The organism is Brenneria alni (genome assembly GCF_003666245.1).
GTDB lineage: Bacteria > Pseudomonadota > Gammaproteobacteria > Enterobacterales > Enterobacteriaceae > Brenneria > Brenneria alni.
The window spans coordinates 1-57,671 of the sequence record NZ_MJLZ01000025.1 but is presented as its reverse complement, the minus strand read 5'-3'; the positions used below and the strand labels follow the sequence as shown (position 1 = coordinate 57,671).

The 57,671-nt window shown below is 49.5% G+C and carries 54 protein-coding genes, 1 other RNA gene, 1 pseudogene and 1 riboswitch (1 of these 57 running past the window's edge); of the genes and pseudogenes, 27 read left to right on the top strand and 29 right to left on the bottom strand.

All coding sequences use genetic code 11. From position 1 onward, the window contains the following. From BIY29_RS12230 to BIY29_RS12190, 9 genes are all read left to right on the top strand, one after another. Positions 1-1,019 carry the 3' portion of a TadA family conjugal transfer-associated ATPase gene (locus BIY29_RS12230; protein WP_240630115.1) on the top strand. The gene continues 436 nt to the left of window position 1, outside the view, so only the last 1,019 of its 1,455 coding nucleotides appear in the window; the start codon falls outside the window, past its left edge; its stop codon occupies positions 1,017-1,019. After that, positions 1,016-1,999 (top strand): type II secretion system F family protein, encoded by a 984-nt coding sequence (locus BIY29_RS12225; RefSeq protein WP_121575397.1) that lies wholly within the window; start codon positions 1,016-1,018, stop codon positions 1,997-1,999. The genes BIY29_RS12230 and BIY29_RS12225 overlap by 4 nt, the downstream gene beginning before the upstream one ends. Next, positions 2,000-2,941: a type II secretion system F family protein gene (locus tag BIY29_RS12220; RefSeq protein ID WP_121575396.1), complete on the top strand. Its 942-nt coding sequence runs from the start codon at positions 2,000-2,002 to the stop codon at positions 2,939-2,941. 14 nt (positions 2,942-2,955) lie between these two features. After that, entirely contained in the window at positions 2,956-3,732 is a 777-nt protein-coding gene (locus BIY29_RS12215; protein WP_121575395.1) for a tetratricopeptide repeat protein, read from the top strand. Positions 3,733-3,736: 4 nt separating this feature from the next. Beyond that, on the top strand, positions 3,737-4,228 hold the full coding sequence (locus BIY29_RS12210) for a TadE/TadG family type IV pilus assembly protein (protein ID WP_121575394.1): 492 nt from the start codon (positions 3,737-3,739) through the stop codon (positions 4,226-4,228). Positions 4,229-4,236: 8 nt separating this feature from the next. Beyond that, positions 4,237-4,899, top strand: coding sequence for a TadE/TadG family type IV pilus assembly protein (locus BIY29_RS12205; protein ID WP_170158928.1), 663 nt, complete (start codon positions 4,237-4,239; stop codon positions 4,897-4,899). Next, on the top strand, positions 4,896-6,731 hold the full coding sequence (locus BIY29_RS12200) for a TadE/TadG family type IV pilus assembly protein (RefSeq protein ID WP_121575392.1): 1,836 nt from the start codon (positions 4,896-4,898) through the stop codon (positions 6,729-6,731). Before BIY29_RS12205 ends, BIY29_RS12200 begins: the two co-directional genes overlap by 4 nt. 159 nt (positions 6,732-6,890) lie before the next feature. After that, entirely contained in the window at positions 6,891-7,526 is a 636-nt protein-coding gene (gene grxB, locus BIY29_RS12195) for a glutaredoxin 2 (protein ID WP_121575391.1), read from the top strand. Positions 7,527-7,725: 199 nt separating this feature from the next. Further along, on the top strand, positions 7,726-10,767 hold the full coding sequence (locus tag BIY29_RS12190) for a DEAD/DEAH box helicase (protein ID WP_121575390.1): 3,042 nt from the start codon (positions 7,726-7,728) through the stop codon (positions 10,765-10,767). A 381-nt stretch (positions 10,768-11,148) separates the two neighbouring features. On the opposite strand, the gene BIY29_RS12180 is transcribed toward BIY29_RS12190, so the two are convergent. The 8 genes and pseudogenes from BIY29_RS12180 to BIY29_RS12145 all read right to left on the bottom strand — a co-directional run bounded on the left by BIY29_RS12180 (position 11,149) and on the right by BIY29_RS12145 (position 15,592). Beyond that, positions 11,149-11,406: a BrnA antitoxin family protein gene (locus tag BIY29_RS12180; RefSeq protein ID WP_121575388.1), complete on the bottom strand. Its 258-nt coding sequence runs from the start codon at positions 11,404-11,406 to the stop codon at positions 11,149-11,151. Further along, the gene (locus BIY29_RS12175) at positions 11,393-11,704 is read right to left on the bottom strand and encodes a BrnT family toxin (RefSeq protein WP_420808418.1); all 312 of its coding nucleotides are present in this window, start codon (positions 11,702-11,704) and stop codon (positions 11,393-11,395) included. Before BIY29_RS12175 ends, BIY29_RS12180 begins: the two co-directional genes overlap by 14 nt. Positions 11,705-11,812: 108 nt before the next feature. Beyond that, positions 11,813-12,150, bottom strand: a pseudogene (locus tag BIY29_RS12170) (integrase arm-type DNA-binding domain-containing protein); the annotation flags it as partial. Positions 12,151-12,318: 168 nt separating this feature from the next. Then, positions 12,319-12,682: a transfer-messenger RNA gene (gene ssrA, locus BIY29_RS12165) on the bottom strand. A 50-nt stretch (positions 12,683-12,732) separates the two neighbouring features. Continuing rightward, entirely contained in the window at positions 12,733-13,215 is a 483-nt protein-coding gene (smpB, locus tag BIY29_RS12160; protein ID WP_121575387.1) for an SsrA-binding protein SmpB, read from the bottom strand. Between the two features lie 124 nt (positions 13,216-13,339). After that, positions 13,340-14,044 carry an SDR family oxidoreductase gene (locus BIY29_RS12155; RefSeq protein ID WP_121575386.1) on the bottom strand — a complete coding sequence of 235 codons (705 nt, stop codon included), beginning with the start codon at positions 14,042-14,044 and terminating at the stop codon, positions 13,340-13,342. Beyond that, a complete protein-coding gene (locus tag BIY29_RS12150) occupies positions 14,041-14,556 on the bottom strand; it encodes a cupin domain-containing protein (protein ID WP_121575385.1) in 516 nt (171 codons plus the stop codon). Before BIY29_RS12150 ends, BIY29_RS12155 begins: the two co-directional genes overlap by 4 nt. A 52-nt stretch (positions 14,557-14,608) precedes the next feature. After that, positions 14,609-15,592: an NAD-dependent epimerase/dehydratase family protein gene (locus BIY29_RS12145; RefSeq protein ID WP_121575384.1), complete on the bottom strand. Its 984-nt coding sequence runs from the start codon at positions 15,590-15,592 to the stop codon at positions 14,609-14,611. Positions 15,593-16,109: 517 nt separating this feature from the next. Between BIY29_RS12145 and BIY29_RS12140 the strand changes: the two genes are divergently transcribed. Both BIY29_RS12140 and BIY29_RS12135 read left to right on the top strand, forming a co-directional pair. Continuing rightward, on the top strand, positions 16,110-16,544 hold the full coding sequence (locus BIY29_RS12140) for a type II toxin-antitoxin system RatA family toxin (protein ID WP_121575383.1): 435 nt from the start codon (positions 16,110-16,112) through the stop codon (positions 16,542-16,544). Then, positions 16,537-16,821, top strand: a complete 285-nt coding sequence (locus BIY29_RS12135; RefSeq protein WP_121575382.1) for an RnfH family protein — start codon at positions 16,537-16,539, stop codon at positions 16,819-16,821. The genes BIY29_RS12140 and BIY29_RS12135 overlap by 8 nt, the downstream gene beginning before the upstream one ends. A 114-nt stretch (positions 16,822-16,935) precedes the next feature. Here BIY29_RS12135 and bamE read toward each other — a convergent pair whose 3' ends face one another. From bamE to nadK, 3 genes are all read right to left on the bottom strand, one after another. Then, a complete protein-coding gene (bamE, locus tag BIY29_RS12130) occupies positions 16,936-17,271 on the bottom strand; it encodes an outer membrane protein assembly factor BamE (protein WP_121575381.1) in 336 nt (111 codons plus the stop codon). A 185-nt stretch (positions 17,272-17,456) separates the two neighbouring features. After that, the gene (gene recN / locus BIY29_RS12125) at positions 17,457-19,118 is read right to left on the bottom strand and encodes a DNA repair protein RecN (protein ID WP_121575380.1); all 1,662 of its coding nucleotides are present in this window, start codon (positions 19,116-19,118) and stop codon (positions 17,457-17,459) included. 84 nt (positions 19,119-19,202) lie between these two features. After that, positions 19,203-20,081 carry an NAD(+) kinase gene (gene nadK, locus BIY29_RS12120; protein ID WP_121575379.1) on the bottom strand — a complete coding sequence of 293 codons (879 nt, stop codon included), beginning with the start codon at positions 20,079-20,081 and terminating at the stop codon, positions 19,203-19,205. A 132-nt stretch (positions 20,082-20,213) separates the two neighbouring features. On the opposite strand from nadK, the gene grpE reads away from it, so the two are divergent. From grpE to nudK, 3 genes are all read left to right on the top strand, one after another. Then, positions 20,214-20,795, top strand: a complete 582-nt coding sequence (gene grpE / locus BIY29_RS12115) for a nucleotide exchange factor GrpE (protein ID WP_121575378.1) — start codon at positions 20,214-20,216, stop codon at positions 20,793-20,795. A 220-nt stretch (positions 20,796-21,015) separates the two neighbouring features. Further along, positions 21,016-22,254, top strand: a complete 1,239-nt coding sequence (locus BIY29_RS12110) for an Nramp family divalent metal transporter (protein ID WP_121575377.1) — start codon at positions 21,016-21,018, stop codon at positions 22,252-22,254. A gap of 68 nt (positions 22,255-22,322) precedes the next feature. Then, positions 22,323-22,901 carry a GDP-mannose pyrophosphatase NudK gene (nudK, locus tag BIY29_RS12105; protein ID WP_121575376.1) on the top strand — a complete coding sequence of 193 codons (579 nt, stop codon included), beginning with the start codon at positions 22,323-22,325 and terminating at the stop codon, positions 22,899-22,901. Between the two features lie 304 nt (positions 22,902-23,205). Here nudK and BIY29_RS12100 read toward each other — a convergent pair whose 3' ends face one another. Next, complete coding sequence (locus tag BIY29_RS12100; protein WP_121575375.1) at positions 23,206-24,051, bottom strand: helix-turn-helix domain-containing protein; 846 nt, start codon at positions 24,049-24,051, stop codon at positions 23,206-23,208. A 160-nt stretch (positions 24,052-24,211) separates the two neighbouring features. Here BIY29_RS12100 and BIY29_RS12095 point away from each other — a divergent pair, with 160 nt between their 5' ends. The 3 genes from BIY29_RS12095 to maeB all read left to right on the top strand — a co-directional run bounded on the left by BIY29_RS12095 (position 24,212) and on the right by maeB (position 29,471). Then, entirely contained in the window at positions 24,212-25,588 is a 1,377-nt protein-coding gene (locus BIY29_RS12095) for a glycoside-pentoside-hexuronide (GPH):cation symporter (protein WP_121575374.1), read from the top strand. 26 nt (positions 25,589-25,614) lie between these two features. Continuing rightward, complete coding sequence (locus tag BIY29_RS12090) at positions 25,615-26,937, top strand: glycoside hydrolase family 30 protein (RefSeq protein WP_121575373.1); 1,323 nt, start codon at positions 25,615-25,617, stop codon at positions 26,935-26,937. A gap of 254 nt (positions 26,938-27,191) precedes the next feature. Beyond that, a complete protein-coding gene (gene maeB / locus BIY29_RS12085; RefSeq protein ID WP_121575372.1) occupies positions 27,192-29,471 on the top strand; it encodes an NADP-dependent oxaloacetate-decarboxylating malate dehydrogenase in 2,280 nt (759 codons plus the stop codon). A 65-nt stretch (positions 29,472-29,536) separates the two neighbouring features. Here the strand turns inward: maeB and BIY29_RS12080 are convergent, their stop codons facing one another. After that, positions 29,537-29,983, bottom strand: a complete 447-nt coding sequence (locus tag BIY29_RS12080) for a YaiI/YqxD family protein (RefSeq protein ID WP_121575371.1) — start codon at positions 29,981-29,983, stop codon at positions 29,537-29,539. Beyond that, complete coding sequence (gene hemF / locus BIY29_RS12075) at positions 29,983-30,927, bottom strand: oxygen-dependent coproporphyrinogen oxidase (RefSeq protein WP_121575370.1); 945 nt, start codon at positions 30,925-30,927, stop codon at positions 29,983-29,985. Before hemF ends, BIY29_RS12080 begins: the two co-directional genes overlap by 1 nt. Positions 30,928-31,115: 188 nt before the next feature. On the opposite strand from hemF, the gene BIY29_RS12070 reads away from it, so the two are divergent. The 4 genes from BIY29_RS12070 (at position 31,116) to cysM (ending at position 34,278) form a co-directional block, all read left to right on the top strand. Further along, positions 31,116-31,541 (top strand): GNAT family acetyltransferase, encoded by a 426-nt coding sequence (locus BIY29_RS12070; RefSeq protein ID WP_048636081.1) that lies wholly within the window; start codon positions 31,116-31,118, stop codon positions 31,539-31,541. 211 nt (positions 31,542-31,752) lie between these two features. Further along, entirely contained in the window at positions 31,753-32,340 is a 588-nt protein-coding gene (locus BIY29_RS12065; RefSeq protein WP_121575369.1) for an RpoE-regulated lipoprotein, read from the top strand. Between the two features lie 125 nt (positions 32,341-32,465). Continuing rightward, positions 32,466-33,365, top strand: a complete 900-nt coding sequence (locus tag BIY29_RS12060) for a Dyp-type peroxidase (protein WP_121575368.1) — start codon at positions 32,466-32,468, stop codon at positions 33,363-33,365. 31 nt (positions 33,366-33,396) lie between these two features. Continuing rightward, positions 33,397-34,278: a cysteine synthase CysM gene (gene cysM / locus BIY29_RS12055; RefSeq protein ID WP_121575367.1), complete on the top strand. Its 882-nt coding sequence runs from the start codon at positions 33,397-33,399 to the stop codon at positions 34,276-34,278. A gap of 14 nt (positions 34,279-34,292) precedes the next feature. Here cysM and BIY29_RS12050 read toward each other — a convergent pair whose 3' ends face one another. The 8 genes from BIY29_RS12050 to BIY29_RS12015 all read right to left on the bottom strand — a co-directional run bounded on the left by BIY29_RS12050 (position 34,293) and on the right by BIY29_RS12015 (position 43,214). Then, complete coding sequence (locus tag BIY29_RS12050) at positions 34,293-36,242, bottom strand: MacB family efflux pump subunit (RefSeq protein WP_121575366.1); 1,950 nt, start codon at positions 36,240-36,242, stop codon at positions 34,293-34,295. 2 nt (positions 36,243-36,244) lie between these two features. After that, complete coding sequence (locus BIY29_RS12045; protein ID WP_121575404.1) at positions 36,245-37,438, bottom strand: efflux RND transporter periplasmic adaptor subunit; 1,194 nt, start codon at positions 37,436-37,438, stop codon at positions 36,245-36,247. A gap of 224 nt (positions 37,439-37,662) precedes the next feature. Beyond that, the gene (locus BIY29_RS12040) at positions 37,663-38,421 is read right to left on the bottom strand and encodes an amino acid ABC transporter ATP-binding protein (protein ID WP_276310291.1); all 759 of its coding nucleotides are present in this window, start codon (positions 38,419-38,421) and stop codon (positions 37,663-37,665) included. Between the two features lie 36 nt (positions 38,422-38,457). Then, the gene (locus BIY29_RS12035; RefSeq protein WP_121575365.1) at positions 38,458-39,198 is read right to left on the bottom strand and encodes an amino acid ABC transporter permease; all 741 of its coding nucleotides are present in this window, start codon (positions 39,196-39,198) and stop codon (positions 38,458-38,460) included. 2 nt (positions 39,199-39,200) lie between these two features. Further along, complete coding sequence (locus BIY29_RS12030; protein WP_121575364.1) at positions 39,201-39,899, bottom strand: amino acid ABC transporter permease; 699 nt, start codon at positions 39,897-39,899, stop codon at positions 39,201-39,203. A gap of 306 nt (positions 39,900-40,205) precedes the next feature. After that, positions 40,206-41,024, bottom strand: a complete 819-nt coding sequence (locus BIY29_RS12025; RefSeq protein WP_121575363.1) for an ABC transporter substrate-binding protein — start codon at positions 41,022-41,024, stop codon at positions 40,206-40,208. 313 nt (positions 41,025-41,337) lie between these two features. Beyond that, a complete protein-coding gene (locus tag BIY29_RS12020; protein WP_121575362.1) occupies positions 41,338-42,549 on the bottom strand; it encodes a pyridoxal phosphate-dependent aminotransferase in 1,212 nt (403 codons plus the stop codon). A gap of 2 nt (positions 42,550-42,551) precedes the next feature. Continuing rightward, complete coding sequence (locus tag BIY29_RS12015; protein ID WP_121575361.1) at positions 42,552-43,214, bottom strand: RraA family protein; 663 nt, start codon at positions 43,212-43,214, stop codon at positions 42,552-42,554. 148 nt (positions 43,215-43,362) lie between these two features. Here BIY29_RS12015 and BIY29_RS12010 point away from each other — a divergent pair, with 148 nt between their 5' ends. The 3 genes from BIY29_RS12010 (at position 43,363) to BIY29_RS12000 (ending at position 46,432) form a co-directional block, all read left to right on the top strand. Beyond that, the gene (locus BIY29_RS12010) at positions 43,363-44,271 is read left to right on the top strand and encodes a LysR family transcriptional regulator (protein ID WP_121575360.1); all 909 of its coding nucleotides are present in this window, start codon (positions 43,363-43,365) and stop codon (positions 44,269-44,271) included. Between the two features lie 140 nt (positions 44,272-44,411). After that, positions 44,412-45,092 (top strand): response regulator transcription factor, encoded by a 681-nt coding sequence (locus BIY29_RS12005; protein WP_121575359.1) that lies wholly within the window; start codon positions 44,412-44,414, stop codon positions 45,090-45,092. Continuing rightward, positions 45,092-46,432, top strand: coding sequence for an ATP-binding protein (locus tag BIY29_RS12000; RefSeq protein WP_121575358.1), 1,341 nt, complete (start codon positions 45,092-45,094; stop codon positions 46,430-46,432). Before BIY29_RS12005 ends, BIY29_RS12000 begins: the two co-directional genes overlap by 1 nt. A 166-nt stretch (positions 46,433-46,598) precedes the next feature. On the opposite strand, the gene crr is transcribed toward BIY29_RS12000, so the two are convergent. The 5 genes from crr to cysZ form a co-directional block, all read right to left on the bottom strand. Continuing rightward, positions 46,599-47,108 (bottom strand): PTS glucose transporter subunit IIA, encoded by a 510-nt coding sequence (gene crr, locus BIY29_RS11995; RefSeq protein ID WP_121575357.1) that lies wholly within the window; start codon positions 47,106-47,108, stop codon positions 46,599-46,601. Positions 47,109-47,150: 42 nt separating this feature from the next. After that, positions 47,151-48,878 carry a phosphoenolpyruvate-protein phosphotransferase PtsI gene (gene ptsI, locus BIY29_RS11990; protein WP_121575356.1) on the bottom strand — a complete coding sequence of 576 codons (1,728 nt, stop codon included), beginning with the start codon at positions 48,876-48,878 and terminating at the stop codon, positions 47,151-47,153. 50 nt (positions 48,879-48,928) lie between these two features. Continuing rightward, on the bottom strand, positions 48,929-49,186 hold the full coding sequence (gene ptsH / locus BIY29_RS11985) for a phosphocarrier protein Hpr (RefSeq protein ID WP_121575355.1): 258 nt from the start codon (positions 49,184-49,186) through the stop codon (positions 48,929-48,931). 448 nt (positions 49,187-49,634) lie between these two features. Next, positions 49,635-50,603 (bottom strand): cysteine synthase A, encoded by a 969-nt coding sequence (gene cysK / locus BIY29_RS11980; RefSeq protein WP_121575354.1) that lies wholly within the window; start codon positions 50,601-50,603, stop codon positions 49,635-49,637. 151 nt (positions 50,604-50,754) lie between these two features. Beyond that, complete coding sequence (cysZ, locus tag BIY29_RS11975; RefSeq protein ID WP_121575353.1) at positions 50,755-51,528, bottom strand: sulfate transporter CysZ; 774 nt, start codon at positions 51,526-51,528, stop codon at positions 50,755-50,757. 223 nt (positions 51,529-51,751) lie between these two features. Here cysZ and zipA point away from each other — a divergent pair, with 223 nt between their 5' ends. Next, positions 51,752-52,708 carry a cell division protein ZipA gene (zipA, locus tag BIY29_RS11970; protein ID WP_205680333.1) on the top strand — a complete coding sequence of 319 codons (957 nt, stop codon included), beginning with the start codon at positions 51,752-51,754 and terminating at the stop codon, positions 52,706-52,708. Positions 52,709-52,818: 110 nt separating this feature from the next. Beyond that, complete coding sequence (gene yjeH, locus BIY29_RS11965) at positions 52,819-54,072, top strand: L-methionine/branched-chain amino acid transporter (RefSeq protein ID WP_121575352.1); 1,254 nt, start codon at positions 52,819-52,821, stop codon at positions 54,070-54,072. Positions 54,073-54,115: 43 nt separating this feature from the next. Here the strand turns inward: yjeH and ubiK are convergent, their stop codons facing one another. Beyond that, positions 54,116-54,397, bottom strand: a complete 282-nt coding sequence (ubiK, locus tag BIY29_RS11960; protein WP_121575351.1) for a ubiquinone biosynthesis accessory factor UbiK — start codon at positions 54,395-54,397, stop codon at positions 54,116-54,118. A 171-nt stretch (positions 54,398-54,568) separates the two neighbouring features. Next, a riboswitch (FMN riboswitch) is annotated at positions 54,569-54,760 on the top strand. A gap of 127 nt (positions 54,761-54,887) precedes the next feature. Here ubiK and ribB point away from each other — a divergent pair. Continuing rightward, positions 54,888-55,541, top strand: a complete 654-nt coding sequence (ribB, locus tag BIY29_RS11955) for a 3,4-dihydroxy-2-butanone-4-phosphate synthase (protein WP_121575350.1) — start codon at positions 54,888-54,890, stop codon at positions 55,539-55,541. Between the two features lie 223 nt (positions 55,542-55,764). On the opposite strand, the gene fumA is transcribed toward ribB, so the two are convergent. Then, positions 55,765-57,408, bottom strand: a complete 1,644-nt coding sequence (gene fumA, locus BIY29_RS11950; protein ID WP_121575349.1) for a class I fumarate hydratase FumA — start codon at positions 57,406-57,408, stop codon at positions 55,765-55,767. Positions 57,409-57,671 lie beyond the last annotated feature (263 nt).

Below are 57,671 nucleotides of genomic sequence, written 5' to 3'. Positions count from 1 at the left end.
TGTCCGATATCATGGTTAATGGCCCGGATCAGATTTATGTCGAGCGTTTTGGCAAACTGGAGCTGACGCCGCTTAAATTCCGTGATAATGCCCATGTCATCAGTGTTGCTCAACGTATCGCTTCCTCGGTGGGGCGACGGGTGGATGAAAGCAGCCCGATGGTCGATGCCCGTCTGGCAGACGGTAGCCGTGTTAATGTGATTTTACCCCCGCTGGCGATAGATGGCGCGTCGATCTCGATTCGTAAATTCTCCCGTCGGGATTTGACGCTACAGCGGCTGGTGGCGAGAAACTGTCTGTCGCCCGCCATGGCCAGGGTGTTGGAGATTGCCGCCGCCAGCCGGCTCAACATCATTATTTCCGGCGGCACCGGCTCAGGTAAAACCACGCTGCTTAATGCGCTGTCGCGATTTATTTCTATTTCTGAGCGCGTTATTACCGTTGAAGATGCAGCCGAATTACAGCTACAGCAGCCCCATGTATTAAGGCTGGAAACCCGTCCGGCGAACCTGGAAGGGAGCGGTAAAGTGGCACAGGGAGATTTGGTGCGTAACGCGCTGCGTATGAGGCCGGACAGGATCATTCTGGGAGAAACGCGTGGCGTAGAAGCCCTGGACGTGTTACAGGCGATGAATACCGGTCATGATGGTTCGATGACGACCCTACATGCCAATAACCCACGTGATGCGCTGATTCGTCTGGAAAGCATGGTGCTGATGGCGAACGGCAACTTGCCTCTGTATTCCATACGCAGGCAGATTTCCAGCGCGGTACACCTGATTGTACAGGTTGAGCGTATGCGTGACGGTACGCGACGCATCACCAGCATTACCGAGCTGGCGGGAATGGAGGGAGACGTCATTGTCACCCAGGAGTTGTTCCGTTTTAGTTACGATGCCAGCGCCTTTGATGATGAAGTGAAGGGAACGTTTGACAGCAGTGGTATGCGGCCTATTTTCTCTGAACGGGCGCGCTACTATGGTATGGAAACCGCGCTATTGGAGGCGATGCGGCCATGAGCCAGGCTGACGTGGTGATGATGTTGGCCTTTGCCGCCAGTGTATTGGCCGGGCTGGCGATCATCGTAGTGAGTAATGCCTTACGCCAGCGAACGGGTACGCGCATTCGGCAACGTCTTAAAGAGATTGCTGGTGTGTCGGGTAGCGTTTCGCGGCAGAAAATACTGCTGGAGCTGGAGCGCGCGCAGGCTGAAGCCCGCCGTCGCCGTCGCCGTCAGGCTATGGGATCGATGGGGTATTATCTTAATCGGTTAGATACTATTGGTGGTCGGCGGGGTAAACAAATATTGATAACGGCCACGGCGGCAATATTGCTGCTTAATATCGTTTTCCTGTCGCTTGGCCTGATACCGGCCACCTGGTGGAGCATTCCTGTGCTGCTGCTGGTTATGCCGCTGGCAGTCCTCATCTTCATTTACCGAAAACAGGTTGAACGTTTCCAGATTCAGTTTCTCAATCAATTGCCGGATGCGCTGGATATGATTACCCGGGCCAGTCAGGCTGGGATCCCGGTCACGCAATCCATCCGCAATGTCGGCAACCATGTCGCGGCGCCGCTTGGCCCGGAATTTCTTAAAATGGGCGATGGGCTGTTGTTAGGCAATGATATTCAGGATGTAGTTGACGAAGCGGTATTGCGTATCGAATCGCCTGATTTTGCCTTTTTTGCCGTTTGCCTTGCCCTGCAACGTGATACCGGCGGTTCGCTGGTGGAAGCGTTGGATAACCTCTCTACCATTATTCGCACACGGCGCGATCTGCGGTTGAAAACCAAAGCGATGACGGCGGAAGGGCGTTTATCCGGCATGATCCTCGCTGTTCTGCCGTTCTTCATTGCTGGCGCATTGTTTGTGCTTAACCCGGAGTACATCGGCATCATGTTTGAAACTCCCTCCGGGCAAAAGATGCTATGGACAGCCGGTATTATGCTGGCGTTGGGTACGATATCGATTCGTAAGATTGCCAAAATGGAGGTCTGAGTGGATCTACTGAATCTCATTTACCTGCTGTGTGCATTAACCGGCGCGATTTTATATCTGTACGCCCGCATTGGCCGTCGCGCCCGGCTGGCTGAACGGTTACGTTCTGAGGTTTTACGTAAGCGTAATCAGCAACAGGGCCAGGCTCTTTCCCGGCAGAGCCATACTTTACCCCAGCGGATAATACGGGTGTTGCAGCGTATTGGGCGCTACGCGCCGTTGTTTAGCGCGGCCCAGCGGACGGAAATTGCGGAAAGGCTGTTGTCCGCCGGATTCCGTAACCCTCAGGCGCTGATTGTTATGGCGGGATTATCGCTGTTGTCGATGATTTCACTAACCGTGCTGGTGGTGATTTTCGTCTGGCCGTACCTGGAGGGCAACCGGATATATGGTTTGGCGCTCTGCCTGCTGGCGATCTATCTGGGTACGCTATTCCCGCGTTTGATGCTTGACCGGCTGGTGGCCAGGCGTCAGCGCAAGATCCAGCAAAGTCTGCCGGACGCGCTCGATCTGCTGGTGATCTGTACCAACGCCGGGCTGGGATTAAACAGCGCCATCCAGCGGGTTGCGGAAGAAATTGAGATTGTCTGTCCGGCGCTGGCGGATGAGCTGCGTTTAACCTCTGGCGAACTGCAAATCAGTAATGATACCGAAACCGTGCTCAAACGATTGGCCCAGCGTACTGGCCTGGATTCCATCAGCACGCTGGTGAATACGCTACTGCAATCCCGCCAGTATGGTACGGCGATAACCCAGGCATTGCGTATTTTGGCCCGCTCCGAACGTACCGCCCGGATAATGCGGTTGGAAGAAGCGGCTGCCAAACTGGCGGTGAAAATCACGCTGCCAATGATGCTGTTTATTATGCCGACGGTATTAATCGTGGCGGCGGGGCCGGCAGTACTGGGGCTGATGATTTTTTTCGCTTCACAGCAACAATAAAAACAGGTGATGTAATGGATTATAAATACCGAATAGGTCTGGTACTTTGCATCGTGCTCCCGCTGACGGGCTGCGCGATTTTGCGTCCGGCGCCAGCGCATCAAGACAAAAGCGCGCAGGGGCAGTCGATAATGGGCGAGAGCGATCTGCGTATCGCATCCAGTGCGCTGCAGAGTGGGGATCTCAACGTTGCCCGATCAATCTATGGCCGCGTAATCGAACAGCAGCCAGAAAACGCTACCGCCTGGTTGGGGCTGGCGGATACTCATTTTCTGTCAGGAGAATTGGACAGCGCCAATAAAGCCTATGCCACTGCGCAGCGGCTGGAGCCGAAAAATATTGATGCCCAGTTGGGACAAGCCCGGATTTTGATCCGGCAGCGTAATCTGACGGCGGCCACCGCCAGCTTCAAGTCTATTCTCACCCATTTTCCCGACCATCCGCTGGCGCTGTCCGGGCTGGGCGTCAGTTACGATCTGGCCGGTGATTATAATCAGGCGCAAAGTACCTACCGGCGCGGGTTAAGTTTGTACCCTGACGATAGCGCGCTACGCACCAATCTGGGGTTATCGTTGGCGTTGAGCGGAAAACCCCGCGAAGCGGTCAACGTTCTGCTGGGAACTACCGGTGTGTCCGGCAAGTTACCGCAGGAGCGGGATAATCTGGCGTTGGCCTACGGTATGCTGGGGCGTGATGACGCCGCTGAAGAGATTCTGATGAGCAATCAGTCGCAAGGCGCGGTACAGGATAATCTGGCCTTTTATCACTACCTGCGTCAGAACATGAGGTGATCCGGTGCGAAAGTTACCCTTGCCTTATCTGTTGCGACGTAACCAGCGTGGTGTTACCGCACTGGGATATGCGCTTGTCGCACCGTTACTGTTTGCGGTGATATTTATTGCCCTTGAAGTGTCTTTCATCATGCTGGCCGACGCGCATCTGGATATTGCCGCCAATCGAGTGGCACGGATGGGGCGCATCGGCATTGACGGAGATTGTCAACAGGCGGTGCGAAGCGTAATGAAAAACACTTTGTCAACCTGGGTCAGCAGCGAGAGTGAAATGTATGTCGATGCGAAGATTTACTCCCCAGGGGAAGATAAAGCGAATAAGTTTAGCGACCTGAATGACAAAAACTATCTGCCAGTGTGTGATGCAGGTGGGAGGGGCGATATGGTGATCTATCGGCTGGCTTTTGATCGCCCCGGTTTGACGGGGTTTATCGCCTGGCTGGGCTACAACTACATGCGTTTTGAACGCGTGGTCCTGATCCAGAACGAACCATGAGGCGGAGAATGATGAAAGGGACTTGCTCTCTGCGGCGGCGTATGGCCCAAAGCATTCTGTGGCGTGTTGGGCGCGACAGCGGTGGCGTGATGGCGGTTGAAGCGGCGCTGATCCTTCCAGTGGCGGTGTTTCTGATCTTTGGCGCTCTGGAGTTATATGGCTATTTTAGAACCTCGGCGGTGGTGGAGCGCACGGCATTTATGGTGGCGAACAGTCTGTCCATGCAACGTGAACTGAACGATAGCATGGGTAGGGAGTGTCGTCTGGCTAATGATATTTGTACCTATAGAACGATTGTTTCGGATTTGATGACCCCCCTAGATTATGAGAATCATGGCGGCATCATCATTAGCCTCTATACCACATCATTGGATGACAGTGGCGATACGGTCTGGAAGCCTAAGTGGCAAAGACTTTATAAAGGCAGCGGTAATAGCCCTATCCCGGTTTCCAAACTGGCCCCCCCGGCAGATTTTCCGCAGGCGGCGTCGATTGGCGACACCACCATCGTGGTGGAAACTTTCTATGATTACGTCCCTTTTGTCATCGGTTCGACATTCTGGCAGAAGTTGAGCGGGGAACGGCAAATTAGCAGCCGGGTATTCTATCGCCCGCGTTTTAGCACGTTAAGTGACGATCTTCAAAATAATGTGATGGCGGAAAGACTATGACCACACTCAGGTTGTTTTTTCTTAGTCTGCTGCGCGAACAGCGCGGCGCGGTAACGATGACCTATCTGCTCTGTTTTCCAGTGATCTTGCTGGCACTGCTGGGGTCGATTGATTTTATCCGTTACAGCATGGCGCAGGACAAGTTGCAGAATGCGCTGGATGCAGCGGTGATATCCGCCGGGCGTAATCTGGAAAAATTTACGCCGCAAATCGGCTCTGGCGATGAAAGCGAGTCTGGCGAACAGGACGGCTGGCGCATTGATGCCAGCAGCTATTTCCGCAGCAATATGCCGGAGGGGTTTCTCGACAGCCAGGTTCCGCTGAAGGCGCTGAAGATAACATACGATGAAGAGAAAACCGGGCAAGGGACTACCACCGGGCAACTGGTGCAGATGTCGGTGAGCGGCACCCTGCCGTTGCTGATAACCGGCATGATGGATAGAACCGCTTTCACTTTATCGGCGACAAATGAGGCGGTACGCCGCACCCGCAGCGATCTGGAAATGGTGCTGGCGCTGGATAACACCGGCTCGATGAGTGGAGAAGATAGGATTGGTAAACTGAAAATCGCCGCCACCGAACTGGTGGATACGTTGTTGGGGGCGGCGCAGGCCGGTCAGACCGCAAAGAAGGCATTTATCGGCATCGTGCCTTTTGCCGATACGGTCTATGTGGGGAAAGAGAAAGCCCATTGGCTGTCACCAAAGGCGCAGCAGTTCCCCTATATTAAAACCGGCAGTCATTGGGGCGGCTGCGTGGTGGAACCCTATATCGATAACACATTTAAAGCTGAGTCGGGGCTGCCGGGTCATTTTGAACCGCTGATGACGGTTGGCTCGCTAACCATTGATTCTGATTTTCTGAAAAAGAAACTGGATTCTAATGCAGAATATAGTTTTGATACTGCGACTGAACCACAAGCTGTCACGGGTGAACGCCTTATGTGGGCAGAGCATGAGGCGAGCAAGATAAATATTAAATTCGCCTTTAATTCACATTATGAACAATATGGACAAAGTCGTTATAACTGCCCATCAAATCGGGAAATGATCTTTCTAACCAATAATGCAGACTGGTTAAAGCAACAAATAAAAGCTATGGAAGTGGATGGCCGCACCATTATTCCGTTGGGGTTATTATGGTCGTGGCGCATGTTGGATGCCAACTGGCGTGGAGATGCTGGCTGGGGCGATTCCGAAAAGCCGCTCGATGCCGCTATCGGTTTGAATAAAATCATTGTGCTGTTGACCGACGGTAATAATGGTTTGGATCCTATGGATCCAAATAATAATAGATATCGCTATGACGATGTAGCTATTGATAGTAAAGAAAAAGGGACTGGAGACTTCAAAATCAAGTTTGACTATAAAGTTAATGACGGGACGATCGGCACTTATGATTATTCAGATAAGGTAAATAATATTGTTAATGATAAGAATTTCATCAATAAATATTATGCTAACAGTTCTGATTTTAGCTCACTGCGAGTAGGTCCCACGAATGAACTGAAAAAGAGTAGTGTAGCAATTGAACCTTATGGACAATTATATCAGGGGCGGCGCAATAACCAATCGGATTGGCTGATTGGTAATGATACGCTTAACGAATTAACCAAAGAGCTGTGTGAAAATATTAAGAATAAAGACAAAAATAAAGCTATAAAAATCTACACTGTGATACTGGGTAGTGGCACTAATGCCAATACCAAAAAACTGATGCAGGATTGTTCCAGCGGTGCGGATAAATACTATGATGCCTCCAACGTAAACAATTTGTCAGCGGCGTTTCGCAGTATCGCCAACTCACTCACCGAACTGCGGCTTAGTAAGTGAGGGAGACCAGCCAGTTGAAACCTCAGTCGCTCGTTGCCGTATCATCAAGTTGTATTTTCTTTACCACAAGCCATTGCTGGTATTACTCTGGTGACATCGGCGTCAGGATAAGGCCGATATAAAACAACATCCTGCCGTTTTACGTTACCAGGGGTATATATGAAACTTTTTGTTTATGAACACTGTCCATTTTGTGTCAGAGCCAGAATGATTTTTGGGTTGAAGGACATGCCATTTGAACTGTCTGTCATTATGGAGGGGGACGTTGAAACCCCTACTCGTATGGTGGGACGCAAAGTGGTGCCTATTTTGCAGAAAGATGATGGCAGCTTTATGCCGGAAAGTATGGACATCGTTCATTACGCAGACAGCCTGAAAACGCCTTTACTTGCCGATAAACCAGTCGACCCAGTGATTGAGGCGTGGTGCAAAGCGGCCTCGGGGGCGGTTTTCAAACTGGCTATTCCGCGTTTCACCAGGGCTGATTTTAAGGAATTATCTACCCCGCAAGCGCGGTTGGCTTATCGGCAACGGGAAGAAAAGGCGTTTGGCGACCTGGACGCGCTTATGGCCGATACACCCGCACTGGTATCTGAAATCCAGCAAAAACTTACTGAGCTTGAAGCGCTGCTTGCGGATAAACGGGACATATCTACCACCGATTTTATTTTGTTCCCCATTCTGCGCTCACTGACTATTGTTAACGGCGTGGCTTTCGGCCCGCATGTCGCCCGTTATATCGAACATATCGCCAATGTAAGCAATGTAGATCTTCTGAGCGATAAGGCGATGTGAAAAAGGTTCTTGCCAGAGTCTGATTAACATGACTCTGAGGGAATACAAAAATGTTCCCTTGGGTATTGAGTTAACTTATTGATATTAAAGGAATATTATTCTAAACTGATGAGTGTATGGCGTAACCCCGAAAGTCGGACACACCCCCAACAAGTAAGGGCGGCCAGTCAGGTAGAGTGAAAAACTGCAAGGATAAGGGATGAGCCAATACTTTCGTCAAATCAGTCGTTATTTCCGCCAGTCTCTTATTGATGCCGACAGGCTTTGCCCGGATGACAAAGACATTCTCCCTGTTATTGGCCCGGATAAAACGCAAGATCCGACAGCTGATTATTTAGCTTTAAGTCAACAGGTGTGGGAACGAGGTGGCATCGAAATATCGCTTGCAGAGCAGATCCTTGAGGCCCGTCAACCCAGGAATAAACCACCATTGCAGCAGATGGAAATCGTGATATTCCCACGGGTGGATTTGCTGGTTTATCAAGGCGGCGCTATCGATAAGCGCAAGCGAGAGGTGTGCTTGCCTTTGGTGGCTTTCGTCAATCTCCAGCGTGATGGCACATTGCTGCCCGGCAAGAAAGCGCCGTGGATTCCCCGTGTATGGATTGGGCCAACGCAGGGGGCTACCCAGCCATTTACTGAGATGTCGTTGCTTGATGAATTTTTCACTCTACATCCTTTCGAGGGCATCAATAGCTGGCCGCAGTTGAAAAGTTACTGTACGCGCCTGCTCTGCCATGCCACCGGTACTCCATTTATTGACGCCTCTGCCGACAATCCCGCGATCGCAATCAGTGACATCGAGGTTGACAACGAATATCAGCAAAGTGAGCAATGCCTGTTGCAATTTAATACGCCTATTGTCGGGGCAAAGGCGAACTTGCTCAAAGCGCTTGATTTCCTGATAGAAAGGAATTGCTATCCGACGCTTTACCAGGCTTACAGCCGCCGTGAAGCAGCGCCACTGAAAGGCTATCAGGAGCAAAAAGAGGCGACGGACTTGGCCAAACAGCATTTGGGCCAAATGTCGGGAGAGTTTCCGCTCTCTTCCAAACAGCGTAATGCGCTGCACTATTTTATTCAGCAGCAAGCGGGCGAAATTCTGGCAGTGAATGGGCCGCCAGGAACCGGTAAAACCACATTATTGCGTTCAGTTGTTGCAAACTTGTGGACAAAAGCCGCACTCGAGAAAAAAGAGCCGCCGCTAATCGTGGCGGCCTCCAACAATAATCAGGCGGTAACCAATATCTTGGAAAGCTTTGCCCGCATTGATGAAGCCGGGATGGAAACGTCGTTGCAAGGGCGGTGGCTGCCTGAGGTGGATAGTTATGGTTTATATTTTTGCGCCCGTGAAAGAGCGAATGACAAAAATCTCTACCGTTACTCCGGGCCTAAAGGTGAAGGCTGTATGCAAGGGTGGCAAACGTCAGCGTTTGTTACCCAAGCGCTGGAGCATTTTTTAGCCAAAGTCTCTGCCTGGCAGCAAAAAGCGTGTAAAGACCTGGATGAATCCTTAGATTTACTGCATCAGGCCATGTTGCACAACCGGCAGAAGATTCACCACGGCATTGAATACTTGTCTGCCTGGCAGGCTGCTCTCAAACAGATTGAGCGGCAGTATGGTTCACTTGAAGAATTAAAAGATGTTTTGGCGAAAACAGAGCGGGCGATGGCGGAATGCGCGAAACAATACGGTGATGAAAAATCCCTGCTGGATACCATTTATAAATTATGGGAGTCGCGCAGTTGGTGGGTGCGGCTGTTGATATGGTTGCCGCCAATTCGTAAGCAGGAGGCGCGTAGAACGGCAAGATTATTGAACAAATCTGATCGCCATCTGCCCTCCACGATGGATGACGCCGTTGAGGCCGACTGCAATCAGCGTCTTGCCACTCTTCGTGATGAATCGGGCCGTTTGGAAAAAACATTGGCCGGATTGCAAAGCTGTTTGTCTCAGTTTGATGCCTTACAGGAAAAACTCGATACCTGGATGCAGCCAGCATCGGCATTGAAACTCTTTAGTCAGTCCCGGGCAGAGCAAGTGGCTGAACTTAATGACCGTTATTACCGTTTTCGTTTATTTAAACTGGCGACGCATTATTTTGAGGCCCATTGGCTTAAGGAAACCAAACTCTTTGTTGATAGTCATGACGAGGACAAGAAAACACCTCTGAAGCTATTGCGTAAGCTACGTCGGTACGCAAAATTGACCCCCTGTTTTGTCTCAACATTTTATATGGCGCCCAGTGCTTTTATGGCGGGTGAGTTCAGAGACAAGGTCTGGACAGACCTCCCTCAACTGGAAGAGGTTGATCTCCTTATTGTGGATGAGGCGGGACAGGCGTTGCCGGACGTTTCAGCGGTAAGTTTCGCACTCGCCAAACGTGCATTGATTGTGGGAGATACTGACCAAATCGAACCGGTTTGGAATATCCCTGCCAGCGTTGACCGTTCCAACCTGGCGCTTTTTGAGTTATTGAAAGGCGAAACGGATTATGAACAATGGTTACATAGCGGATTGCTGGCAAGCAGCGGCAATGTGATGCAACTGGCCCAGCGTCAATGTCATTATCATCAGTTTGAACAGTTGCCGCGTGGTCTATATCTGACAGAGCATCGACGCTGCTTCAATAACATCGTCGGATACTGTAATGAACTGGTTTATAAAGGTATTCTTGAACCGCTACGGGGTAATGCCAGACATGCTATTCCCTGGGGAATGATGACGTTACAGCCGGTCTTGTCGCCGTCGAGAACCTTTGGCGGCAGCCGCGGCAATCCCGGTGAAGCACAGGTGATTGCACAGTGGCTCCTTTCTGAATCCAGCGCAATAGTCCAGTATGCGCGCCAGCAGGATAAAAAATACCTCTCGATAAACGCGGCGGATGTCTTGCAAAAAACGGTAGGGATTGTGACGCCGTTTAGCAAACAGTCCGAACTCATTCGGCGGGCACTGCGAGAGGTCGGCATTGAAGGAATTACGGTAGGAACAGTACATAGTTTGCAAGGTGATGAGCGCTTAATCGTACTGTTCTCCAGCGTCTATGGCGAAAATGATAAAAGCAGCGGTAAGTTTTACGATTGTGGGCCGAATATGCTCAATGTGGCGGTATCCAGAGCAAAAGATGCTTTCATTGTGTTTGGGGATCCGAATGTGTTTGGCGTGGGGGCGTCGGGTACGCCATCGGGGATGCTGAGAGCTCGTTTGGCCGTCACCGAAGACAAATACTCAACGGCATAATAGTGATGACTGCAATCTTTTCGAATTTAATGACAATTTTTCCATTTCCCGGCGTTGAATATTATTCAACCGTGTCTGACGCCAACCTGTGGGAACCCATCTTTTCGCCATCTCTGTTTATGTATTTTCAATAAGAACATATGAGAGCAAATGATAAACCAGAGGACATTAATGTTGAGGCTGAGATATCACCGCAAGATCAACGGCTTTTTGTTGTTGATGATGTACAGTTTGCATCATTCATTGTCGAATTGAAAAAACCAATCATCTGTAATGAATCACTGAGGGCGCTATTAGATAAAAAATCATCGTGGGAATAACGGTGACCGCATGATCGCTGTCACCGCTTTTTAAGATTATGCAAAAAGGAGAGGAGTGTAATCAGGAACGTAATGCTTTTTCCATTTCCCGGCGCAGAATATTATTCAACCGCGTCTGATAGCCTGGCCCTTCACTTTCAAGCCAGTTCAGTACATCGGCATCAATACGTACCGTTTTTTGCACTTTTACCGGTTTATAGAATTTGCCACGCACCGCCTTGTTCCACACGGCATCAGGCAGTTCTGGCGCATCGCTGTAATCGATATCTTCATCCGCCATGTTGTTAAGGCGATCGATTTGTTGTTTACGATTCATCATTTTCGTACCTCGCTCTCTCTTTGGCGTTTGCTTTACGGGCAGAAATAAGCCTTATTGAACTGAACCTGTCCGTGTGTACCACCAGAAGTAATATTTGCCCGCTTGCCTTGCCTATTGTTTGGTATCGCTTTTCTCCGTAATCAAATCTGTTATCCGGTACGCTCAGTGCGTCAGGATCAAAAAAGATTTCACACGCGAATTCAAAAGCGACATTGTGCTTATGTAAATTTGAGTGAGCTTTATCCCCATCCCACTCAAATGCTATTCCATTAAGTATGTGATGAATGTCCAAAATCACGCTATGTAGTTGCTTTTTGTAGTTACATTTTAGGCTGTTTATTAGTCATGTCAAACAGGCTAATCTGCCTGATAGGGCATAATAATCAGGCCAACTTACACTTGGGCAGCGTTCGGCAACGACCTTAAAGGTGTTGATTGGGTTTCCAGCGCTTGCTTGCGCAATGAAAGCTGGTGTTCATAAGGGTCAATATCTTTTACCAGCAGGGCGCGGGCCGCTGTACGGCGTTGCCGGGCGTCGGCCAGAGTGACTTCAGGATAAGGCCCAAAAGTCAGTTTTGCGCGCTTTTTGGTTAAAGGCCGATAGTAGCGCATCTGCCAGACCTTCCTGCCGCTGCTTTTGATTAGCAGTTGCAGACCGTCGCCGTCATGCAGTGTGTAATCCGCCTCCTGTGGTTTGGCGGCTTTGATCTCCGTATCGGTGAGGGGTTTTGTTAACCGTGCCATAGGTACCTCCATCATTTAGGTACCCGCTGGATGGTTACCTGCCTTTCGGGTACCTAAAAGTTGTGGAAGCCACAAGATCGCCACAGCGCCCAGTAGACGTAAAAAAGCCCGCAGGGCTTGTGCCATGCGGGCTTAGTGGACTTCTTTGGCGTTCTATAGAACAAAATTTGGTGGAGCTGGGGGGATTTGAACCCCCGTCCGGAATTACTCTACCGTCGGCACTACATGCTTAGTCTAATCTTTACATTCGCCTGCCAGCTGCGGATAGACACGCCACTAACAAACTAGCCTGATTGAATTTAACGCTTCAACCCCAGGCAGGGTATTCACGCGATCTCTTTTAGGTTTGACCTCTCTTGATCCCCGTCCTAAGAGCGGAGGCTAGGGAGAGAGGGCTCTGAGCAGGTTATTAAGCTGCTAGGGCGTAGTTTTCGTCGTTTGCGACTATTTTTTTGCGGCTTTTTACGAGGCCAACCGCCCCTCGGCATGCACCTTGGGCTTTGCAAATCCCGTCGAATCCAGAATCAGCCCCCAAGAAACTTTCGTCAGTATACCAGAACTTTCCTTACTTAAGCCACTGGCTTAACGGTTTGCGTTCTTCATGATACGGGCTTTGTCTAATTTCCATTCACGTTCTTTGATGTCGTCGCGCTTGTCGTGATCTTTCTTACCTTTCGCTACGCCGATTTTGACTTTGCTCCAGGCGTTCTTCCAGTACATGGATAAGGCAACCACGGTATAGCCTTCGCGACTGACGCGCCCTATCAGAGAATCGAGTTCCCGTTTGTTGAGTAACAGTTTACGTGTGCGTATCGGGTCGCAGACAACATGTGAAGAGGCAACGTTGAGCGGTGTGATGGTGGCGCCGAATAAATACGCTTCGCCGTCACGGAACGTCACGTAGCTGTCGCTGATATTGGCCTTGCCCGCACGCAGTGATTTTACTTCCCAACCTTGCAACGAAAGCCCGGCTTCAAATTCTTCTTCAATGAAGTATTCGTGGCGGGCGCGTTTGTTTTGCGCAATGGTAGCGGAACCGGGTTTGTACGCTTTTTTCTTTGTCATAGTGCCGTCATTATACTGGATGTTATGGGGAATGAAATCCCTGATACGGGGGATGTTTTAAGGTCTGCGCTGATGAGACGCCGGACGAGCGCCCGGCTTGTTGCAATATATCAAACGGTGAGATTTAGAGGAAACTGGCACATTCCAGATCGATATTGGGAATGATGGCGCCAGCCGACAGGGATAACAAGAAGCTGATGCAACGGATGATATCGCGGGTTTGTATCTTATCGTCAGCAGAAACACCGGGAAAATCGCGCGTCATGTCGGTATCGACGAAAGCAGGATTAATATTGGAGACTTTAATGTTATAGGGTATCAGGTCGAGCATTAACGATTCGGAGAATCCCAAGAGCGCATGTTTGGACGCGCTATAAGCACCAATGCCCGGTATTGCTCGCCTGGCCGAATTGCTGATGATATTGAAAATATATCCCTGCTTATTTTCCTGCATCTGGTTAATCACCGTTTGCGTAATTAAAAACGGCGACAGAAAATTGACCGAAGTTAAATCAAACAGTTGTTGGTAATCAATATCCGCTGTGCCTCCATAAAAAATACCGGCGTTATTAATCAAGATGGCGATGTTTTTTTCCTGCGCCAATGCCTGACATAGCTGTCGCACTTCCTGTGAGTTGGAAAAGTCGGCGGCTCTAAGGTCAATACGACACGATGGATTGATGCTTTGCCATTCTGCTTTAAGCTGCTCGACCTGGTCGTGACGCCGTATTATGGCAATAACATCATATTCTCCTTGCTGAATAAAATGCTCTGTTACGGCTTTACCGATCCCTCTCGCTGCGCCAGTAATGATGATGGATTTGCTCATGGTTGGCCTCCGTAGCTGTAGTGTTTTACCCAGGTTTCATGCTGCGGATAGCGTGCTAGCAGTTCGTGATATTGCGCAATTTCGGTGTCGTAAATTTCCCAACCGGGCAGTACCACTTCACTTACCAGTCCATATGATTCACCGGACGATAATTCCGTTGATTTCCATACCTCGCCAGGCGCTATAAGCTGGAGCTTATGGCCGCTGAGGATATCCGGCCCCAGGATGTGCTCTTCTATTTTCCCGTCAGGATAAATAAAGCGATAAGTTAAAGGCGCGCCGGAGTGATAAAAGTGCAGGATCGGCGAAAGATTTTTGTGAAAATATCCGATGGGACTGTCGTCGGTCAGTAGATAATAAATACAGGTCGATAGTGTTCTGAGTCCGTTATTATTCTCGCGCCCGGTTTGTATCATTTCCGGGCTGCGGTAAGTTTCGTTGTAGTATCCGCCCTCTTCATGTTTTTTCAATGCCAGTAATTCTATGAGTGCGTCTTTGTTTAGGTGTGGCATAACAATCCTCCTTTAATCGTTTTTGCCTGGTGTGTTCCCGCGTTATGTCGTTTTAGACCGGGTAGGGCATATCTTCAAAGGCTAGATCATGATATCTATGCCAACCGATTTTTTCGGAAAGCGGACTGCGGAATGAGCGTTGTTGCGACAGGCAGTCGAGTGCGTATTCAAATGTGTATTTAGGCTGCCAGTTCAGCAATAGTCTGGCCTTATCATTGACATATACGCGGTCGATTCGGGGGAAAAGTTTCCACCCTAATGTGTCGTATATCTTACGGTAGTGAGGAAAGAGTTTGCCGACGACAGCATCGGGATTTTTGTTAAGGAGAGGACAATGTCCTTTTCTAAATGGGGTTGTGCTGCTGATAATAAATCTGTCGAAACCGTTTTCCGGTTTATAAGTTAAAGCAGCGGAAAGATGCGCATTGACGGCGTCTTCAATATCCACGCGTCGGTAAAGTAATTCATTGACTTTAGCATTGTCCGAGCAGTAGTGCTTTCTGATTATCGGGTTATCATCATCTTCATAAAAGAATCGCGATACGCGAAAGACAATGCAATTTAACCCGTGATTGCGTGAAAATATACGGCAGAGTTCTTCCGACCCTAATTTTGTTACGCCGTATATATTTTTACTCTCAATCTGTTTATTTTCATCTATCCAGCTCGATGGCAAATGTGGATCGGGCGATAGTACGTCGCCATACACGCTTGTCGTGCTTGAGAAAATAAACGACTTAACGTTATGCTTCGCAGCGCTTTGCAGAAGGTTATAAGTTCCTAACGTATTGGTTTCAATAAATTCCTTATAGGAATGTGTGACGATGTGGGGCTTATGCAGCGCTGCGGTATGAAATACGATATCAACGCCTGACATGCAACTATCGATCAGCGATCTATCATTGATGCAGCCAATGGTGCTCGTTTCTCCAGACTGTCTTTTATCCAGTCCAATTACCTCAAACCCTTTTTCTTTGCATTTGAGTGACAGCGCTGTTCCTAGATTTCCGCTACTTCCAGTTATTAAAACTTTCATAATATCACCTCATTTTTTTAACACTGGTTGGTACATATCAACAGCCATCGTTCTGTGCCGCTTAACATACGGTTCGTAGAATTATGTTATCGATGTCTCGAGTTATTTTTCTTATCTGACAAACGCGGTAGGTCAATGCTAATTTATGTTTGTTTCTTTTTTATGTATTCGAATTTTCCTGTATGCGGGTTTTCGTTTTTTTAAAATCACTATTTTTCAACTGATTAATGTTTTTAAAATTAAATCATCTTATAAAATAAAATCTTATGCCATAAAATCATTAATAATATTTAACGTTAAATAACGGTATTGCTATGTCGTGGTAGACAAATGCACAGAGAAGCGCGGCGCTTGTAGATTTTTATGGACGGAGGTGATTTTGTGTGTGGTATAGAAAGCGTTCCCTATCATGCATCTGAATGACTGGATGATATTGTGCGATAGTGTGCGCAGAATTTTTGTCTGTCCGCTTATCGGTGCTATTATTTTGCGCGTTTTATGAATCACGGAAAATTGTATGCCAAAAATAAATCGTTCTGCTTTGGTGCCTTTCAGCGCCGAGCAGATGTACCAGTTGGTTAATGATGTCTCTTCGTATCCTGCTTTTTTACCGGGTTGTACTGGTAGCCGGGTGCTTTCGGCTACGGCAGATGAAATGACCGCCGCAGTTGATGTTGCCAAGGCGGGGATTCGCAAGACATTTACCACGCGTAATACCCTGACCAACAATCAGAATATCAATATGCAACTGGTCGACGGACCTTTCCGCCAATTAACGGGCGACTGGCATTTTACGCCGTTGAGCACTGATGCTTGCAAAGTAGAACTGCATCTTGATTTTGAATTCACCAACGCGTTGATTGAACTCGCTTTCGGTAAAGTTTTCAAGGAACTGGCGGGAAATATGGTTCAGGCGTTCACGCAGCGTGCCAAAGAGGTCTACAGTGACTGATATTTGCGTTGACGTGGTGTATGCGTTACCGGAACGTCAATATCTGCGGACGGTTAGGCTGGCGGAGGGCAGCTCGGTCAAACAGGCAATTGTTGCATCGGGACTGCTGGAGCTGCGTGAAGACATCGATCTACAGACTAACAAAGTCGGTATTTACAGCAGAACGGCCAAGCTGACCGATATCCTCAATGATGGCGATCGCGTTGAGATCTACCGCCCGTTGATTGCCGATCCGAAAGAGTTGCGCCGCCAGCGTGCCGAGCGCGCAAAAAAATAAGGCATCAGGTGCCTTATTCCTGCCGTTCATCTGCACAGTGGAAACTTTTCTCTAATAAATCAGACGGTTTTCGTTGTGTCAGATGCGCTCTAGATTTAACCGGCAGTCGCCGGATTAATTTAGGGCGGCTTTGTTATCGATATTGGTTAAAACACTGCTGCTATTAAAGGTTAGCGTCAGGGTTTGCTGTTTTACGGACTCATGACCGGGTTGTTGGCGGAATACGTAAAACCAGGTATCGCTGCCAAATGGATCTTGCATCATAGGCGTTCCCAGAGTGTAAGCGACCTGTTGTTTGGTCATTCCGGTATGAATTTTTGCGACATCACCCGGTGCCAGATAGTTTCCCTGATTGATGTCTGGCCGATAAACCACTTTCTCTAACGTGGAACAACCGGTAGTCAGCATAACAACCACCGCAGCGACGACAGTCAGCGTTTTACAGCGCATAGTGATTACATTCCTTAAGGGCATAGGTTGCCGATGATAATAGACCTTGCACGACTTGAAAACCTGCAAGATCCCTGTATGACCTCTGGAAGGCAAAAAAGTTGAGATTTTTATGGCGGGCTATCCCTGCCCACCACCCTTCGGGCCGTTGTTGCACAACGTTGAAAAACGCTCCCGGCGTTTTTTTATGCAGCCAATAGTTCTTTTGCGTTTGCCAGCGTATTTTTCGTTACGGCACCCCCACCTAACAGGCGTGCCAGTTCTTGCAGCCGGGCGCGTTTATCGAGTGGCTGCATCAGCGTTTCCGTTTCTGCGCCGTCCGTCTGTTTGCTGACAAAGAAGTGCTGGTGACCACAACCTGCTACCTGAGGCAGATGCGTGACACACATGACCTGTGTCGAGTCGCCAAGCCGGCGCAGCATTTTGCCAACAACCGCTGCTGTCGGGCCGCTGATCCCCACGTCAATCTCATCGAAAATCAGCGCTGGCGTATCCATTTTTCGTGCGGTGATCACCTGAATAATCAGTGCGATACGGGAAAGTTCTCCACCGGAGGCCACTTTAGCCAACGGTTGATGAGGTTGGCCGGGGTTGGTGGTAACACAAAACTCAATACTGTCCGCGCCACTGGCGGTCAGATGCTCGGGGGTGAATTTGACGTCAATGGTGAAGTGTCCGTGCGGCATAGCCAGTTCATGCATATTGGCGGTGATGAACTGAGCCAGTTCACTGGCATGGTGCTGCCGGCGAAGGTGTAGTTGCCCGGCGATATGCAGCGCCTGTTGATGGTATTCGCTTACGTCGTTGCCCAAAGTCTGGTGGTCGCTTTCCTGCTGATCCAGTAATTGTTGCTCTTCCAAAAGCTGTTGATGGAATGCTGGCAATGCTTCTGGTGGAATATGATGTTTACGCGCTAACGCCAACTGGCGGGATAGCCGTTGTTCAAGCTCGTATAGTCGGATTGGATCGAGATCCATTTGTTCGCTGTAGTGGCGCAGCTCGTCGCTGGCTTCGCTGATTTGGATCCCCGCGTCCTCCAGCATGGAGAGTATGCCGGACAGTTTATCGTCCATGCCGACTAATTCGCTGAGTTGATGTTTGACGCTGTGTAACATACTGAGGATGTTTTGCTCTTCGTCTTCGCTGAGTAACTGTAACGTCTGCTGGCTCAATGCCAGCAATTGTCCACTGTTCGCCAACCGTTTGTATTCGGCATCGATCTGTTCGTATTCGCCGGGCTGAGATGCAAACTCATTCAGCTCTTTCAACTGGTATTGCAGCAGTTCGCGCCGCGCTTTCCGCTCAATGGCGGCCTGTTGCAACTGCGCCAGTGAACGGCAACTCTGGTGCCACTGCTGCCAGATTTGCTGCATGGCGCCAAGCAACTGGGGTTCATCTGCATAGGCATCCAGCAGATGTTTCTGGTGATCAGGCCTGAGCAGTAACTGATGTGCATGTTGGCCGTGAAGCTGAATTAGGTGCTGGCCGAGATCGCGTAGTTGAGAGAGTGGCACCGCCGTGCCGTTGATAAAGCCACGGGAACGACCGTCGGCGCCAATCACCCGGCGCAACAGGCACTCGTTGCTGTCATCCAGTTGGTTTTGTTCCAGCCATTGGCGCGCGCCGGGCGTATCCGCCAGCGAGAAACGGGCACAGATATCGGCGCGGGAGGCCCCTGGCCTAACCATGCTGGCGTCGGAGCGATTCCCCAGGCACAGGCCGAGGGCGTCAATCGCAATGGATTTCCCGGCGCCGGTTTCCCCGGTGATAACGCTCATTCCTGCCTGAAAATCAATTTCTAACTCGCGCACGATGGCGAAGTTACTGATAGTGAGTTGCGCCAGCATGATAGTTTCCTGTATGTAATGACATGGTGTAATTACATACAGTATAAACTGGTTTTATATACAGTAAAGTAGAGAGCGATAATTTTAGAATAATTTTTTCGACCAACCCAGTTTCGTACTTAATGTATTGAAGTAGCTGTAATTTTTTGGGTGAATAAGATTCAGGTAGTATTCGCTGCGGCGAATCAGCACCTCTTCCCTTTGCTGTACCGGTAACGAAATCTGGCTGTCGCAACTGATTTCCAGATCGCTGGTGATATGGGAAAATTTTAACCGGATAGTGCTGCTGCTGTTAATAACCAATGGACGGGCCGAGAGCGTATGGGGAAACATGGGCACTAGCGCGATGGCGTCCAGTGAAGGGGTCAGGATCGGGCCGCCGCCAGATAATGAATAGGCGGTAGATCCGGTTGGTGTGGAGATAATCAGGCCGTCTGAACGTTGAGAGAAAGCGAAGATGTCGTCAATGTAGACTTCAAATTCGATCATGTGCGCCACTTTGCCGGGGTGAAGCACAATTTCATTAATGGCGGTACTGCTGCTGCTGGGCTGATCGGCGCGGCAGATATGCGCTTCCAGCATAAAGCGCCGTTCGCTCAGGTAGTGGCCGTTCAATACATCGGCGAGTTGCTGCTGGGCATGGTCGGGATCCAGATCGGTCAGGAACCCGAGATTGCCGCGGTTAACGCCGATAACCTGAATGTCATAACGTGATAATACACGGGCTGCACCCAGCATGTTGCCGTCACCGCCAACCACTACCGCCAGATCGGCTTGTTGCCCGATATCAGCCAGGCTAGCGGTCTGGGCATCTTTCAGGTTCAAGTCGAGGGCAATCTGCTGTTCAATAAGTACCGAATAACCTTTACCGGTCAGCCAATGATAGAGCATTTCGTGGGTTGCCAGCGCAGTGGGATGGCGCGGGTGGCCGACTATGCCAATACAATTAAACGGTTTATTCATTGCTGTCGTTATCCTCAGCGTGATGTGACCGGTATCGAGTGAAGCCAATATGTGACTGGCTCCCTTGCATCCCCGGTTTTGATCCCCATAATAAGCAACTAGCGAGATTAATGCTAAACCGCGGAGAATTTCATGAGTAGTAAAGAACAGAACACGCCTGACGAGCAAGTCTTGGATCAAATGGATACAGCAAAAGGGCAACAAGCGGAAGCCGCGCCAGAGACAACAGATGTAGCTGACCCGCGTGATGAGCGTATTGCCGAGCTGGAAGCGCAATTGAGTGAACTGCAACAGCGTGAGCGCGACAGTATACTGCGTGCGCGTGCCGAAGCCGATAATGTCCGTCGTCGTGCGGAAATGGATGTTGAGAAGGCGCATAAATTCGCGGTAGAAAAATTTGCCAGTGAAATGTTGCCGGTTATCGATAACCTTGAACGTGCGCTGGATATGGCTGATAAATCCAACGCTGCATTGGCATCAATGATTGAGGGTGTTGAACTGACGCTGAAATCGTTGCTGGATGCCGTGCATAAGTTTGGCATCGAGGTGGTAGGGGAAGTGAACGTTCCTTTTAACCCGGAAGTCCACCAGGCAATGACGATGCTGGAATCAGCCGATCATAAGCCGAATCACGTAATAATGGTCATGCAGAAAGGCTACACGCTCAACGGGCGGCTGCTGCGTCCGGCGATGGTGGCTGTTTCTAAAGCGTAAGACTGATTCATTTTTGAATTCACACGAACCTCATGCACAGGCATGGGGTTTTTTGTTTATATTTTGTTAAGATTTGTTTGTTAAAAAAGTGTTTTTTATTTTCCCGATCACTCATCATCTTTAACTATCAGAAGAATTGGTATCGCCATTCTAAATGCGCTTGATAATCATTATCATTTCTGTGAGAGTAATAAAACAACAGCGTTAGAAGGGTTATACTATGCCGGGTAGCCGTGTCGTCGAGTCAGCAAGCCGTACATCAAGAAAGATCAAATTTTCTTTGATGGGGCCAGCCTTTATTGCGGCGATCGGTTACATCGATCCGGGTAACTTCGCGACCAATATTCAGTCCGGCGCCGCCTATGGCTATACCCTGTTATGGGTGGTGGTGTGGGCCAATATCATGGCGATGCTGATCCAGTTGTTGTCAGCCAAGCTTGGCATCGCCACCGGTAAAAATCTGGCTGAACTGATCCGCGATCGCTTTCCCCGGCCCGCCGTTTGGGCCTATTGGGTACAGGCCGAGATCATCGCCATGGCGACCGATCTGGCTGAATTCATCGGTGCGACCATCGGCTTCAAACTGTTGTTGGGTGTTTCCCTGCTTGAAGGGGCGATTCTGACCGGTATTGCCACTTTTCTGATTTTGATGCTGCAACAGCGTGGACAAAAGCCGCTGGAAATGGTGATCGGCGGGTTGTTGCTGTTTGTCGCCGCGGCCTACATCGTTGAACTGGTGTTTTCACGTCCTGAATTGGTTGCTCTGACCCGAGGTATGGCGATCCCCAGTCTGCCGACGTCGGATGCGGTCTTTCTGGCGGCAGGCGTGTTGGGGGCGACGATCATGCCTCATGTCATTTATCTGCATTCTTCCCTGACGCAACGCGAGGGCAAACATACTCGTGCGGAACGTTATTCCGCGACTAAAGTCGATGTGGCCATTGCCATGACGATAGCCGGGTTTGTTAATCTGGCGATGATGGCGACGGCTGCTGCGGCTTTCCATTTCAGCGGCTATCAGGATATTGCCGATCTGGATAGGGCCTATCTGACGCTGGAGCCTTTACTGGGGAAAGCGGCAGCGACCATTTTCGGCCTGAGTCTGGTAGTGGCGGGGCTGTCTTCGGCTGTTGTCGGTACGCTGGCCGGGCAGGTGGTCATGCAGGGATTTATTCGTTTCCATATTCCTCTGTGGGTGCGGCGTACGGTGACTATGCTGCCATCGTTTATTATCATTCTGGCGGGGATGGATCCTACCAGGGTGCTGGTAGTCAGTCAGGTTATATTGAGTTTCGGTATCGCGCTGGCATTGGTTCCTTTACTGTCATTCACCGGTAACCGGGAATTAATGGGGAATATGGTTAACAGCCGATTGATACAATATACCGGGAAATTGATTGTTTTTGTTGTGATATCGCTGAATGTTTACTTGCTTGTCAGCACGGCCTTAGGATTGTGACAATACGTGCATTCCGGTAAGCCCCGTCTTATCATCAGACGCTGATTCTTCCTTGCCGGGGTGCAGTTATGTCGTCGCCAATTGATATCATCGAAAAGAAACTGTTGTCTGACCATTGGTTTATTCTCAATAAGTATGTTTTTGATTTAAAAAGAAAGAATGGCGGTGTGGTACGCCAGATCCGGGAAGTGTATGACCGTGGCGACGGGGCGACCATTCTGTTGTATAACCGGGAGAAGGGCACCGTTATCCTGACGCGGCAGTTCCGTCTTCCTACTTATCTGAATGGCAATGAAAGCGGTATGCTGCTGGAGGCCTGTGCCGGGATGCTGGACGATCATTCGCCGGAGGAATGTATCCGTAATGAGGCGATCGAAGAAACCGGCTATGCGGTTAGCAACGTCGAAGCGTTGTTCGATGCCTATATGTCGCCTGGCGGGGTGACTGAACGGCTGTACTTTTTCGCCGCAGAATATGATGAGTCCCTCTATGACAACTTGGGCGGTGGTGTCGAGGATGAAGACATTGAGGTGCTTGAGCTGCCTTTCTCACAGGCGATGGACATGGTGAACGATGGCCGTATTAAGGATGCGAAAACCATTATGTTGCTACAGCATGTCTATATTCGGGGATGGTTTGGCGGATAGGGTAGTCAGTCAACCGGGCCAGAAATCTCGGCGTGGTGAGTATATACCCGTCATACTTCAAGCCGCATGTGCGTTGGCTGCGTTACTCGGCCCATCGGTGGGCCTCGCCCCTTCGCGGCCGCTGCCAGCAGCGTTCAAATCTGCTCCTGGCAGATTTGTCAGTCACCCGAATCACTTACCTGAGTAAGCTCATCGGGATTAATGAGAGACATCCTGTCTCTCACCGAAGGCCAGCCGTTGGCTGGTCAAATTCGTTCCCGACGAATTTGTCCTTCCCTTGCCGCCTTCCTGCAACTCGAATTATTTAGGGATAGATATTCTCTTTGAATTTTTTCGGCGACATACCGACGATATGTTTAAAACGGGCGCAAAAATAAGCGCAGTCAGTGAAGCTGGTCTGGTAGGCAATGTCTGAAATATTGAGATCGGAATTGATGAGCAGGTCGATGGCGAGTGATATTTTTCTTTTCAGGATAAACGTTTTGAATGTTTGCCCAAATGCCTGCCTGAATGTGCGGGAGAAATAGGAGTCAGACCAGCCGCACTGGCGGGCGGCCTGAGTGACGCTGATAGTATAGTTTTTTTGTTCATCGATCTGTTGTATCAGATTGATCAGACAGGTTATTTGTTGGTGGCAGGATAATTCCGGGTTTGGTGTTGAATCCAGCGTTAATTTTGACGTGGTGAAAATCACGATGGAGCGCAGCAGACTTAGCGATAAGGTTGTGGTCGATGCTGATTTTTCGCCCACCCAGGAAAATAGTACCTCCAGACGTGATGCCTCACCCTCATTCAGGTACATAACCATCGGCTGGATGCGTTGGAGCGGCTTAACAGGCAAATGCATCTCTTCCAGCCAGCTTTCCTCATATTGCAATAAGTAGCGTAAATGCCTGGGGCAAGACTCCAGTATCATTTCATGCATAAAAAGCGTGGGTACGTAAACCAGGGTATTATTTTTTATCGGATAGGCGGTATCCTGGATAACAAACGTGCCGCAGGCGCATCTGAACCACATAATTTCACTCATCACATGAAAATGTGTTCCGGCGTGGCATCCCACAAACGCCGGGATGTTATCCCGGCGTAATGTGAAGCGTTCACCTGGCGTGACGGGAATATTTTCAAAAATGGGATATGGCTCACTCATCAGGTTCAGATTCCTTATGTAATTGACCCTGTTTATTTCTATATACGCCACAAATTATGGAATAAATTATTCGTTAAAAATGTGGTGAGGGTTATAAATATACAATAATTGAACGTAATGGAAGTATCAGAACAATAATATTTTTTCTGAGGGGATAACTATGTCTTCTGTAATACCTACATCTTCAATAAAATTATCGATAAAAGAAAAAATAAGCTATGGGTTGGGGGATGCCGGTTGTAATTTAGTCTGGCAAACCGTCATGTTATTTATGGCCTATTTTTATACGGATATTTATGGGCTATCACCTGCGCATATGGGCACAATGTTCCTTGCGGTTAGGATCATTGATGCGGTTGCCGATGTGTTAATGGGGGCAGTTGCTGACCGAACCCGTAGCCGTTTCGGGCAATTCAGACCTTATTTATTATGGTTTGCTATTCCTTTTGGCGTGCTGTGCGCATTAACATTTTATACGCCGGATTTTGGCTACACCGGCAAACTGGTTTACGCTTATACTTCATATATCCTGCTTTCTTTAGTTTATACTTCGGTTAATGTTCCCTATTGTGCGATGGTTAATAACCTTTCGGATGATTCACGTGAGCGAGTATCATTACAATCGTACCGGTTTGCGTTCAGCGGACTGGGAGGACTGTTTGTTTCAATGTCGGCGTTGCCCCTTGTGGCATATTTAGGGCAGGGTGATAAACAGCATGGTTATTTTATGACGATGATTACCATGGGGGTTCTGAGCGTTGCTTTATTATTTACCTGTTTTAAAAATACCCGTGAACGCCATATCGATTCTGGGGAACCGGCCAGTATCTGGAAAGATTTGAAGTGTTTATCTGCCAATAAAGACTGGCGAATTATGTTCACCCTGAATGTGGTGAACTTAATTGCCGTTATCTTTAAAGGCGGGGTGGCAATATATTATGTGAACAGCGTAATGAAACGCCCTGAGCTGGCGACACCTTTATTATCAGTGGTATTCTTGTCCGGCATTGCAGGCGCTATTTTTTCTGCCGTTATTTTTAAAAATATCGATAAAGTAAAAGGCTTTAATTACTCAATGGGGATTGAGGCTGTATTATTGGTCATTCTTTTTTTTGTAAGCCCGCTAAATTTATTTTTTGTGTTTGGGTTGGTCATTATCATTAACTTTATTCAGGCGGCGGCGACCCCGTTACAATGGGGTATGGTAAGCGACGTCGTTGATCTGGAAGAAAGTGTCAGCGGACGCCGTTTGAGCGGAATGGTATTTTCGACAAATTTATTCGCCATTAAATTGGGTATTGCTATCGGTGGTGCATTAATTGGCTGGTCGCTGGCATGGGGAGGATATGTTGGCGGCGGCAGTGAACAAAACGCTCAGTCGATTCTTACCATAAAGCTGCTTTTTACCTTATTACCCGCGCTACTGGTATTTTCACTGGTGTTGATTATGAGACGCTATTCATTAAATGATGAAAAGATAAAAGCAATAAAAAACAAAAAGATTGAAAGTTCGCTTCAGTCAGACAAAACCGCATAACGATGTTGGAATCATAAGGGGGAGTTATGTCATCAATTACCTGGATCAGCAGCGACGACGTTCGGCAATGGCAGGTCAATACTGCGGTTACTACCGGCGAGGGGCCTGTTAATCTGGTGCTGGGAGAGATGGACGGCCAGGAAATTGAAGGGTTTGGCGGCTGTTTTAATGAGTTGGGCATGGCATCGCTTGCGGCGTTGGATGATTCACAAAGAGAAACCATCTTCGATGACCTCTTTTCTCCTGGCGGCGAGTGCCGGTTGAATATGGGGAGAATTCCCATCGGCGCCAGTGATTATGCGCAATCGTGGTATAGCCTCAATGAAATGCCGGATGATTATGCCATGCAGCATTTTTCCATTGCACGGGATAAGAAATATTTAATTCCTTATATTCATGCGGCATTACAACGCCAGCCGGAAATGACGCTGTTTGGTTCGCCCTGGAGTCCGCCCACCTGGATGAAAACGCATCCGGTATATAACTATGGCCGTTTGCGCATGGATGATGCGACGCTGAACGCCTATGCTCTTTATTTTCAGAAATTCATTGAGCACTATCGGGCAGAAGGTATCCGGGTTGCTCAGATCCATATTCAGAACGAGGTGGCGGCTGATCAGAAATTTCCTTCTTGCGTCTGGAGCGGCGAGCAATTGCGGCAGTTTACCGCTGATTACCTCGGGCCACGCTTTGCGAAACATTTGCCTGATACCGAAATCTGGTTGGGAACCATCAATGCTCCGGCGTTTATGCAGGAAGTGGGCGAAGATTATGATGATTACGCCAATTATGTTCTGAGCGATAAAACCGCTTATTCCTATCTGTCTGGCGTGGGCTATCAATGGGCCGGGAAAAATGCGATCCAGAGAACGGTGGAAAGCTACCCCGAATTGCGCTATTACCAGACAGAAAATGAATGCGGCGACGGGAAGAACGCGTGGCCTTACGCGCACTATGTATTTGGTCTGTTCCGTCACTATCTGGTGAATGGTGCAAATGGCTACTTCTACTGGAATATGGTGTTGGAAGCCGGTGGTGAAAGTTCCTGGGGATGGAAACAAAACAGTATGATTTCCATTGATAAGCAGCAAAAGGCCGTCACATATAATCCTGAATATTATGTGATGCGTCACTTTTCCGCACTGGTACAGAAAGGCGCGCGTCGCAGAACGCTAACCGGGAGAATGAGCGGTAATGCGGTGGCGTTTGAAAACCCGGACAAAAGTATTGTGGTGAATATTAACAATGCATTTGAGTCGCTGCGGGAACTGAACGTCGCCTGGCAAGGTAAGACTCTGCGCTTTGATCTGCTGCCGAATTCGATTAACTCCTTTATTATTACGCCTTAAACACAAGGGCTGAACACAAGGATGTGTTGGGTTGATGAATTTACGCCCCGATGATGTTCCCCCCTATACATTTTTTCAGTCGACAGCCTGAGAGGACTGAAAAACCCACCTGTAAATTAACTATATTAACTATATAAAGCGAAATTAAATTCCGGTTTTTGCCGCCCTTCAAAGTTTAACAAGCATCACATATTATACTGGCCTCTTAAAGTCTCACTAATTCTGCATAACGAAAATAGATAAAGGATGCAACAATGGACGATCAACTGAAACAGAGCGCATTGGATTTCCATCAGTTTCCAGTTCCAGGGAAAATTCAGGTATCACCGACCAAACCGTTGGCTACCCAGCGCGATCTGGCGCTGGCTTATTCTCCTGGTGTTGCCGCCCCTTGTCTTGAAATTGCCGAAGACCCGCTGGCTGCCTATAAGTACACCGCCCGCGGTAATCTGGTGGCGGTGATCTCCAACGGTACTGCCGTGCTTGGGCTGGGTAATATCGGCGCGTTGGCCGGTAAGCCGGTGATGGAAGGTAAGGGCGTTCTGTTTAAAAAATTCTCAGGTATTGATGTATTCGATATTGAAGTGGACGAGTTGGACCCGGATAAATTGATCGACGTTGTTGCAGCGCTGGAACCGACGTTTGGCGGTATCAATCTGGAAGATATTAAAGCGCCGGAATGCTTTTACATTGAGAAGAAACTGCGCGAACGGATGAAAATTCCGGTATTCCATGATGACCAGCACGGTACAGCCATTATCTGTACCGCTGCGGTGCTCAATGGGCTGCGTGTGGTTGAGAAGAATATCGCCGATGTGCGCCTGGTGGTTTCAGGCGCGGGCGCGGCATCCATTGCCTGTCTGAATCTGCTGGTGGCGTTGGGTATGCAGCCGCGCAACATCACGGTTTGTGATTCACGCGGGGTGATCTACAAAGGCCGTGAAGATAACATGGCGGAAACCAAAGCGGCTTACGCCATTGAGGATAACGGCACGCGTAAGCTGGCGGATGTCATTCCCGATGCCGATATTTTCCTCGGCTGTTCCGGCCCCGGCGTGTTGACGCCGGAGATGGTGAAAACTATGGCGCCACGTCCGCTGATCCTGGCGCTGGCTAACCCTGAACCGGAAATTCTGCCGCCGCTGGCTAAGGCGGTTCGTCCGGATGCCATTATTTGTACCGGTCGTTCAGACTATCCTAATCAGGTTAACAACGTACTGTGCTTCCCGTTCATCTTCCGTGGCGCGCTGGATGTCGGAGCCACCACCATCAATGAAGAGATGAAGCTGGCGTGTGTTCATGCCATCGCTAATCTGGCGCTGGCGGAGCAGAGCGAAGTGGTGGCGTCGGCTTATGGCGATCAGGATCTGTCGTTCGGCCCGGAGTATTTGATCCCAAAACCGTTCGATCCGCGGCTGATTATCAAGATTGCCCCGGCGGTGGCGAAAGCGGCAATGGAGTCCGGCGTGGCGACGAGGCCGATCGAAGATTTCGATGCCTATATCGAGAAACTGACCCAATTCGTCTATAAAACCAACCTGTTTATGAAGCCGATTTTCGCTCAGGCGCGCCAGCAACCTAAACGGGTTGTTTTTGCCGAAGGTGAAGATGCGCGAGTGCTCCATGCGACGCAGGAACTGGTGACGCTGGGGCTGGCTTTTCCGATATTGATCGGGCGCCCGAACGTTATCGAAATGCGTTTGCAAAAGCTGGGGTTGCAACTGACTATCGGTAAAGACTTTGAAGTGGTCAATAATGAGTCCGATCCGCGCTTCAAAGAGTACTGGAGTGAGTATTTCGAAATCATGAAACGTCGCGGCGTATCGCAGGAAATGGCGCAGCGTGAAGTAATCGGTAATCCGACATTGATTGGCGCCATCATGGTGTTGCGTGGTGAGGCGGATGCGCTAATCTGCGGCACCATCGGTACTTATGAAGAGCATTTTGAGGTGGTAGAGAGTGTGTTCGGTTATCGTGATGGCGTGCATGTGGCCGGCGCCATGAATGCGCTGATGCTGCCGAGTGGGAATACGTTTATTGCCGATACTTACGTCAATGCCGATCCGACTCCAGAGCAACTGGCTGAAATTACCCTGATGGCGGCAAACACCGTGCGCCGCTTTGGTATTGAACCGAAAGTTGCTTTGTTGTCGCATTCCAACTTTGGTACGTCTGATTCGTCAACCGCACAGAAAATGCGTGCGACGCTGGCGCTGGTGAACAAACTGGCGCCGGAGTTGGAAATTGACGGCGAAATGCACGGTGACGCCGCGCTGGTGGAAGCGATCCGCCGCGAGCGGATGCCAAACAGCCCGCTGAAAGGAGCAGCCAATATTCTGATCATGCCAAATATGGAAGCGGCGCGTATCAGCTATAACCTGCTGCGCGTTTCTTCCTCGGAAGGGGTGACGGTTGGCCCGGTGCTGATGGGGGTTGCCAAACCGGTGCATATTCTGACGTCAATTGCCTCGGTGCGCCGTATCGTTAATATGGTGGCGCTGGCGGTGGTTGAGGCGCAGACCCAGCCGCTGTAATGTCTGCTTGAAGTAAAAAAGCCTGCCGGAGCGTTGCGCTTCAGCAGGTTTTTTTTCTGATGAGCTTACATTGATTGTCGTAGCCATTTATCCAACTCACCGGCAAACTGCTGGCGATCGCGCTGCGTCAGGGTATTTGGTCCGCCGGTTTGTATGCCGCTGGCGCGCATGGTATCCATAAAATCACGCATGTTCAGCCGTTCGCGGATGGTGTCCGGCGTATATCGTTCGCCGCGAGGGTTCAGCGCCACGCCGCCTTTTTCGATCACTTCAGCCGCCAGTGGTATATCACTGGTGACCACCAGGTCGCCCGGCTCAACCCGGCGCACAATTTCGTTATCCGCAACATCAAACCCGGCGGCAACGCGCAAGGTGCGAATAAAGCGTGATGGCGGCACTTTCAATGACTGATTGGCCACCAGCGTCGTTGGTGTTCCGGTACGCTCTGCGGCGCGAAACAGCACCTCTTTAATGACGTTGGGACAGGCATCGGCGTCGACCCAAATCTGCATTACTTGATTACTCCTGTTGGGGGTATTCCGCTGTTATTGTCACTCAGCCAATCTCTGACGGGTAAAAAATCCCGGTACAGCGCGGCTTCGGGGCTGTCTGGTTCGGGCTGATACTGGTATTCCCAGCGGGCCAGCGGCGGCATCGACATAAGAATTGACTCGGTGCGCCCGCCGCTTTGCAGGCCAAACAGCGTACCGCGATCCCATACCAGATTAAATTCGACGTAGCGCCCGCGGCGATAAAGCTGAAATTCGCGCTCGCGCTCGCCCCACGGCAGGGCCTTACGCCGCTCGACGATCGGCAGATAGCCATCCAGAAAACCTCCGCCGACCGCACGGATAAAAGCAAAGCAGGTATCAAAATCGGGGGTGTTCAAATCGTCAAAGAATAATCCGCCGATGCCCCTGGCTTCGTTACGGTGCTTGAGAAAAAAATAGTCATCGCACCATTTCTTATAACGGGGATAAACGTCGGCGCCGAAAGGATGACACAGATCGTGCGCGGTCTGATGCCAGTGTATGGCATCTTCCTCGAAGCCGTAATACGGCGTCAGATCAAAGCCGCCGCCGAACCACCACACCGGTTCTTCACCCGGTTTTTCCGCAATGAAAAAACGCACATTGGCGTGGCTGGTGGGAACAAAGGGGTTTAGCGGATGAATGACCAGCGAAACGCCCATAGCCTGATAGCGCCTGCCAGCCAGTTCAGGGCGATGCGCGCTGGCAGAAGGGGGTAATGCGCTGCCTGTGACGTGAGAAAAATTGACGCCGGCACGCTCGAATACGCTGCCGCCGGATAATACACGGCTGCGTCCGCCTCCGCCTTCCGCTCGCTGCCAGATATCTTCATTAAAATCGGTAGCGCCATCTGCTGCGGCAAGCTGTCGGCAGATATCATCCTGCAACGTAGTCAGAAAAGTTTTTACGGCACTGATATGAGACATGCGCAAGGGTTCCTTTTATTGCGGCTTAATAAGACCAAACAGTATAACGATTATTGCCAATCAATAAATAATATCCCTGCGTCTGGCCCCGCGTGGTTCATTTCCATTGACCGGCGGTAATTTGATATTGCGTCTGACACAAATCACGCGATAATCAGAACTTACCTAATTGCACAGTGGTAAATATGATGGAAATCCGCATATTCCGGCAAGATGACTTTGAAGAAGTGATCACCCTTTGGGAACGCTGCGATTTGCTGCGTCCGTGGAACGATCCTGAAATGGATATTGAACGTAAGCTAAACCACGATCCCGATCTGTTTCTGGTGGCGGAAGTCGGTGGCGAAGTGGTGGGCTCTGTCATGGGTGGGTATGACGGTCATCGCGGTTCCGCCTATTATCTCGGCGTACATCCTGATTTTCGTGGCAGAGGCATTGCCAATGCGCTGATCAGCCGCCTGGAAAAAAAACTTATTGCCCGTGGTTGCCCCAAGATCCACCTGATGGTGCGTGAAGATAACGACGCGGTGATTGGCATGTACGAAAAGCTGGATTATGAAATGGTCGATAGCGTGACGCTGGGAAAACGGCTGATTGAGGATCAGGAATACTGATCCGGTTGAGGCGGCGCCTGGCTATGTCAGAGCGCGTGCGCTCATCGCGGGCTTAGGCTCACTGGGCTTTCTCTTTCACCTCATTATTAATGGTAATCTTAATCTCGATTATCCTGTCTTTTACGGCACTTTCCGTCGACCTTATACTCAAACCCAAATCTGGCGATAACGGCTACCGATTGGGGCCGTTCACTATTGAGGAGTAAATGTCATGATATTTCGCCCATTATTATTGGGGTTACCGCTGTTACTGAGCGGGTGCGGCACACTGTCCAATTTTTCCTGGTCGAGCCTGTCGCCGTTTAACTGGTTTGGCGGCTCGCTTCAGGTAGCGGATACCGGCGTTGGCGGGATTAATGCTGGTACGCCGTTATCCGAACCTGTCTTACAGAAAGCGCTGGATAATAACTATCGCCTGCGTAGCGGAATGGGTTCGACCAACGGTCAACTCGTCGCCTTTTATCAGGCGCTGGACGGCAAGGCCGTTAAATTGGTTATCAGTGGCCAGCCAAAGCGTCATGTCCAGAAAGTTGAGGTGATGGATGCGGCAATCGGCAGCGAGTGGGGGGTAAAAATCGGGGACACCTTCAGCGCTTCTTACAGCAAAGCGTTTGGTGTGTGCCAGCCGGGGCAGGGGGATGATGCCCAAAGCGTTGAGTGTGTCGCCCCACAAAGCAAACATGTCAGCTACCTGTTTTCCGGCGACTGGAACGGGCCGGAAGGGTTAATGCCGCCTGATGATATTCTCAAAACATGGCGGGTGAGCAAGATTGTCTGGTATGCGCAAGCGCGAAATTAATTTGCTCTCACGCAAAGTAAAAATCTCGATTCTTCCGGTATGATAGCGGTTCTGCACACACTCAATGGCAGATAAGCACTTCACAAACAACAACAAAGAAGAATGATTAGATTGAGGAAGACGAGATGACACAAATTCAAAGCGGTATTTTGCTGGAGCATCGCCGTTTTGCCATTTTTATGGAAGCTATGGTGCAAGGGGAATTTGATGCCATCCGGCAGGGATGCAAAAAGTTTTGTCAGGCATTGTCCGAGCTGCAACAGCAATTTCCTGATGTCGGCTTAGGCGCCGTGCTGGCTTTTGGCAATGATGTGTGGCGTGATCTGGATTGCCTCAATTCTGCGCTGGAACTCAAATCCTTTACGCCATTAGGTAAAGGGCTGGCGCCAGCCACCCAGCGCGATCTGCTGATTCATATTCAGTCATTACGGCATGATGTGAACTTCAGTCTGGCGCAGGCGGCTCTGGCCGCTTTTGGCGGTGCCATCCATGTGGAAGAGGAAATACATAGCTTTCGCTGTGTCGAGGACCGCGATTTGAGCGGTTTCGTGGATGGGACGGAAAACCCGCAGGGCGATGCCCGCCACGGTGTTGCGATCATTCCCGACGGCCAGCCGGATGCCGGGGGCAGTTATGTGTTTGTTCAGCGTTGGGAGCACAATCTGAAGCAGTGGCAGCGCTTTAGCGTTGAGCAGCAAGAGCAGATGATTGGCCGTACCAAGCAGGATAACCAGGAGCTTTCTTCTGAACAGCGCCCGGTGACGTCGCACGTCAGCCGTGTTGATTTAAAAGAGGACGGCAAAGGGTTGAAAATTTTACGCCAAAGCCTGCCTTACGGCACGGCAAGCGGCAAGCACGGGCTTTATTTTATCGCCTACTGCGCACGGCTGCATAACATTGAGCAGCAGCTACTCAGCATGTTTGGCGAACGGGATGGCAAGCGTGACGATATGCTGCGTTTTACCCGAGCGGTGAGCGGCAGCTATTTCTTTGCTCCTTCGCTGGAACGTCTGCTGACGCTGTAATGTGTTTTAAGGCATTTGTGGGGGCTGGTTTTTGACAACGCTTGAACATTGCATTGGTAACACTCCGCTGGTGAAGTTGCAGCGTTTGACGCAGGGAACGGGCAGTGAAGTTTGGCTGAAACTAGAAGGAAACAACCCGGCGGGATCGGTAAAAGATCGTGCAGCGTTATCTATGATTCAGCAGGCGGAAACGCGGGGTGATATCGTTCCTGGCGATAGGTTGATCGAAGCAACCAGCGGCAATACGGGCATTGCGCTGGCGATGATCGCGGCGGTGAAAGGCTACCGTCTACGCCTATTGATGCCGGAGAATATGAGCCGCGAGCGTCAGGCTGCCATGCGTGCCTATGGCGCCGAGTTGGTTTTAGTCAGCCAGCAGTCGGGGATGGAGGGCGCACGCGATTTGGCGCAGCACATGGCGCAGTCAGGTGAAGGGAAAATCCTCGATCAGTTTAATAACCCGGATAATGCGCTAGCCCATTTTCTGACGACCGGCCCGGAAATCTGGCGGCAAACGTCGGGGAAGTTAACGCATTTTGTGGCCAGTATGGGAACCACCGGCACCATTTCCGGCGTCAGCCGCTATCTGAAAGCGCAGCGTAGCGAGATCGTTACTGCGGGGTTACAGCCAGCCGCAGGCAGCCATATTGCCGGTATTCGACGCTGGGCGCCGGGTTATCAGCCCGGCATCTTCCGTGCGGATCTTGTCGATCGCATCATGGATGTTTCTCAGCAGGAAGCGGAAGAGACGCTGCGCCAACTGGCTCGTCGGGAAGGGATTTTCTGCGGCGTCAGCTCCGGCGGCGCAGTTTCAGGTGCGCTGCGTATCGCGGCGCAAAACCCCGGTAGCTTTATTGTGACGATAGCCTGTGACCGGGGCGATCGCTATTTATCGACAGGCGTGTTTGATTAGGCAGCGCCGATTTGCTACTCCCGCTCCAGCGCGTGTATCGGCTCCATTTGTGCGGCACGCCGCGCTGGGAAGAACCCAAAGATGATGCCAATCAGGCTGGAACACAGAAAGGCGGCAATAATCGACCCGGTAGAGTAAACCATGGCGAAATTGGCGCTGAAATTGGCAAATATTACCCCCACGGCCAGCGAAAGCACCACGCCCAGCCCGCCGCCAAACAAACAGACCAGAATGGCTTCGATCAAAAATTGCTGCATGATATCGCTGGCTCTGGCGCCGACCGCCATGCGAACGCCAATTTCTCGCGTTCGTTCCATGACGGACACCAGCATGATGTTCATCACGCCGATGCCGCCGACCAGCAGGGAGATCAGGGCGATCATGGAGACCAGCAGCGTCATGGTCGATGTGGTTTTCTCAATGGTCTGGCGGATGCTGTCCGTGTTCATGACAAAAAAGTCTTTTGTGCCATGCCGCTGCGTGAGTATCTGGGTAATACCCTGTTCCGCGACGTTCAGATCGACATTGTCTTTTACCCGCACGGTAATGCTTTTCAGGTAAGACTGGCCGATCATGCGTTTCATTGCCGTGGTGTAGGGAACCCAGACGTTCAGGTTTTCATCACTGCCGAATCCAGACTGGCTTTTGCTGACTACGCCGATAATCCGGCTTGGCATTGAATTGAGTAAAATCACCTGGTCGATGGGGTTCTCTCCGTTGGCGAAGAGCTTATTCCGGGTATTTTTATCAATGATGGCGTCTTGTACCAGGTTAGTCACGCTACTGGCCGGGAAGGTGATACCTTGTTCCAGCGTGTAGCCACGTACGGTAAAGAACTGTTCGCCAACCCCGGTCACGTTAGCGGAAACGGCAATATTGCGGTAGCGCAGCATCACACTGGTCGATACCGCAGGCGTGACGCTATGGACATAAGGCTGCTGCGCCAGCGGTGAAATATCCGTAGCGCGCAGCGTTTGAATCGCACTGGATCGCATATCCCCGAAGTCTTTACCGGGGAAAATCTCCAGTGTACTGGTGCCCATAGCGCTGATATTCGCCAATACCTGCTGCTGTGAGCCTTTTCCCAATGCCACCACCGATACCACGGACGCGATGCCGATGATAATCCCTAGCATCGTCAGGAAGGTTCTCATTCGTTGCGCATTCATCGCCAGCAACGCCATTTTAAACGCATCAATGAAGCGATCTTTCATTTGGTTCAGCGGTGATATTGCCGCTGATGAGACGGGGGAGGAGAGAGGCGGCGTTTGTGGCGGTTTTACCTGACGATCGGCGATGATCTCGCCGTCGCGAATCTCAATAATGCGTTCAGCAAGTTCTGCAATCTGCATGTCATGCGTCACAATCACCACGGTGTGCCCTTGCTTATGCAGGTCAGCAAGGATGCCTAACACGTCATTACCGCTGTGCGTATCCAGTGCGCCGGTGGGTTCGTCGGCCAGAACCACCTTCCCGCCGTTCATCAGTGCGCGGGCGATACTGACCCGTTGCTGTTGCCCGCCGGAAAGCTGGCTGGGGCGATAGCTCAGGCGTTCGCCCAGCCCCAGTCGGCTAAGTAGATCCGTTGCGCGTTGCCGCCGTATCTGACGCGATTTGCCCGCATAGATGGCGGGCACTTCCACATTACCCAGTGCAGTGAGATCGCCCAACAGATGGTAGCGCTGGAAGATAAAGCCAAAGTTCTCGCGGCGCAGTTGCGCTAACCTATCACTGCTTAGTGTCTGTACCGCATGACCGGCGACTTGATAGTTCCCTTCGGAGGGTTTATCCAGACATCCCAAAATGTTCATCAGCGTCGATTTTCCCGATCCTGATGCTCCTACAATGGCGACCATTTCCCCTGCGTTGATCGTCAAATTAATATTTCTCAGCACCGTGACGGTTTGTTCACCGTTAGTGAAGCGGCGCGTGATATTGCTAAGTTTGAGTAATGATTCAGCCATGATTACAGCCCCATCGGTGGGCCGGGTCGGAGCGTTGTTACCGCACTGGCTGACTGCTGGCTGACGATGACGCGTTCGCCCACGCTTACGCCAGCGCGCAGTTGGGTATAGACGTTATCGTTGAGACCGACGGTTACAATTCTGGATTCAACCTGCCCGTGGTCGTTGACCACCTGAACATGGTGCAGGCCATCACGGATGCTTAAGGCGGTGGCGGGAACCACAATGGCGTTTTTGACGGATGACAACAGGATGTAGACCTGTGCAGTCATGGAGATGCGTAACACGCCTTCGGGGTTCTCTACGTCGAACAGGCCGTTGTAATAGATGGCGCTGCTGGATGATGTACTGCTGGTGCTGCTGGACGAGGTGGTTGTGTCATCATCAATCGAGTCCGGGGCAGGTTCAATGGCGCGCAGTGTTGCCTGGTAGCGCCGATCTGGCTCGCCGAGGATGCTGAACCATACCAGCATACCTGTCTTGATTTTAACGATGTCAGCCTCGGATATCTGCGCTTTGATCGTCATGGTATTCAGATTGGCGACTTTGGCAATGGTGGGCGTGCTTTGTGCCGCATTGACCGTTTGCCCGGCTTCGACCGGCAGCGAGACGATGGTGCCGTCCATCGGTGACAGAATTTTGGTATAGCCCAGATTGACCTGGGCGGTGTTGACGGCAATCTTTGACTGAACAATTTGAGCATCTAACGCATCAATATCGGCTTTTGTCGCCTCCAGTGTCGCTTTGGCGCTGTCGTAATCCGCCTGGGCGCCGACGCTGCGTTTCACCAGCATCTGCTGGCGCTGCCAGCTCAATTGATCATTGTGCAGTGTGGCGAGTTTGGCTGCCCGTTGCGCCTGCACATTTTTTAACGCGGCTTCACTGTTTTTCAACGTGTTCTGCTGCGTGAGGTCATCAATTTCCGCCAGCAACTGCCCTTTGGCGACATTATCTCCCAACGTCACGTGCAGCGCTTTTATCTGTCCTGAAACCTGTGCGCCAACACTAACCTGCTTTTGTGCCTCAATGGTGCCGTCCGCCAGAACCGTCTCCTCCATATCACGGACTTCAGCGGCAGCGGTGATATAGTTCACTGTTGAATCTGATCGTGATGAAAACAGATAAATAAGCATGGCGGTAAGTACCACGCCAACCACAATGATAATGCTGCGCGTTGTCATGAATCGTAATGGCATCAGGGTAATGCGTCCTTGAATAATCATAAGGGTAAAAATCGGAAAGGGTAATTTACTCTGAGTGCGGAAAGGAATAGGTAATCTTTGATAAAAGGAAATGTAAGAATTCCGTAAATCGGGGTGGAGCAGATTTGAACGCCGCTGGCGGCGGCCCCGCAGGGGCGAGGCCGTGTAACACAGACAACACGCCTGCAACTTGAAAGATGGCGGGTATATTCTGAATATCAATGTGCGCGAAGTTCAGTAAGAAATCTCCTGGCTCGTTCACTCTGTGGATTTGAAAAAAATTCACCGGGGGTAGCGGTTTCTATCAGGCTTCCGTTATCCATAAATAACACACGATCGGCAACTTCGCGGGCGAAGTTCATTTCGTGGGTGACGCACATCATGGTCATTCCTTCCTGAGCGAGGCCTTTCATGACCTGTAAAACTTCACCGACCATTTCTGGATCCAGCGCACTGGTCGGCTCATCAAACAGCATGGCCGGTGGGTCCATTGCCAACGCACGGGCGATAGCCACTCGCTGTTGCTGTCCGCCGGAAAGTTGGCCGGGATAAGCATCAATTTTTGCGGCGAGTCCCACTCGGTTAAGGAGTTGTTCCGCACGCTCCCTAGCCTCTTTTTTCTTTTTCCTGAGTACGTTTATGGGCGCCAGCATAATATTCTCTGCCACCGACAGATGGGGAAAGAGATTAAAGCTCTGGAACACAAACCCGACGTGACTGCGGAATTGATTCAGATCCAACGCCGGGGAGTGTATGTCTTGCCCATCAAATTGTATCGACCCTTGCTGTATATCCTCCAGGCGATTTACCGTACGGATAAGCGTCGATTTTCCCGATCCCGAGGGGCCACAAACAACCACAACCTCGCCTTTGGAAATATGTGCGGTCACGTTATTCAGCGCATGATAATCTCCGTACCATTTATTGACTGACTTAAATACGATCATCGGTACTTTACGCGTTGTGTTATTTGTCATGATAAAGATTTCCCCATTGTGGCGTTCATTGTCCTTTCAGAGCGATACTGAAGTGGATAAATTAGTCATTATTGTCTTTTTTTCTCCGGCACGTTTTTTATTAATGCGCCGTTCTACGAAACGCGCTAATTGCGTTAACGAAAAACAGAGTAAAAAATAGATAACAGTCAGGATGAGGAAGACTTCGAATGGTTTCGTCAGCAGCGTGCTGTTAATCTGATTTGCGGCAAACGTCAGTTCATTAACACTGATCACATAACCCAAAGAGGTTTCTTTAATAGTAGAAACAAACTGACTGATTATGGCTGGCATCATATTGTAGAGCGCCTGAGGCAAGATCACTTTTACCGTAGTTTGCATATAGCTCAGTCCTACCGCACGAGCGGCCTCCGTCTGGCCATTGGGCAGCCCAATGATGCCGGCGCGGATGATTTCGGCAAGGTAGGCGGCCTGATAAATCACCAGCGTCACCAGCATGGTTGTGAAACCATTCACCGTCTGACCGATTAACAACGGGACGAAAAAATAAACCCAAAAAATAAGCATAACCAATGGGATACCGCGAACCCCATAAACCAGCACGGTAGCCGGTACGCGCAACCAGCGGAAAGGGCTGACACGCGCCAGTGCAATTACCAGGCTTAATGGGAAAGCGAGCAACAGACCGAGGATGGAAAGCAAAAAAGTAATTGCTAACCCTCCAAGCGGGCCATTGGGATATTGGCCCACCAGTAATAGCAGCCAGTTATCTTTAAGAATTAATAGGATATCGCTCATTCCTACCTCGCTTTAATACGGTAACGATGCTCGAGGACGGACCCGGTAAGCATGATGAGCAAAGAAGCAAACAAGTACAGGGCGGTAACCACAAAATAAACCTCGGCTGTGTGAAATGTCTGATTCTCGATTTCACGGGCTACATAGGTAAGCTCCGCAACACCGACCGTCATGGCTAAACTGGTGTTTTTAAACAACAATACGCTATGGTTAATTAATGTCGGTAGGGCAACACGCACCGCTTGGGGGAACACAACCAAACGAAAAGCTTGCACATATCCCAGCCCCAACGCTCGTGAGGCTTCAATTTGTGACCGCGGTATCGTCCGAATGCCTGCACGCAGATCCTCCGATATGTAAGCCCCCATGCACAGCCCGACTGCAATAAACGCAAACAGGAATTCGCTGTTATGCGTATTCACCCAAGTCTGTAGCGTTTCGGGAAATAACGTGGGAATACCAAAATACCAAAGGAAAATTTGCACCAGCATAGGGACGTTCTGATGATACTCAACATAGCAGGCCACCAGCATTTTCCCCGCACGGTTATTACTCATGCGGATCAGGGCGAGTAATGTCCCCACCACCAGAGCAATCATCCATGCCAATGCGGTCAGTTCAACGGTTGTGATGATCCCCTGGAGTATCCAATGCGGATACTCACCTTGTGTCAGGACTGAGAAATCTAATCGGCTTGCCATTGAAACTCCTGATATATTTTATACTCGTCATACTTCAAGCTGCATATGCGTTGGCTGCGTTACTCGGCCCATCCGTGGGCCTCGCCCCTACGGGGCCGCTGTGGGCAGCGTTCAAATCTGCTCCAGGCAGATTTGTCAGTCACCCGAATCACTTACCTGAGTAAGCTCATCGGGATTAATGAGAGACATCCTGTCTCACACCGAAGGCCAGCCGTTGGCTGGTCAAATTCGTTCCCGACGAATTTGTCCTTCCCTTACCGCTTTCTTGCAACTCGAATTATTTAGGGTATACCTGCACAACGCTTGTCAGCCTTTAATCGGCTGGATAGTGAAATTACGCTGCAAGCCATAAGACGTTTCTTCACCCAACCATTTGTTGAAGATCTGCTGTGCTTCGCCCGATTTTTCCATAGATTGCAGGGTGCTATTAACCTGATTGATCAGCGCCGTTTCGCCTTTTTTCATTCCGATCCCCCATGCTTCTGTCATTAAAGCAGGTTCGAGGATATTAATCGGCGAACTGCTCTCGACCTGTTTTTTGAATTTCATCAGCATAATTTCCGAGACGGCAAAACCTTCCACTTTGCCCTGCTGCATGGCGAGAAATGCGGCGGGAGGATCCTGAAACGTGATGACTTTAGCGCTGGGTAAACGGCTTTTTACGGCTGATTCGGAGGTCGAACCTTTTGGTGCGCTGACGCGTTTGCCTTCAAGATCGTCTAGTGTTTTATAGTCCTGGCTGCGTTTGGCCGCGACTTTCTGCAAGCTGGCATAGTAACTATCACTGTAGACGATTTGTTCCGCACGTTCGGGCGTCCAACCGAGGTTGGCAACCAGTACATCGACGCGCCCTTGTTGCAATTCGGGGATGCGGGCGGCAACGGAGATGAGTTTGAGTTCTGGTCTGACACCCAGACTTTTGGCTATCGCATTACAAAAATCTACGTCATATCCCTGAATTTTCCTGGTCTGGGGATTAGGAAAACTAAATGGTTCGGCTGTACCCAATGTTCCGCAAATCAGCGTTCCTTTACTTTTGATGTCGGCAAGCTGGTCGGCATGGGCTGTTGCTGTCAGAAAAGACATTGCAACAGCACCCAGTGTGACTATTAATATTTTACGCATTGTCGTTCTCCGTATTTACCAAAACGCTATAAAAATTGCTGGAGGTTTCAGGTGAAGGAAACCTGTGCTCAGGAAAGGTTTGCAAAAAACTCAACTGATACAACACACGTTGAATACTAGTAATAGACCATTTATCCTGGTAAAAAAAGTGATTTTTTATATTGGTTTAAAATCACTTTTTTTCATGAGTTGCTGAGTGAAAATGGCAATGACGTTTATTTTTTGCCTTAATTAAATATTGGTTTTTATTATGGCACCTCACTAACATAGATATAGGATTTTAATATGCTAAAACCTGCGTACATACAAAGCGTCACTTTAATTTGGCGAGCGCATACTTAATTCGATTGCATCCTTCTTCAATAATATCCAGTGAACTGGCAAAAGAAATTCGGATATAGGGCGACATACCATAAGCACGTCCACCGACCGTAGCCACGCCCCCTTCCTGCAACAAATATTGCACTATGTCGTCATCTGTGTTGATTTTCTGACCTGTCGGCGTCACTTTCCCCAGTAGTTCAGACACGTTAGGGAATAAATAAAACGCACCGGATGGTGGCGTAAAATGCAGTCCGGGTACGTCGCCTAACAATGTCGATATCCGATCCCGACGTTGGCGGTAAACATCCAGCATGTGTTGTACCGGTGATTGGTCGCCGGAAAGTGCGGCAATGGCTGCCGCCTGACTGACGGAACTGGGACAGGTTGTGGTCTGAGAGATCAATTTGGTAATAGAGGAAATCAACCATTGCGGTCCGGCGCCATAACCGAGTCGCCATCCGGTCATGGCATAGCCTTTGGACACGCCGTTAATGATCAAAATGCGATCTTTCAAATCAGGCGCTACCTCAGCCATAGAGATATGTTTATTACCCGGATAGACAAAATATTCATAGATTTCATCCAGCATAATGAGCACGTTGGGGTATTTTCTTAAAACATTGGCGAGGGCGGAAAGCTCCTCATGTGTATAGACAACGCCGCTTGGGTTATTCGGGTAATTCAATACCAGCCATTTGGTGTAAGGCGTAATTGTGTTTTCCAGATCTTGCGGCGTAAGTTTGAAATGATTTTCTTCCCGTCCTTCAATAATAATGGGCAAGGCGTCGTTCAGGATCGCCAGATCCGGGTAGGAAACCCAGTAGGGGGCATGGATGATGACTTCATCCTGTTCATTTAAAGTCGATGCAAAAGCATGAAAAATAATGTGTTTGCCGCCACAGCCACAGACAATTTCGTCCGGCGCATAGTCCAGCCGGTTGTCTCTGTTTAATTTTTCACTGACTGCCTTTCTCAGCGCCAGTGTTCCACTGGCTGGCGTATAGTGTGTTTCACCGTTACTCATGGCGGCAATCGCTGCGGCGATAATATGCCCTGGTGTATCAAAGTCAGGTTCACCAATGGTGAAATTTATGATGTCTTTGCCTTCGGTACGCAGTTGAGTGACCAGATCGTTGGCGGCAATACTGGGCGATGGTTTGATGCGGCTCAGACGGCCAGATATCTGTTTTTTATTTACCATGATTAAAGTAGCCCTTTTTGTTTGAGTATGTTGGTAAACCAGGTCTGATCTTCCTCACCGGAGGCGATCTGCTGTTTGATTGCTTCTTCTTTCGCTGAATGTTCAGCGGCCAGAGCAAGTAGCTCTTCGGCAAATTGAGGCGCAAAGCAGATAACGCCGTTTTCATCTCCCACCACGATGTCGCCAGGATTGACTATTTGCCCGCCAGCGGAAACCGGAACATTGACTTCCCCCGGGCCATCCTTGTAGGGGCCGCGGTGCGTCACGCCTCGTGCATAGCAGGGCGTATCGATAAAACTGGCGATATCCCGTATTGCACCGTCCACGATGAATCCAACACATCCACGTCTTAACGATTCCAGTTTGATCAACTCGCCAATCATGGCATTGTCAAGATTGCCTGCGGCATCAATAACCAATACGTGGCCTGGCTTAAGCATGGTCATTGCCTTATAGACAACCAGGTTGTCTCCCCCACGGGATTTCACGGTGAGAGCGGTGCCGACCAGTTTTCCAGACTGGTTGTAACGGGTAAGCCCGTTAATACCGATACTGCGAGACAAATTGTCACTAATATGGGGGGTAACGACATCTATAAAGGCGTCGCGTACTTTCTGGCTGGCAGGTTCTGGCGCAGGATTAATCACGCTTCCGGGTAAGTTCATTATTCCCCTCTTAATCATAGTATTACGTCTGCATCTGATTATTGATGATGTGTGTACAACAGCATTTGTGATACTACCTATAGAATTTAAATAGTTTTAGCGATATTTTATGAATGAAAAACATTACTTTTATTCATGAGATGTCGTTATGATCACTTTTAAGCAAATAGATGCACTTTACTGGATAGTCACCTCAGGTAGCTTCGAAGCCGCTGCCAGTAAACTCAGCATGTCGCAATCAGCTATTTCAAAACGGATCCATGAGCTTGAGGAGTCGTTCAATATTGAAATATTCGACAGAAGGAGCCGCAGCGCCCAATTAACAGAAAAGGGACGGGAACTGCTGGATTACTGTATAGACATTATTAATCGACGCGATCAGTTGTTGGAGAGGATCAGTGATAAACAAGTGCTGGTCAGTCGATTAAGACTGGGAGTGACTGAATTGACGGCTATGACATGGTTACCAAGCCTGATTGAGTCGGTCAGAATGTTATACCCCAGAGTGCGGATTGAACCGTCAATTGAACTAAGTTCGGTATTATATGAAAATATAACTAATGACTTGCTGGATTTAATTATCGTTCCCGATATTTTCAATGATGTCCGGTTAATTTCAGTGCCATTAAAGAGTGTCGAAAATGCCTGGATGTGCTCGCCTAAACTCATCCCTCATGGTACGGAATTAGATTTATTGGATATTCCCGATTATTCGTTTTTATTACAAGGCGCGCAGTCCGGTACTGGTCTTATTTATGAACGTTACTTCTCAAGCCGGGGCATTACGTTCAATAAAAATATTATCAGCAATAACCTGTTAGCCCAGATTGGGCTGGCTATTTCAGGTATTGGGATCACCTATCTTCCGGTGAAATGTTTAAACTTTCTGGTAGCGCAACAAAAACTAGGGGTAATCAAATTAAAACCGGCGCCTCCTCTGGTGCGTTATGCTGTCATGTATCGTACCGATCGAACATTTGGTGTCGTCCCTGCTATTGCAGAAAAAGCCGCTGAATTGTGTGATTTCACTAAATTACAATTATCAAATGAGGCTTAAACAAATAGCGTTCTCTATTCTCATTGTGGAAAAGCATCGGTAATCTTTAGCAAGCGAAAGGTAAGAATTTCGTAAATCTGGCTGCGAAAATTAACGTCAAGCCTGAGAATGCGCCATACAGCCGCGAATGGGGACAGGATATGAAAATTTTACTGGTCGATGATGATGTAGAACTGGGAAATATGCTTTGCGAATATCTCAATGCTGAGGGATTTGCGACATCAAGAGTACTGACCGGCAAAGAGGGAATCGATGGTGCGATGTCAGGAGAATATACCGCGATTATTCTGGATATCATGTTGCCGGACATGAGCGGTATTGATGTCTTGCGTCAGATAAGAAAAAACCAGCAACTGCCTGTGATTATGCTCACGGCAAAAGGTGACAACATTGATCGTGTCATCGGGTTGGAGATGGGGGCTGATGACTATATGCCGAAGCCCTGTTACCCGCGTGAATTGGTGGCAAGGCTAAGGGCGGTTCTTCGCCGTTATGACGATCAGCCAAGTAAAAAACGGGATGAGAGCATCGCCTCATGCGGCGATCTGGTTCTTAATCCGGCGACTCGCAGTAGCGAGTGGCGAGGACAGGCGTTTGATCTGACCGCCTCCGAGTTTAATTTATTGGAATTACTGCTACGGAGTCCAGAACGGGTCGTATCAAAAGATGAGCTATCGGAAACATGCCTCGGACGCCAGCGTGAGGCGTACGATCGCAGCGTGGATGTACACATCAGTAATATTCGCCAGAAACTCAGTGCGTTGGATGGCAATGACATGATCATTGAAACGGTGCGCAGCGTGGGATACCGGATTCGTTAATGATGATACGCGGGCGGCTGTTCTGGAAAATATTACTGGGGTTCTGGCTGACGTTTATCGTCATTTCGCAACTGCTATGGCTGGCATTTTCTTTGTATGGCGAGCGGCAAAAACCACTGGAAGAGGATATTGTTATACGCATTGCAACCATGCAGACAACGACTGCCGCGGCGGTGTTGCAACAGGGAGGATTAGCTGCGTTGAACCGCGTGATGGCGCAGTGGCCGGAAAAAGAACGGCACTATATATCGGTAACGACGTCAACACAGCCGTTATCAGATCAGGAAATAGCCCATCAGGCGGAGCCTGTTCCCAAGTTTGCTCTGGGCAATAGAGTAAAGCAGGTTAGCGGGCCACAGGGCGAGTGGTATCAGCTCCGCTATGATGTAAATCAGTTGAGTAATGAGTTTCATCCCCGCAGGCCGCCGGAAATTCTCAACATACCTGCTCCTCTGTTTTGGATTGGCGGTTTGGGGGGGTTGCTTTTCAGTTGGCTATTGGCATGGAACCTGACGCGGCCACTTAATCAACTACGTGGCGGTTTTGGGCGAGTAGCACAGGGCGATCTTGCGGTGCGGTTATTGCCGGTGATGCGCAAACGCCATGATGAAATCAGTGAAGTCGCACGTGACTTTGACTCGATGGTCGAACGACTGGATATATTGGTCAGTACCAGAGAACAACTGCTGCATGATGTTTCTCACGAATTACGTTCTCCTCTGGCCCGCTTGCAGTTGGCAATCGGGTTGGCGCGTCAGAATACCGACAATACGGAAAGCTCGCTGTTGCGGATAGAGCGTGAAGCGGCTCGTATGGACAAGATGATTGGCGAACTGCTGGCATTATCACGCACACAAGACTCCGGCGTTGACGAAGAATATTTTGATTTGTTGGGGCTGGTAACGGCGGTGGTCAATGATGCGCGTTATGAGGCGCAGGTTCCCGGTATTGAAATTCTGTTGCAGGCGGATGAAAGTATTGATCACACGGTTAAAGGAAATGCTGAACTGATGCGCAGGGCAATTGATAATATCATTCGTAATGCCCTGCGGTTTTCCTCACACGCTCAACAGGTTTGTGTTTCGCTGATTGGGAATGAGCATGAGTGGACGATACGCGTGGTCGATCAAGGGCCGGGGGTAGAGAAAAGTAAACTATCCAGCATTTTTGATCCCTTTATCCGTATCGAATCACCGCTTTCTGGTAAAGGCTATGGGTTAGGATTGGCTATTGCTCGTAAAGTGGTGCAAGCGCATGGTGGGCGCATTGAAGCAGAGAATGGGGCGCAGGGCGGGTTGATTATTTGCCTGTGCCTTCCCCGCTGGGGAAATAACGATTAAGTAAAAAGCAGAAAACAAAAACGGAGGTTGATGACAAACCCATAGCGGTGAGATCGAGATACCCGGGCTTATCGCGCCGAGGGGCGCTGTCCTAATATCGGACTTTGTCAGCAGTCTGAAACGGCGCCTCGAGGCGCCGTTTTCAAACAATCGATGACGATGTGACTTATTTCTTAATACGGATAACCGGCGTTTCACCGACAACCACGGTGCCACTGAGCTTAACCATTTCTTTGATTTCATCCATATTGGAGATAACCACAGGCGTTAGCGTAGACTTGGCTTTTTCTTCCAATACAGCCAAATCGAACTCAATAATGAGATCGCCTTTCTTAACACGTTGGCCTTCTTCAGCTATACGCTTGAAACCCTCGCCTTTCAGCTCAACGGTATCGATGCCAAAGTGAACGAATAACTCAATACCGCTATCAGACTCGATAGAAAAAGCATGGTTAGTTTCAAAAATTTTACCAATAGTGCCATCTACCGGAGCGACGATTTTGTTACCCGTAGGTTTAATGGCAATACCGTCACCCACGATCTTTTCAGCAAATACGACATCTGGAACATCTTCAATATTGACGATTTCGCCGGACAGCGGGGCAATGATTTCGATGCTGCCAGTGTCTTTTTTGTCATCAGAAACCAGAGATTTCAATTTATCGAACAAACCCATGATCTTCTCCTAAGCATTAATATTGGGCCAGCATTAGCGGAATCAGCAGAGCGTTTTTTCTTTAATGAATCGGCTCACCAAATTGCGCAACTCTTGTGCTGTCGGTTGGGACAGTGCCTGTTCCGCCAGCGCCTTCGCATCTTCGTAATTCGCATTACGGATAATTTTTTTGATGCTCGGGATAGAGATTGCACTCATGCTGAATTCGTCCAGACCCATTCCCAATAACAGTAGTGTAGCATGTTCGTCGCCAGCTAGCTCACCACACATCCCGGTCCATTTACCTTCGGCATGGGATGCGTCAATCACCTGTTTAATCAGGGTCAATACTGCTGGGGACATCGGGTTATAGAGATGAGAAATCAGCTCATTACCACGATCAACTGCCAGAGTATACTGGGTTAAGTCATTAGTCCCAATACTAAAGAAGTCAACTTCCTTTGCCAAATGATGAGCAATGGTCGCCGCCGCTGGCGTTTCAACCATCACCCCCACCTCGATGGACTCATCAAAGGCTTTACCTTCTTCCCTCAGTTGCGCTTTCAACATCTCCAGTTCAGCTCTCAGTTCACGAACCTCTTCAACTGAGATGATCATGGGGAACATAATGCGCAGTTTACCGAAACTGGAAGCACGTAGGATGGCGCGCAACTGTGCGTGAAGGATTTCTTTGCGATCCAGACAGATGCGGATCGCACGCCAGCCCAGAAAAGGATTCTCTTCTTTTGGCAGGTTCATGTAAGGGAGATCTTTATCGCCGCCGATATCCATAGTGCGGATAATCACCGCCTGAGCGCCAATAGCCTCGGCAACGGCTTTATAAGCCTGGAACTGTTCTTCCTCGGTCGGCAGAGAGTCTCTATCCATAAACAGGAATTCAGTACGGTACAGACCAACGCCTTCAGCGCCATTACGTTCAGCACCGGCAACATCACGCACGGTGCCGATATTGGCACAAACTTCCACCTGATGGCCGTCCAGCGTGACAGCAGGCAGATCTTTCAGTTTGGCGAGTTCATACTTTTCAGAATTGTATTGTTGCTGAACAGCTTTTAATTCATCGATAACTTCAGCAGAAGGATTCTGATAGATTTTGTTATTAACGGCATCCAGAATCAGATAATCGCCGTTTTTAACCTGCTTGGTGACGTTCGTTGTGCCGACAATCGCGGGTAATTCCAACGAGCGGGCCATGATGGAAGTATGGGAAGTCCGACCGCCGAGATCGGTAATAAAACCCAGGACTTTGTCCAGATTAAGCTGTGCGGTTTCAGACGGGGTCAGGTCAGTCGCGACCAGAATCACTTCATCTTTGATATCGCCCAGATCGACAATGGTCATACCAAGAATGTTTTTCAGCAGACGCTTGCCGATATCTCGCATGTCCGCAGCGCGTTCTTTCAGATATTCATCGTCAAGCTCTTCCAGAGCTTTCGCCTGAGTTTCAATCACTGAAAAGGCGGCGGCATCAGCGGAAGCATGTTCATCTTTAATCAGGGTTATGATTTCCTGTTCGAACTCTTCATCTTCCAGCAACATGATGTGGCCTTCAAAGATGGCTTCTTTCTCTGCGCCCAGCGTTTCACCCGCTTTGTTCTTGATAGCTTCCAGCTGCTTAGATGCTTTGGTCCGACCAGTTAGAAAACGTTCAACTTCCTGCTCTACCTGATCAGCAGAGATTTTTTTCCGGTTGATAACTATTTCATCTTCTTTCAGTAAAAGCGCCTTACCAAAAGCGATACCCGGTGATACTAATATGCCTGAAATCATAACCCTACCTTACTCGATTCTGATGTTCACTAAAAAGGCTTGCCTGTCAGTTACTCAAGCTCTGCCATCAGTTTAACCAGATGTCCTACAGCTTTTTGTTCGTCTTCACCTTCGGCAGCGATAGTAACCACAGTACCCTGTGTTAAACCGAGTGTCTGTAACTTAAACAGACTCTTTGCACTGGCGCTTTTACCGTTGGACGTCACGGTGATTTCGGAAGTAAAGCCTTTGGCTTCCTTGACAAACTGAGCGGCAGGGCGAGTGTGTAGGCCATTCGGTGCTGTAATAGTTACTTCTTGCTGGAACATTCTGTTTTCCCCAACTTATGGATTAGATTGATGTTGTGGAACTAAAGTTTAGTATATTTCACTGAACTCTAGTCTGTGTGGTTAGCACCTGATTATGTTACAGGGGCTGGCCGGGATGCGGCAAGGAAACGTCGGAAAGTATTTCCTGAATAAAATACCACCAAACATCATCCGATTCCCGAATCATTATTTGAACCCGACAAGCAAAACGATGATACAACCATCTTTATGCCGGTTAAATCGATTCAGAAGTCAGTAATATTTTGGGGTGGCTATTAATTTCACGCATCAAAATAATTGTTCGGTTAAATACTAGACCTGGAACAGAAAAGCAATCCATATCTGCTGGAAAGTTTGATCTATGCCACAGAAAAGGGGCAAAAAAAGCACCTGAACAGGTGCTTTTTTAACATTTTGGTTACTTACGGTTCTGAATTGGAGGATAAATTTATTGTTGCAGTTCCTGCTCGGTAAAGAGGTCTGCAAAGAGCGCCGTACTCAGGTAGCGCTCACCAGACGATGGCAGGATAACAACGATGGTTTTGTCTTCAAATTCTTTTTCTTTTAGCAGGTTAAGCGCGGCTGCAACGGCGGCGCCTGAAGAGATCCCAGCTAAAATGCCTTCTTCTTCCATTAAACGACGCGCTGTGCTGATGGCTTCTTCGTTAGTGATCTTTTCTACCCGATCGATCAGCTTGAGGTCGAGGTTACCCGGAATGAAGCCAGCACCAATCCCCTGAATTTTGTGAGGGCCGGGTTTCAGCTCTTCACCTGCCAACGCCTGGCTGATAACCGGTGAGTCTGCCGGTTCTACCGCCACGCTGGTAATCGCTTTGCCTTTGGTATTTTTAATGTAACGGCTAACACCGGTCAGGGTGCCGCCCGTGCCTACACCTGAGATAAATACGTCAACTTTGCCGTCGGTATCTTCCCAGATTTCCGGCCCGGTGGTTTTTTCGTGAATCTCCGGGTTGGCGGGGTTACTAAACTGCTGTAGCAGCAAAAAGCGTTCAGGATCGCTGGCGACAATCTCTTCGGCCTTGGCAATGGCGCCCTTCATGCCTTTTGCTCCTTCGGTCAGCACCAGTTTTGCCCCCAGCGCTTTCAGAAGTTTACGGCGTTCAATACTCATGGTTTCCGGCATGGTCAGCGTCAGCTTATAACCACGAGCGGCAGCCACATAGGCTAACGCGATACCGGTATTTCCGCTGGTTGGCTCAACCAGTTCGATACCTTCCTTCAACACTCCGCGCTTTTCCGCATCCCAAATAAGGTTTGAACCGATACGGCATTTAACGCTAAAACTGGGATTGCGAGATTCGACCTTAGCCAGAATGCGTCCGTTGCCGATACGGTTCAGACGAACCAGCGGCGTATGGCCGATTGTAAAAGAATTGTCTTCGTAGATCTTGCTCATAGCCTGTCCTTATAACTGTATGAAATTTTTGCGAACATAGAGAGAATACTCGTTCACACCTTCCAGTGAAGTAAAGAATTGCTATATCGTTATGTTCTTAAGAAATATCTTTTCATTACAATAGAAAGCATTGGTCAATGCGCGCCAGCTCTCACTGCTGTTTTGGCTGCGTAGCGGAAAGGGGGCGATAGCGTTCAACCCACAGTGCGGTAGCGCCACAAACCGCGACGGGCATAATGACCAGATTCAGAAAAGGAATCAGCGTAAACAGACTGATCAGACCGCCAAACTGCATGTTGATCGTCTTATGTTGCCGCAACGCCTGGCGCATGATGGGAAAGCTGACCTTGTGATTATCGAAAGGATAGTCGCAGTATTGAATGGCCAGCATCCAGGCACTGAACAGGAACCAAAGCACGGGCGCCACGATTTGTCCGATACCCGGTATGAAGTAGAGCAAAAGCAGAAAAACGGCACGTGGCAGGTAATAGGCCAGTTTCTGCATCTCACGTTTCATGATGCGGGGAACATCTTTAACAAGACCCATGATGCCGCTGTCAGGCAATGGCTGGCCGGTTAAGCGTGCTTCCAACTGTTCAGCCAGCAGGCCATTAAAGGGGGCTGCAATAAAATTGGCGAGAGTGCTGAACAGATAGCCGAAAACTAACAGGACAGACAGCACGGCGATTGGCCAGATGAGGTAACTAAGCCACTGGAGCCATGTCGGAATGTGGCTCATGAGTTGTGGTATCCAATCGCCAAGACGGGTGAATAACCACCAGAAAGCGCCGCCCATCAGTAAAATATTCACCAGCAGGGGCAGGATGACGAAATGCCGGATACCGGGCAGCGAAATCAGCCGCCATCCCTCAAGAAAATAGTGTACGCCGCTGTGCGGCTTAAGCGCCTGTTTTGAGTAAGACATGGAGGCATTGTTCTCTGTCATATATTCGTGATTGCATCATATAGGGATGATTTTAAACTGACCAGTCTGCATTTGGATGAAAAAACAGCAAAAAAATGCGTTGTATCTATCTTTATTGTCATAATGTATCGTGCAGACTTGCACTTGTGTACGTAGGCAAATAGAGTTAGTGGTATATAAGTATTTGCCGTGGTGGCAATGTATTGGAACAATTGGGATAGCAATGATGCAGGACTTGCGTCTGATATTAATCGTTGTTGGCGCGATCGCTATAATAGCGCTGTTACTGCACGGCTTGTGGACTAGCCGTAAAGAGCGTTCGTCCCTTTTTCGTGATCGCCCGGTTAAACGTTTGAAAAAAGAGCGTGATGACACTCCGCTTGAAGACCTTGATGAAGGCGTAGGTGAGGTTCGCGTAAAAAGTAGTGGCCGTGCGCAAAATGAGCCTTCGCTTGGTAGTTATAACGAAAGAGAAGAGACTCGACCCAAAACCAAATCGCCGTTTGAGAATACGTCTGTTCAGCCTGAATCTACTTATGATCCGCTGTTGGATGAAGCCACGCCGGTTGATTCCCCGCGTTCTCAGATTCATGGGGATGGTCGCCCCAGGGTTGTTGAACCGAAGCTGGAAATGCCGTCACGGCAACGCTCTGCATTCTCCGACGATTTCTCTGCTGCGGATAATTCGCATGAGGAAATGGAATCAACCGCTGCTGAGTCTCAGTCTCCTCCGGCGGAGCCTGTTCAAAATGAACAACCAAAAGAAGCTGTTTTGGTGCTGCATGTCGCTGCGCATCATGGTGGAGTCATCGGTGGTGAGCTGCTACTGCAAAGCGTTTTGCAGTCCGGGTTCCAGTTCGGAGAAATGAATATTTTCCATCGTCATGTCAACCCGGCCGGAGCCGGCCCGGTGCTATTCAGCCTGGCTAATATGGTTAAGCCGGGTTCATTTAACCCGGATGAGATGTCAGAGTTCTCTACTCCCGGCGTTTCCATGTTTATGATGGTGCCTTCTTATGGTGATGCCAACCAGAACTTTAAGCTGATGCTACAGTCGGCGCAGCGTATTGCTGATGATGTTGGTGGTGTTGTTCTGGACGATGAACGCAGGTTGATGACGCCTCAGAAAGTCGAATCCTATAAAGCGCGTATCCGGGATGTACTAAAAGCCAATAGCTGATAGCTCGACTGATTGGTCATTGTGAAAGCCTCCGCTCCTGGAGGCTTTTTTGTTGGTTTTCATCAATTTTATATGGTTATAGAAAAAATTGAGACAGTAAGTGAGTGACCATGAGTGAAGCAAAAGGATTAAAACAGGATCTGGGGCTTATACAGGGCGTTGGGCTGCTTTCGACCTCGTTACTGGGAACCGGTGTCTTTGCGGTGCCGGCACTGATTGCGCAGATCGCGCAGCAGGATAGTCTGTGGGCCTGGCCGCTGTTGATTCTTTTGGTTTTCCCTATTGCGATCGGGTTTGCGGCGTTGGGGCAACATTTTCCGAACGCGGGTGGTGCCGCCCATTTTGTCAACATGGCCTTTGGCCCTCGTCTGGCCCGTGTCTCCGGGGGGCTGTTTCTTTCAGTGATCCCATTGGGTTTGCCCGCAGCGTTACAGATTTCAGCCGGTTTCTGGCAGGCAGCGTTTGGCTGGAGTGAGCTGGGATTGTTGCTGGTGCAAATACTGACGCTTGGCGCAATCTGGCTGCTGGGGCTGCGTAGTGCAGGCTCCAGCGCCAATATTCAAATCATTATCGCCATGCTGGTTGTAGGCTTGGTGGTTGCCATCTGGTGGCAGGGTGATATTACGCCGACTCATATCCCCTGGCCGTCAGTTAGCGAGCTATCCTGGTCGAATACCTTTAGTGCGCTGGCGGTGATGTTCTGGTGTTTTGTCGGTCTGGAGGCCTTTGCCCATATGGCGACGGAATTTCGTGTGCCTGAGCGCGATTTCCCACGGGCATTACTGATCGGCATGTTGGTGGCCGGTGCGGTTTACTGGGGATGTACCGTCGCGGTTTTGCACTTTCATGCCTATGGCGAAGAGTGGGTGGCCACCGCCTCATTGCCGAGGATTGTCGTGCAGTTATTCGGTGAGAATGCATTGTGGATCGCCTGTATTGTAGGGTATCTGGCCTGCTTTGCCGGTGTGAACATCTATACGCAGGGGTTTGCCCGACTGGTGTGGTCGCAGGCGCCCTCAGGCAGTGCGTTGGCTAAACTTTCTGCTGGACGAGCGCCGGTCAATGCGCTGTCAGTCGTTGTTGTATGCTGTCTGATGAGTTGCTTATTAATTTACTGGCTGGTATTACCGCTGGATCTGTTGATCATGTATGCCAACGGAATTTTTGTTTTAATCTATTTGCTGTGCATGTTGGCGGGGTGGCGCTTGCTGAAAGGACGGGCCAGAGTAATGGCAATGATAGGCAGCCTGCTCTGCTGCGCACTGTTGCTGATGATCGGTTGGAAATCACTTTATGCGTTAACCATGCTGGCATTGTTTTGGGTTTTTCTGCCGCAGAGGAAAGCTGAATTCATCTCTGATTGATTCAACGCCCCCAGTTGGAGGCATCGATTATCGGGTGGCGCTGCTATTCGTTATCTGGCGTGACAGCGGGTTTCTCAGCGACAGGGAATTGTGCTTCCAGCTCAGTCAAACGTTGTTCCAGACGTGCGATTTTCTCACGGGTGCGGAGCAATACCTGTGTCTGGACGTCGAACTCTTCGCGGTTTACCAAATCAAGCCGACTGAATTGTGCCTGTAATACCTGACGGATTTTCTTCTCTACATCATCGCCCAATTCCCGGATACCTTTTGGCATGGACTCATGCACCTGACGGGCGATCTGCTCAATCTTTTTCGGGTCAATCATGGCGCTTTCCTGATTATGTTATGTAGGATGATCACATTGGTAAGTGTAATGCTAGTTGAGTGTTGGATAAACTAAAACTCACCATTACATTGCAGTTATTCAGCGTTGTCATGTCACATTTCCCTTGGCTAATCAATTGCCCTGCCACTTTATTGGCGCTATAGTAAATTCGCTTATTCTCAGGGCGGGGTGTAATTCCCCACCGGCGGTAAACCAGTCATATACTGCGTATATGTATTGGAAGCCCGCGAGCGCTCATTGTTTGGTTTTCCAGCCAGAATGGTTTGGTTTTCCAGCATGAGGTCAGCAGATCCGGTGTGATCCCGGAGCCGACGGTTAGAGTCCGGATGGGAGAGAGTAACGGTATCTGCCGGGTGTGATGCCCGCTCGCGTTATTTTGTTAGTCATTACTATGCAACCAGTGGTAATGGTTACTCCTCAAGTTCGCCCTGATTCTGGTAATCCATAATAACATTGAGGTTTTTTTACCATGAATCAGACATTACTTTCTGAATTCGGCAATCCGGCTGAACGTGTGGAACGTGCAATTGATGCATTACGTCAAGGACGTGGTGTATTGGTGTTGGATGATGAAGATCGAGAAAACGAAGGTGACATAATTTTTGCGGCTGAAAATATGACCGTAGAACAAATGGCACTGACGATCCGCCACGGCAGCGGCATTGTTTGCCTGTGCCTGACGGAAGAGCGTCGCCAACAATTGGAATTACCGATGATGGTAGAGCATAACTCCAGCCATTATCAGACGGCGTTCACTGTCACTATCGAAGCGGCAAAAGGAGTCACCACGGGTGTTTCAGCCGCAGACCGCATCACCACGATCCGTGCGGCAATTGCAGATGATGCTAAACCGAGTGATTTGAACCACCCTGGACACGTTTTCCCGTTGCGTGCTCAACCGGGCGGTGTATTAGTTCGCGGCGGTCATACCGAAGCGTCGGTTGATTTAGCCCGGCTGGCTGGTTTGAAGCCTGCTGGCGTGCTGTGTGAACTGACCAACGATGATGGTTCTATGGCACATGCGCCGGAAGTGATCGCCTTTGCCAAACAACATGCTATGCCAGTCCTGACGATTGAAGACCTGGTAGTTTATCGCCAGGTAGCGGAACGTAGAGCAAGCTGATTTTTATCTGATAATATGGCAAAGGGGCAATATTATCGGCTCTTAGTTATTTATGTCTTCTTGTACCGGCTTACATGAGTAGGTTGGAGCGGGTTGTTATGTTTTTCTTGCCAGCAGCGTCATAAAGCGCAGTTTTATACAGCTGAGGATAAGATAAAAATACCCCGGCATGGTTGCCGGGGTATTGACATGATAACAAGGGGTTAACATCCGCTGCGGGCGGTTAAGCACACTGTGTGCATTTGGCGGTCTGGATCATCTGGTAGAAGTCATTACCTTTATCATCAACCAGAATAAAGGCTGGGAAGTCTTCCACTTCAATTTTCCAGATTGCTTCCATCCCCAGCTCCGGGTATTCCACGCAGGTCAGGCTCTTGATACTGTTTTGCGCCAGAATCGCCGCCGGGCCACCAATACTGCCAAGATAGAAGCCGCCGTGTTTATGGCAGGCATCAGTTACCTGCTGGCTGCGGTTGCCTTTTGCCAGCATGATCATGCTGCCGCCGTTGGCTTGCAGTAAATCAACATAGGAGTCCATGCGTCCGGCTGTTGTCGGGCCTAAAGATCCAGAGGCATAACCTGCGGGCGTTTTCGCCGGGCCTGCGTAGTAAATCGGGTGGTCTTTGATGTATTGCGGCAGGCCTTCACCGTTATCCAGCCGCTCTTTCATTTTGGCGTGAGCAATATCACGACCAACGATGATAGTACCGGTGAGGGAAAGACGAGTGGAAACCGGATATTGAGACAGTTCTTTTAAAATATCTGACATTGGGCGGTTGAGGTCAATTTTGACCGCTTCGCCTTCACCTGCTTCACGTAGATGTTCAGGAATATATTTACCCGGGTTGTGTTCAAGCTGTTCCAGCCATATCCCCTGACGGTTGATTTTCCCCTTGATATTACGGTCAGCCGAACAGGATACGCCCATACCCACCGGACAGGATGCGCCATGACGCGGCAGGCGGATTATGCGCACGTCGTGGGCGAAATATTTACCGCCGAATTGTGCGCCCAAACCTAATTCATGGGTGGCCTCCAGTATTTCCTGCTCAAGTGCAATATCACGGAACGCCTGACCATGTGCATTGCCCTCGGTCGGCAGCTCGTCATAATATTTGGTTGATGCCAGCTTAACGGTCTTGAGCGTGGTTTCGGCGGACGTACCCCCTATTACAAAGGCAATATGGTATGGTGGGCAGGCGGCCGTACCCAGAGAGCGCATTTTCTCGATCAAGAAACTTTTCAGTTTTTCCGGCGTTAATAATGCTTTGGTTTCCTGATACAGATAGGTTTTATTGGCTGAACCGCCACCTTTGCTGACGAACAGGAATTTATAGTCTTCACCCTCGGTACTGTAGAGATCAATTTGTGCAGGCAGGTTGGTGCCGGTATTTACCTCTTTGTACATATCCAGCGGGGCATTCTGTGAATAGCGCAGGTTGTCTTCGGTGAAAGTATTATAAACGCCGCGGGACAGCGCTTCAGCATCATTTGCGCCGGTCCAGACCCGTTGCCCTTTCTTACCGACAATAATAGCAGTACCCGTATCCTGACAGGTGGGCAGGATACCTTTGGCGGCAATTTCAGAGTTGCGTAGAAATTGCAGGGCGACATATTTGTCGTTTTCACTGGCCTCCGGGTCGTGAATAATATCGGCAACTTGTTGCTGATGAGCGGGACGAAGCATAAAAGAAGCATCATGGAAGGCTTGCTGGGCGAGAAGAGTAAGCGCTTCCGGTTCGATTTTCAGGATGTCCTGGCCTTCAAATTGCGTAACAGAAACAAAGTCACTGCTGAGAAGGCGATACTCGGTGTCATCCTTGCTTAGTGGAAAAGGATCTTGGTAATAAAAGGGTTTATTCGACATTTTTTTCTCACTTGCGTTCGCATTATTAGTAGGCTTGTATCCGGTATGATTCTCGTAACCTTTGCATAAGGCTTTTACATCAATACAAAAGTAATAATCCCTATAATAGTATGGTTTTATGATGGGTAGAACCACTTTGCTACATCACATAATCGGCAATAAAACCGCGTAAAATTTTTTGTCCGCAATTTAATAGAAAAAGTAAAATCATTGTAATGAAACAGTTTGAATCACTGAGATTAACCATATTAAGTCAATTAATT

What these genes read in the sequence shown, in the direction of transcription:
- BIY29_RS12225 (WP_121575397.1), top strand. Translation starts at nt 1,016, where the DNA reads ATGAGCCAGGCTGACGTGGTGATGATGTTGGCCTTTGCCGCCAGTGTA.
- BIY29_RS12215 (WP_121575395.1), top strand. Translation starts at nt 2,956, where the DNA reads ATGGATTATAAATACCGAATAGGTCTGGTACTTTGCATCGTGCTCCCG.
- BIY29_RS12205 (WP_170158928.1), top strand. Translation starts at nt 4,237, where the DNA reads ATGATGAAAGGGACTTGCTCTCTGCGGCGGCGTATGGCCCAAAGCATT.
- BIY29_RS12200 (WP_121575392.1), top strand. Translation starts at nt 4,896, where the DNA reads ATGACCACACTCAGGTTGTTTTTTCTTAGTCTGCTGCGCGAACAGCGC.
- grxB (WP_121575391.1), top strand. Translation starts at nt 6,891, where the DNA reads ATGAAACTTTTTGTTTATGAACACTGTCCATTTTGTGTCAGAGCCAGA.
- BIY29_RS12190 (WP_121575390.1), top strand. Translation starts at nt 7,726, where the DNA reads ATGAGCCAATACTTTCGTCAAATCAGTCGTTATTTCCGCCAGTCTCTT.
- BIY29_RS12180 (WP_121575388.1), bottom strand. Translation starts at nt 11,406, where the DNA reads ATGATGAATCGTAAACAACAAATCGATCGCCTTAACAACATGGCGGAT.
- smpB (WP_121575387.1), bottom strand. Translation starts at nt 13,215, where the DNA reads ATGACAAAGAAAAAAGCGTACAAACCCGGTTCCGCTACCATTGCGCAA.
- BIY29_RS12155 (WP_121575386.1), bottom strand. Translation starts at nt 14,044, where the DNA reads ATGAGCAAATCCATCATCATTACTGGCGCAGCGAGAGGGATCGGTAAA.
- BIY29_RS12150 (WP_121575385.1), bottom strand. Translation starts at nt 14,556, where the DNA reads ATGCCACACCTAAACAAAGACGCACTCATAGAATTACTGGCATTGAAA.
- BIY29_RS12145 (WP_121575384.1), bottom strand. Translation starts at nt 15,592, where the DNA reads ATGAAAGTTTTAATAACTGGAAGTAGCGGAAATCTAGGAACAGCGCTG.
- BIY29_RS12140 (WP_121575383.1), top strand. Translation starts at nt 16,110, where the DNA reads ATGCCAAAAATAAATCGTTCTGCTTTGGTGCCTTTCAGCGCCGAGCAG.
- bamE (WP_121575381.1), bottom strand. Translation starts at nt 17,271, where the DNA reads ATGCGCTGTAAAACGCTGACTGTCGTCGCTGCGGTGGTTGTTATGCTG.
- recN (WP_121575380.1), bottom strand. Translation starts at nt 19,118, where the DNA reads ATGCTGGCGCAACTCACTATCAGTAACTTCGCCATCGTGCGCGAGTTA.
- nadK (WP_121575379.1), bottom strand. Translation starts at nt 20,081, where the DNA reads ATGAATAAACCGTTTAATTGTATTGGCATAGTCGGCCACCCGCGCCAT.
- grpE (WP_121575378.1), top strand. Translation starts at nt 20,214, where the DNA reads ATGAGTAGTAAAGAACAGAACACGCCTGACGAGCAAGTCTTGGATCAA.
- BIY29_RS12110 (WP_121575377.1), top strand. Translation starts at nt 21,016, where the DNA reads ATGCCGGGTAGCCGTGTCGTCGAGTCAGCAAGCCGTACATCAAGAAAG.
- nudK (WP_121575376.1), top strand. Translation starts at nt 22,323, where the DNA reads ATGTCGTCGCCAATTGATATCATCGAAAAGAAACTGTTGTCTGACCAT.
- BIY29_RS12100 (WP_121575375.1), bottom strand. Translation starts at nt 24,051, where the DNA reads ATGAGTGAGCCATATCCCATTTTTGAAAATATTCCCGTCACGCCAGGT.
- BIY29_RS12095 (WP_121575374.1), top strand. Translation starts at nt 24,212, where the DNA reads ATGTCTTCTGTAATACCTACATCTTCAATAAAATTATCGATAAAAGAA.
- BIY29_RS12090 (WP_121575373.1), top strand. Translation starts at nt 25,615, where the DNA reads ATGTCATCAATTACCTGGATCAGCAGCGACGACGTTCGGCAATGGCAG.
- maeB (WP_121575372.1), top strand. Translation starts at nt 27,192, where the DNA reads ATGGACGATCAACTGAAACAGAGCGCATTGGATTTCCATCAGTTTCCA.
- BIY29_RS12080 (WP_121575371.1), bottom strand. Translation starts at nt 29,983, where the DNA reads ATGCAGATTTGGGTCGACGCCGATGCCTGTCCCAACGTCATTAAAGAG.
- hemF (WP_121575370.1), bottom strand. Translation starts at nt 30,927, where the DNA reads ATGTCTCATATCAGTGCCGTAAAAACTTTTCTGACTACGTTGCAGGAT.
- BIY29_RS12070 (WP_048636081.1), top strand. Translation starts at nt 31,116, where the DNA reads ATGGAAATCCGCATATTCCGGCAAGATGACTTTGAAGAAGTGATCACC.
- BIY29_RS12065 (WP_121575369.1), top strand. Translation starts at nt 31,753, where the DNA reads ATGATATTTCGCCCATTATTATTGGGGTTACCGCTGTTACTGAGCGGG.
- BIY29_RS12060 (WP_121575368.1), top strand. Translation starts at nt 32,466, where the DNA reads ATGACACAAATTCAAAGCGGTATTTTGCTGGAGCATCGCCGTTTTGCC.
- BIY29_RS12050 (WP_121575366.1), bottom strand. Translation starts at nt 36,242, where the DNA reads ATGGCTGAATCATTACTCAAACTTAGCAATATCACGCGCCGCTTCACT.
- BIY29_RS12045 (WP_121575404.1), bottom strand. Translation starts at nt 37,438, where the DNA reads ATGCCATTACGATTCATGACAACGCGCAGCATTATCATTGTGGTTGGC.
- BIY29_RS12040 (WP_276310291.1), bottom strand. Translation starts at nt 38,421, where the DNA reads ATGACAAATAACACAACGCGTAAAGTACCGATGATCGTATTTAAGTCA.
- BIY29_RS12035 (WP_121575365.1), bottom strand. Translation starts at nt 39,198, where the DNA reads ATGAGCGATATCCTATTAATTCTTAAAGATAACTGGCTGCTATTACTG.
- BIY29_RS12030 (WP_121575364.1), bottom strand. Translation starts at nt 39,899, where the DNA reads ATGGCAAGCCGATTAGATTTCTCAGTCCTGACACAAGGTGAGTATCCG.
- BIY29_RS12025 (WP_121575363.1), bottom strand. Translation starts at nt 41,024, where the DNA reads ATGCGTAAAATATTAATAGTCACACTGGGTGCTGTTGCAATGTCTTTT.
- BIY29_RS12020 (WP_121575362.1), bottom strand. Translation starts at nt 42,549, where the DNA reads ATGGTAAATAAAAAACAGATATCTGGCCGTCTGAGCCGCATCAAACCA.
- BIY29_RS12015 (WP_121575361.1), bottom strand. Translation starts at nt 43,214, where the DNA reads ATGAACTTACCCGGAAGCGTGATTAATCCTGCGCCAGAACCTGCCAGC.
- BIY29_RS12010 (WP_121575360.1), top strand. Translation starts at nt 43,363, where the DNA reads ATGATCACTTTTAAGCAAATAGATGCACTTTACTGGATAGTCACCTCA.
- BIY29_RS12005 (WP_121575359.1), top strand. Translation starts at nt 44,412, where the DNA reads ATGAAAATTTTACTGGTCGATGATGATGTAGAACTGGGAAATATGCTT.
- BIY29_RS12000 (WP_121575358.1), top strand. Translation starts at nt 45,092, where the DNA reads ATGATGATACGCGGGCGGCTGTTCTGGAAAATATTACTGGGGTTCTGG.
- crr (WP_121575357.1), bottom strand. Translation starts at nt 47,108, where the DNA reads ATGGGTTTGTTCGATAAATTGAAATCTCTGGTTTCTGATGACAAAAAA.
- ptsI (WP_121575356.1), bottom strand. Translation starts at nt 48,878, where the DNA reads ATGATTTCAGGCATATTAGTATCACCGGGTATCGCTTTTGGTAAGGCG.
- ptsH (WP_121575355.1), bottom strand. Translation starts at nt 49,186, where the DNA reads ATGTTCCAGCAAGAAGTAACTATTACAGCACCGAATGGCCTACACACT.
- cysK (WP_121575354.1), bottom strand. Translation starts at nt 50,603, where the DNA reads ATGAGCAAGATCTACGAAGACAATTCTTTTACAATCGGCCATACGCCG.
- cysZ (WP_121575353.1), bottom strand. Translation starts at nt 51,528, where the DNA reads ATGTCTTACTCAAAACAGGCGCTTAAGCCGCACAGCGGCGTACACTAT.
- zipA (WP_205680333.1), top strand. Translation starts at nt 51,752, where the DNA reads ATGATGCAGGACTTGCGTCTGATATTAATCGTTGTTGGCGCGATCGCT.
- yjeH (WP_121575352.1), top strand. Translation starts at nt 52,819, where the DNA reads ATGAGTGAAGCAAAAGGATTAAAACAGGATCTGGGGCTTATACAGGGC.
- ubiK (WP_121575351.1), bottom strand. Translation starts at nt 54,397, where the DNA reads ATGATTGACCCGAAAAAGATTGAGCAGATCGCCCGTCAGGTGCATGAG.
- ribB (WP_121575350.1), top strand. Translation starts at nt 54,888, where the DNA reads ATGAATCAGACATTACTTTCTGAATTCGGCAATCCGGCTGAACGTGTG.
- fumA (WP_121575349.1), bottom strand. Translation starts at nt 57,408, where the DNA reads ATGTCGAATAAACCCTTTTATTACCAAGATCCTTTTCCACTAAGCAAG.